Here is a 57,671-nt window from a genome sequence, read left to right as displayed (position 1 = left end):
GAATTCCCTGGTGCACAGTCCCCGGTTGGTTCCGATGGGAGCGGCCAAAGGCATGATGCAGGCGGCTCCTGCACTGGCCAGATCCCTGGCCGTGTTCAGGTCCGGGTACATGTAGGGCATGACCACAAAGCCTTCCTTGGCAAGGATTTCCGTGGCTTTGATGGTTTCTGTGTTGTCGGGCAGCAGATATTTTGCATCGCGTATCACCTCTATTTTTACAAAATCCCCGCACCCGGCCTCCCTGGAGAGACGGGCGATCCGGACGGCCTCCTGTGCGTTCCTGGCGCCGGAGGTGTTGGGAAGGAGGGTGACGTGGCTGGGTATGTAGTCCAGGATATTGGCGACGCCGCCTTCATTTGCCCGCCGCAGGGCAAGGGTGATGATCTGGGCTCCTGCCTGTTTTACGGCTGCCTGGATCAGATCCAGGGAATACTTTCCCGATCCCAGGATAAAACGTGAGGTAAAGGTGTGGCCTCCGATGATAAGAGGGTCGCTGCAGGAGCTTAGGGCTGTCTGCTCCGTGTTTTGTTGTTCCATTTTTGTTTGTTCCATCTTTGTCTGCTCTCTTTCTTTTTGTTCCATGTTTCAATTCTCCTTTGCTTTTAAACTGTGCAGCGGCTGTCTCTCAGACGGTCTCCTCTCCAAGGATCAGCCGTGTGATCATATTGGCCTGGTGGGCGGCGCAGAGCATGACCCTGGGCGCCATAAGGCCGTTTCCCGGCCCGGGAAGGGAGGTGCCGTCTCCGCACACATAAAAATGCCTCCCGGCTCTTTTGGTACAGATACTGTTGCCGCTCCCGAAACCCGCCATTCCGGACGCGGATACCAGGAACTTGTCCGGAAACTGTTCCAGGATCCCATTGGCCAGCATGGCTTTTGCCTCAGGGCGGTCAAAGGCTTCGCATATGATGGTCTCATGTTCAAACAGGGACTGGATGTTGGATTCAGTGACCCTGACACAATGGGTATATATATCCAGGAAAGGATTGATCTCCTTTAATTCATGGGCCAGCGCAAGGGTTTTGTACATGCCCAGGTGGCGCGCCGTATATTGCTGGCGGTTCAGGTTGGTTATGTCCACAACATCAAAATCAATGAGATGCAGGTGGCCCACGCCGATTCTGGCCAGTGCAAACGCCACATTAGAGCCCAGGCCTCCCAGCCCTGCCACAGCCACCCGGGCATGGTCCAGTTTTTCCTGGACCTGGGCCGTGTGCCGTTCGGTCAGGGCACGGTGAAGCTGCTCTTTGTTTAAGACAGTGTCCATATTCAGCCTCCTCCTACAAAACTTACGATCTCCAGTACATCATCATCCCCAAGCCGGGTAGTGCCATAGCTTCCTTTGGGCAATATGGAACCTCCAAATTCCACTGCAATCCTGTCCAGACGGTATCCCTGTTCCAGCAGATACTCCTCTACTGTGACCGGCTGTGACAGCTGCGTTTGCCTGCCATTGATCATGGGCATTTGTTACACCTCCTTTTCCGGCAGTGGGCGCTGGGAAGCTCCTGGCGGCAGGAAAGCTTCCGGCGTACATTGCAGAATAAAAAAATGTTCACAAAGCAATACACCCGCGGTGGTGCACCCCTTCATGAACATAGATTCACTCTGTCTGCCTGTATTTGATTGTGGATTGCGGACCGGATCTGGTCCCGTATGGTGGAGAGAACAACAAAATACGGGAATACCAAAGTATTCCCGCTAAGAAGTTTCATGATCGGTCCCTACGTTGGCATTATCCAAATCAGGTTCATGGGTCGAAGTTTAAAACTTCCTCTCAGCCTATTCATAAGCTCCCCGTTTTTTACAAAATCCAGTATAGGACATGGGAGCGGGTTTGTCAATACTGTTTTTAAAAACAGGGGGAGGGGAATTGGATACATCTGTATGAATCCATTGTTTGTTAAAATTGGATAAGTAGATATGTAGATAAATCATATTGACAAATTTTGACGAATTTTGTATAATAAGTTAATTTACATTGTCATTGTAATTCGGTATGGTCTTACATATTGCATGGTATATGCGGGTTAATACATACATATAAAAGCAAAATCACCAAAACATGCGCCTTTTGGGAGGGCGCAGGGGTGGCTGCGTGCTGCAGGAAGCCTGTACCGGACCCTTACAAGACAAAAAGAGGAAAGTATGGAGGAACACGAATGGGAAAGTATATTGGGAAAAGACTGCTGACTTCAGTGGTCATTCTGTTCGGTGTGTCGGTGATTGTTTTCTTCCTGGTCATGAGCATCCCCGGCGACCCTTATTCCGGCATGTACTCGCCGGATATCCCACCTGAACAGATCGCAGCAAAATTGGAGGAGCTGGGTGCCAATGACCCCTGGCCCGTACAATATGTAAAGTGGCTGGGCCGTGTGGTGACAGGTGACTTTGGTTATTCTATCTGGTACAAGACCCCCGTCATCGGCATCATCCTGGACAGACTGGGAAACACCGCGCTGCTGGCATGTGCAGCCATTGCACTGAGTACCCTGTTGGGTATTACTGTTGGTATTTATTCGGCAAGGCATAAAAAGGGAATCGTGGATAATACCTCGTCCATCCTGGCTTTTGCAGCCATTTCCATTCCCAGCTTCTTCTTCGGCATGGTGCTGATCAAGATCTTCGGCGTCAACTTAAAGCTGCTGCCGATTTCCGGAATGGTCACGGTATCGGCCAATCCTGTCACAGGCCCGGCCTATGTCCTGGATGTGGCCAAGCATATGATATTGCCTACCATTGTCCTGGGTCTGATGAATGCGGCTACCATGATGCGCTATACCCGTGCCAGTATGGTGGATATCCAGTCCATGGACTACATACGAACTGCCCGTGCCAAGGGCCTGCCTGAGCGCAAGGTCATCTATAAGCACGGTCTGAAAAACGCCCTGAGCCAGATCATCACGATCCTCAGCCAGCAGATTCCCAGTCTGCTGTCCGGTTCTCTTTTGACAGAGACGGTGTTTCTGTGGCCCGGCGTTGGCCGTTTGAACTTTGAAGCTGTTAACCACCGCGATTACCCGCTGATCATGGGCATCGTGCTGATTTTGGCCAGTTTTACGCTGATTGCCAACCTGATCGCCGATATCTCTTATGCTCTCATTGATCCCCGGGTTCTGCACGAGGAGAAAGGATGAGGATGATGGAAATAAAAAAAGAAAAGATCCAGACTCCTTTCCAAGAAAGTCTGAAGAAAATTTTATCCAACAAGCTGTGTTTGGTCAGTCTGATCGTGCTGGTGATCCTGATCTTGTTTTCTATCTTTGGCCCCATGTTCACAGGATATGAATCTGATTCCATTGACCTGCTGAATATGCTTACCGGCCCCAGCGATACGCATTTGCTGGGCACGGATGAATTAGGCAGGGATATGTTCACCCGTCTGGCTGAAGGAGGCCGTGTATCCATCAGCGTGGGCTTGATCGCAACGCTTTTTAAGCTGTGTATCGGTGTGCTGCTGGGCTGTATTGCAGGTCTGTACGGCGGGATTGTGGAAAGTGTCATTATGCGTATCGTGGATATTATTATGTGCTTCCCCTTTTTTGTCATTGCCCTGTGCATCGCTGCCATCACCGGTCCCAGCTTCCATAACACGATTTTTATCATTGGTATTCTGGGCTGGCCCGGTGTGTGCCGTATCGTGCGCAGTCAGGTGCTGAGCCTGAAAAATGTTGAGTATGTGGATGCAGCCCGCTCCCTGGGCTTAAACCAGATGGAGATCATCTTCCGTCACATCCTGCCCAATGCCAGCGGTCCTATTATCGTCTATACCACCCTGAGCGTGGCTAACGCCATCCTGATGGAGGCGTCCTTAAGTTTCCTGGGTCTGGGTATCGCTATGCCACAGTCCAGTTGGGGCACGATCCTGTCCACTGCCCAGAACATGCAGATCCTTCAGGATTGCTGGTGGATGTGGATTCCCGCAGGTATCCTGGTCCTGAGCACCGTTCTGGCTATCAACTTCCTGGGTGACGGCCTGTCCGAGATCCTGGATCCTAAGAAAAAAGGAAGGGGTGCTGACTAATGGCGGAACATGATATATTCTTTCAATTAAAAGATCTTTGGATCAAGTTTGGCCCCGCGGGCAAAAGCTATCCTGTTGTCAAGGGGATCAACCTGAATATCGAGCGCGGCAAGGTGCTGGGGCTGGTGGGTGAGTCAGGCTGCGGCAAGAGCGTCACCATGCTTTCCTCCATGGGCCTTTTGCCCAAAAATAACTGCGAAGTCACCGGCAATGTCCTCTTTGATGGTCAGGAGCTGAACGGACTGCCTGACAAGGAATTCCAGAAGATCCGCGGAAAGCGTATCTCCATGGTGTTCCAGGAGCCTATGACCAGCCTTAACCCTGTGTTCACCGTGGGCCAGCAGCTCAGCGAAGTGCTGGAACAGCACCTGAACATGACCGGACAGGCCAACAAGGCCAAGTGCCTGGAACTTTTGAACCTGGTATCGATCCCTGATCCTGCCAGTGTATATGACTATTACCCGTTTAAGCTCTCCGGCGGCATGCGCCAGCGTGTGATGATCGCTATGGCCCTGGCCTGCGATCCCGAGCTGGTCATTGCCGATGAGCCAACTACGGCCCTGGATGTAACGACCCAGGCGCAGATTATCGATCTGTTCAAAGAATTGCAGAAGAAGCTGAACACCACCATCATCTTTATATCCCATGACCTGGGGGTGATTGGTGAGATCAGCGACAACATTGCTGTCTTGTATGCCGGTTATGTGATGGAGGAATGTGATACCAAGACCTTGTTCCGCAATCCTCTGCATCCTTATACCTTCGGCCTGATGAGTTCCCGTATGGGACGCAGCCTGAAAAACAAGGGTAAGCTTTACAGCATCCCCGGAATGGTGCCCAGCGCCGAGAATATGCCGGCGGGATGTCCCTTTGCCCCTCGCTGCCTCAAGGCAGGCGGCCAGTGCGCCTGCGAGATCCCTCCTTTGGTGGAGGTAGAGCCTGGCCATAAAGTACGCTGCTGGGAGGTGACTAACCATGTCGAAGCCACTGATTGAAGTTGAAAATCTGAAAAAATATTTCCCTCTGGGAAAGAACCCTTTTAGCAAGAAGAGCGGCCGCGTGGTCAAAGCTGTTGACAATGTGTCGTTCCAGATCAATGAGGGCGAGTGCTTTGGCCTGGTGGGTGAGTCCGGTTCGGGCAAATCCACCACGGGCCGTTGTGTCCTGAACCTGCTGTGCCCCACCAGCGGAAAAGTATATTTTGACGGCAAACCCATCTTTGATGAGGAGAAGGGCATTGCCCTGAACCGCAAAGAGATGATGGAGTACCGGAAGGAGATGCAGATCATCTTCCAGGATCCCAATGCCAGTCTGGATCCCCGCATGACCGTGGGCCAGATCGTGGAAGAAGGAATCAAGAAACACAAGATCGCCACCGGCAAGGAGGCAAGCGACCTGGCCGCCTATTATCTGGAGTTGTGCGGCTTGGACCGCTCCATGGCCAACCGTTATCCCAGCCAGTTCTCCGGCGGACAGAAGCAGCGCATCGGTATTGCGCGGGCTCTGGCTGTGAAGCCCCGTTTTGTGGTGGCTGACGAGCCGTTGTCCGCATTGGATGTCTCCATCCAGTCCCAGGTTCTGAACCTGATGAGCGAGCTGAAAGAGAAGCTGGGCCTGACTTATCTGTATATTTCCCACGATCTGAAGACCGTGGAGTATTTCTGTGATAAGGTCGGGGTTCTGTACCTGGGCACCCTTTTTGAGACCGGCACCACGGAGGAGACAATGACAGAGCCCCTTCATCCCTATACCAAGGCCCTGTTTTCCGCTATCCCTCCCGAGGATCCCACCGCTGATGATAACCCTGAGCGGATCAAGCTGATAGGCGAGATCCCCAGTGCTACCAATATGCCATCAGGCTGTAAGTTTCACACCCGCTGTCCGTACGCCACTGACAAGTGCAAGAACACCGAGCCTCAGCTGGCCTGCACGGGCGGAACCCATTTTGTGGCCTGCCATCATTGGCAGGAGATCAATCATAAGTAAAGCAGGAAAGGAAGTAGAAAGATTATGGATCCCAGATTTAAAAAGATCGCTTCTACCGTTATGTGCCACAGTTTAAAGATCCAGCCAGGTGAGAAGGTGATGATCTCAGCCGTGGACGATGGCGACAAGCTGGCAGAAGCTCTGGTGGAGGAAGCATATGCCTGTGGTGCTGTGCCCTTTGTCAGTTTGGAGCAGACCACCATCCGCCGTGCCATCCTAAGGGGGGCCACCGCAGAACAGCTGGAGCTGATGGCTAAGCCCAGCGTGGTTCTTATGGATGAGATGGACTGCCATGTTACCATCTCCGCTCCCTATAACAGTTGCGAGTTTTGCCTGATCTCTCAGGAAAAGCAGACCATGTACACGAAGTATTGTAAAAGCTTGATCAGCCGTGCCAAAAGCAGGCTGCGCTGGGTGTCCCTGACTTATCCCAACCATGGGATGGCCCAGAATGCGGGCATGAGCCTCAGCGAATTCTCCGACTATTATTTTGATCTTATGACCATGGATTATGACAAGCTGGAGAAGGCTTCCCTGCCCATGGCCCTGCGTATGAGGGCCGCGGACCAGGTACGCATTGTGGCACCGGGTACGGATCTGACCGTGTCCCTGAAGGGCTTTACCGCTCTTATCGCTGCCGGCGAGCACAATCTGCCCGATGGGGAGATTGCTTCAACCCCTGACCGCTGTTCTGTTAACGGCACCATCAGCTTCAATGTTCCCTCCATGCACAATGGCTTTCTCTTTACCGATGTGCGCCTGACCTTTAAGGACGGCAAGGTGGTGGAGGCTTCCGCCAATGACACAGAGCGTTTCTTAAAGGAGATCTCCCTGGATGAGGGCTGCCGCTACATAGGCGAGTTTTCTATGGGGACCAGCCCCTATGTGCAGCGTGTTGTACACGAGACTCTTTTTGACGAGAAGATGGGCGGATCCATGCATATGGCCCTGGGCGCCTGCTACAATTTCCCGGGCCGTGACAACGGCAACCGGTCCAGCATTCACTGGGATCTGATCCAGAGCCACCGGCCTGAACACGGCGGCGGTGAGGTGTGGATCGATGGCGAGCTGGTGCGCAAGGACGGCATCTACCTGCCTGAGGATCTGCGCGTACTGAACCCGGACGTTTATTTTGCCCAGGATTGATAAATGCCGCTGATGCGGCAATAACCTTTGGAAGCATCTCTTTGGGAAAAGCCCGGGAGAGTAGCAATAGGCGGATTCCTTAATCCGCAAAGGCTTCAGAAAAATTTTTGAAAGTAGGGAAGATTATGAAAAAGAAGATCACAAAAGTTCTTTCTACTGGACTGGCTCTTACCATGGTTCTGAGCATGGCTGCCTGCGGCAGCAAAAAGCCTGCCGGCGACACACCAGCCGCCACCAGCCCCTCCAGCAGCGCAGCTGCAGTTGTCGGTACCGACACCGGCAAGGTTGCCGAGGTTACGGATGAAACTGTTTCTGCCAAGGATACTCTGGTTTGGGGCTCCAAGGCCGGGGCATCCGGCGTTTTCCACCCCACCCTCCAGTACTCCAACTATGACCGCGAAGTTGTTTTCCTGGTCTATGACCGTCTTCTGACCAAAGATGTTGACGACAATTATGTTGAGAGCCTGTGCGATTCCTATGAGATCAACGAGGACGCCACTGTGTACACCTTCAACCTGAAGAAAGACATCAAGTGGCATGATGGTGAGGCTTTTACTGCTGAGGATGTGGCGTTCACCTATGAAACCACCTGCCATCCCGATTTTGGCAAGGGCTATGATGAGTTTTCCGCCGCTCTGCTGGGCGCTGACGCTTACCATGACGGCACTGCCGACCATGTGGAAGGCATCAAGGTCATTGATGACTACACGGTCAGCTTCACCTTCAAGGCGCCTTACCTGGATGCTCTGGTGAAATTTATTGACAAGCCTGTACTGGCAAAGCACATTTGGGAAGGCACCCCTGTGGGAAAGTGGGGCGATGCCACCGAGCTGCTCCAGAACCCTGTGGGTACCGGCCCCTATAAATTTGTGGAGTTTGTTCCCGACCAGTATGTCAAGCTGGTTGCCAACCCTGACTACTTTAAGGGCGAGCCCCTGATCAAGAACTTTATTTTTAAGGTTTCCAACAAAGACACCTGCCAGGCTGAGCTGGTAAACGGGGACATTGACGTCACCGAGGTCAGAACATGGCGTCCTGATGGTATCCAGACCTTCCTGGACAACAACATCCCTATTGCAGAGCAGCTTGACACCAACGCCACCTACCTGGTGTTTGACACCACTGATCCTATTCTCAGCGATGTAAGGATCCGTCAGGCCATCATTTACGCTATGAACCGTCAGGCCATGGTGGATGGACTGGTTGCCGGTCACGGGTCCCTGTCTAACGCTTTGATGAAGCCATCCCTGTCTGTGTATCCCGACACGCTGAACACCTATGATTACAGCATTGAGAAGGCTCAGGAACTGCTGAAGGAAGCCGGATATGAGGATACCAATGGTGACGGCATTGTTGACAAGGACGGCAAGAACCTGGCTCTGACCCTGCAGTACAGCACCGGAAGCAACGATGAGCTGGTTCAGGTTATCCAGAACTTTGCAAAGGCTGCCGGGATCCAGGTAGACTTGGTGGGTCAGGACTTCAACACGGTTCTGGCAACTCTTAAGGATTCTACCGCTGAGTTTGATATGGCGATCATGGGAGCTACCTACCGTGCCAACATGGGTTACGGCGGTTCCAACTCCTGGATGTCCCGCTGGGATAAAGATCCCAAAGAGGTTGAACTGCTGAATGCGGCTGCTGCCTCCAAGAATATGGAAGAGGCTGCTGCCAATTACGGGGCATGGTGTGAGTACGATAATGAGATGACTCCTCAGTTCGTCCTGTACTTCTATAACCAGGGTTATGCCTACAATCCAAAACTGGTCAACTATGTGGTAGCTCCTGATGAGTGGTTCTACAATGTTGAGACCTGGTATTTTGAAAACTAATTGACCACCTGATAAAAAGGGGCTGCTGCAAACGTAGACCATCTACCGCAGATCATCTACCGTAGATCATCTACAGGAGCATCCGCTCCTTTTTGCTGTTTTTCGTTTCCGGAGCGGTCCTGCGGTGGTATGGATAAAGGGGCAAAACTTAGCCGCCAATAACTCGGGCGGCAATATCCCAGGTATTTTTGGTGTTGACATCGGCTCGGTGTGCTGTTATAGTTACAATTGTGATCAATTATAAGAAGATGGGAGATGAAAGGATGAGAATGTATTCTTGCAGATAATGAATTTCATAGACAGCATGGAGATGGTGCAGCAGATGTTTCTTCCTTTTACAGGGGACGGGGCGCTGGCTGCCGTGCCCCAAAGGTGCTTTTCCATGCGATGCAGGAATATATATCCTTTTATCTTTATAATACAGGCGCACAGTGCTGCCGGGAGAAGTGTTGCCGGTGGGAATGTGCGGTCCGCTGTCATGTTTTTTCAGGATCCGGGTTGAGATCATGGGACCCGGGACGGACTTCGGAGCTTATGTAAGGGATGCAGGAATATTCTTGCATCCTTTTTGCTTGGAGAAAATCGAAATGGAGGGATGAAAAGAATGGCGCAGATACAGGTAAATCATTTGACATTTTATTATGAGGGAAACTACGAGGAATTGTTTAGCGATGTTTCCTTTGCCATAGACACGGATTGGAAATTGGGATTTGTGGGCAGGAACGGAAGGGGAAAGACCACCTTTCTCAACCTGCTCATGGGAAAATATGAGTACAGAGGAAGCATTTCGGCTCCGGTCCATTTTGAATATTTTCCCTTTCAGGTTAAGGATAAGTCCAGGATGACCATTGACATAGTGGAGGAGATGGATCCCGGTTATGAACTGTGGAAACTGCTAAGGGAAATAAACCTGATGGAAATGGAACCGGAGCTGCTTTACCGGCCATATGACACCCTGAGCAATGGAGAGCGCACCAGGATCATGCTGGCGGTATTATTTACCAAAGAGCACAGCTTCCTTTTGATCGATGAGCCTACCAATCATCTGGATGCAGAGGCGAGGCAGGCTGTGAGCCGGTACCTGAACAAAAAATCGGGGTTTATCCTGGTATCCCACGACCGCAGGTTTATGGATGAGTGTGTTGACCATGTGCTTTCCCTGAATAAGAGTACCATTGAAGTGGTGCAGGGGAATTTTACCACGTGGTGGGATAACAAGAGACAAAGGGATGAATGGGAAGCTCAGGAGAACGAAAAGCTGAAAAAGGAGATCGGGAGGCTGAGGGAGTCGGCCAGGCAGACGGAGCGCTGGTCTGACGCAGTGGAGAAAACAAAAAAAGGGACCAAGACCGGCGGGCTGAAACCGGACCGGGGGTATGTGGGACATAAGGCGGCAAAGATGATGAAACGCTCCAAATCAACGGAGAGCCGGATGGAGAAAGCAGCGGAGGACAAGGAAAAGCTGCTGAAGGATGTGGAAACAGCAGAAAGCCTGAAGATCATTCCACTCCGCCACCATAAACAGGTCCTTGTGTCCATGGAGGATGTATCCCTTGGGTACGCCTTGGAAAAAGGTCCGGTCCTGGAACATCTGACCATGGAGATCAGGGAGGGAGACCGTGCTGTCCTGGACGGAAGAAACGGCTCCGGTAAATCCACGGTGATCAAAGCCATTGTGGGAGGGGATGGAGACCCCCTTGTATTATCAGGGAGAATCCACACGGCGTCAGGCCTTGTCATATCCTACGTGTCACAGGATACCTCCTGGCTTTCAGGGAGTGTCAGCAGGTTCACGGAGCAATACGGACTGGACGCCACCTTGTTCCGGGCAATCCTGAGAAAGCTGGATTTTTCCAGGGACCATTTTTCAAAGGAAATGCAGTTTTACAGTGAAGGGCAGAAAAAGAAGGTCCTGCTGGCAAAAAGCCTTTGCGAACAGGCGCATCTTTATATCTGGGATGAGCCGCTGAATTTTATTGATGTATTTTCCAGAATGCAGATAGAGGAGCTGATTATGAGCCATGGACTGACCATGATATTTGTGGAGCATGACCAGGCGTTCAGGGAAAAGGTGGCAACAAAGGGGATCAGTCTGAATGACATGGCCTGATCACAGGATTTGTGTTACAATAATTCCAGACCAATGCCGGAAGGCAGAAAATACAAAAAGAGTGGAAAGAAGGTTGAGGAAATGGACCTATTGGAACAAATGGAAGCATATCATCCCTTTAACGAGCAGGAGGAAATGGACCAAAAGCTGATCCTCAAATGTCTGAGACAGGATGAGGATATATTTACACGAAAGAACAGCCTGGCCCATATGACCGCATCGGCCTGGGTGGTGAATCAGGACCGTACCCGGGTGCTGATGGCATATCACAATATCTATGATTCCTGGTCCTGGCTGGGAGGCCATGCGGACGGGGACCGGGATCTGCTGCGGGTGGCTGTCCGGGAGGCCGTGGAGGAAAGCGGGCTTTCGGATATACGGCCTGTGACGGATTCCATCTATTCCATAGAGGTGCTGACCGTGGACGGACATGTAAAGCGGGGGGCATATGTTGCCTCCCATCTGCACCTGAACGTCACCTATCTTCTGGATGCGGATGACCATGGAATTCTGCACACAAAGGAGGATGAGAACAGCGGCGTTGCCTGGTTCCCCGCGGAGGAGGCGGTCAGCGCCTCCTCGGAGCCGTGGATGCGGGAGCGGATCTACAGCAAATTAAATGCAAAGATGGCTGCATACGGAGGTCTTCAGGGAGCGGCGGGGATCAAGGAGGCTGCTGATGAAGGGATTTGACCGGGATTATCCATGGCTGTCCCTCTGTGGACTGAATTGCAGGCTGTGCACCCTGTATATGGATCAGTATTGTCCGGGCTGCGGAGGCGGGGAGGGGAACCAGTCCTGCGCCATTGCAAGATGCAGCCTGTCACATGGGGGAGTCACGTTCTGCTCCCAGTGCGGAGAATTTCCCTGCGCCAGGTATGAGCAGGCGGAGGAGTACGATTCCTTTATAACCCACCGTAATAAAAGGAGGGATCTGGAAAAGGTGCTTCAGATCGGCCGGGATGCCTATGGGGAGGAGCAGGAGGAAAAGGAACAAATATTAAAACAACTTTTGGCCGGTTACAATGACGGCAGGCGCAAATCATTTTTCTGTGTGGCGGTCAACCTCCTAAAACTGCAGGATCTGCGGGAGATCATGGGCCATCTTGAAAGCCATGAGGCGGCGGAAGATGAGACCGTCAGGGAAAAGGCGGTGTACGCGGTGAAACTGTTCCAGGAGCGGGCCGCAGAGCGGGGCCTGGAACTGAAGCTGAGAAGAAAGCCCGGAAAGAAAAAGTAAAGATTCTTAATAAAATACCCTCTATTATTGTGTGCCCATTATCATATAATTAGGTTGTAAACAGGTTCTGTTTTATCTGATCAGTTTGTGAAAGAGGGTGCAATATGGAGTCTGCATGTTACCGCTACTTTTCAATACGCACAGATTGTTACTCCAATACATGGCCCACTGATGATGTTGAGGCTTACATAGAAAATTCCGGGCTCTTTTCCAGGTTATCTGCAGGGGCGTACCATGGGCGGAACTTTTTCTGCGCCCTGCAGATCATGCGTGTAAAGGACTGGGATGGCTGGAGCAGCAATGATTATGACAGCAGGAGATCAAATTATATTGATATTGTCACATCCCATGAAGCCTCCCCTGAACGGGATGCATTTCTGGGCAGTCTTTCCCGTTACCTGGGATGGAGGATGGTGGAAGAGACCGGATGACAGGTATCCCATTGATCCGGCCGGAACCAATTGCGCTTTCATGGCGGATATGATACCATGTCATGGTATGAAAAACGGAAAGGGGACTTAAGAATGGGAAAATTATACGGAATCGGCGTGGGGCCGGGAGATCCTGAGCTGCTGACATTAAAGGCCCATCGGATCCTGGGTGAGGCGGATGTGATCTTCTGCCCGGAAAAGAAAAAAGGCGCGGGCAGTTTTGCCTACGATATCATTAAAGGACTGCTGAAAGACGCCGGGGCGGAGATCGTTAATCTTGTGTATCCCATGCATTACCATGGGGACCGGCTGCAGGAAATGTGGAAGGAGAATGCCGCGCAGATCGCCGAATGTCTCAGCGGGAACAGGATTGGGGCTTTTATCACCCTGGGAGATCCGGCTGTTTACAGCACATTCATGTATACACTGCCCTATATAGAACAGGCCGGTGTGGAGGTGGAGGTGGTGCCGGGCATCACCTCTTTTTGTGCGGTGGCTGATTCCATGAAGATGCCTTTGGTGGCCTGGGATGAGGATCTGGTGGTGGCTCCGGTACGGGAAAACAGCAGCGAAGATCTTGGAAGGATCCTGAGAGAACATGACAATGTGGTGCTGATGAAGCCTTCCGCCAACCAGCAGGCGCTGCTTCAGGCGATCCGGGAGAATCATCTGGAAGACCACTTTGTACTGGTGACCAAATCTGGTACGGGTGAGGAGCGTCTGGTGACGGATTTTGCAGAACTGGAGCAGTATGAGATCCCATACCTGTCCACGGTCATTATCAAGCGTCAGGGAAGGTGAGTCAATGATCGTATGCAATGATCTGCATAAGGGGTTTGGGGATGTGAAGGCAGTGGATGGAATCTCCTTCCAGGTGCCGGACGGAACATTTCTGGGGCTTTTGGGACCTAACGGAGCGGGGAAGACAACGCTGATGCGCATGATGACCGGACTTCTGGCGCCGGATACGGGCACGGTGGAGTTTGACAACAGGCTTATGGACCGGAATGCCATAGGGGTGAAACAGGTGATCGGCGTCACCAGCCAGCATGTAAATCTGGACAAGGAGCTGACCGTGGAGGAGAACATGGAGTTTGCGGGGCGCCTTTACCGCATGAGAAGGAATGAGATTGCGGCTGCCGCGGACCGGCTTCTGGCGTTCCTGGGACTGGACAGTGTCAGGGGACGGGTAGTTCAGGGACTGTCCGGAGGGATGAAGCGCAAGCTGATGATCGCAAAAGCCCTGATCCACGATCCCCGGTATCTGTTCTTAGATGAGCCCACGGTGGGAATCGATCCCAAGGCCCGCCGGGATATCTGGGATTTTCTCCATGTGCAGCACAAGGAGGGAAAGACCATTGTGCTCACCACCCATTATATAGAGGAGGCACAGCACCTGTGTGATAAGGTGATGCTCATTGACGGGGGCAGGATCTTTAGGGAGGATACGCCGGAGGCGCTGATCGCGCAGATCGGCAGGTTCAAGGTGGAATATGACACCGGGGAACGGATGGAGGCCGAGTTTTTTACTGACCTGTCAGGGGCAAAGGCCCGGGCCGGACAGCTGGATGTTCCCTGCAGCGTGCTTCCCTCCACGCTGGAGGATGTGTTTTTCCATTACACCAGCAAGGAGGTGGAGGGATGGAAATAACAACGATCCTCTGGAGAGAGTGGCTGTTCTTAAAGCGGAGGTTCTGGCGGGTGACATTTTCACAGATGGTCTCCCCGCTGCTGTATTTTGTCACCTTTGGAATGGGGCTGGGGGGCATGGTGAATGTGGACGGACAGCCCTACCTCCATTATTTGATCCCCGGGCTTCTGGCCATGACCACCATGCGCAACAGCTACACCTCTGTTTCCACGCGCATCAGCGTCATGCGTCTCCATGAAAAAAGCTTTGAGTGTTACTTCTATTCCCCCACGCGGATGTATCTCCTTGCTATTGGGCATATTCTGGCAGGGGCCTTGAGAGGAATGTACTCAGGGGTGTTTATCCTGCTGCTTGGCCTGGTATCCAGGGCGGGTCTTGTATATAATGGCTGGCTCCTGGCAGCGGTGGTCCTGAACGCCTGGATCTTTTCAGCGTTGGGATTCCTGGCAGCCATGGTGATCCGGAGCCACTATGATATGAATAACTTTACAAATGTTGTAATTACCCCCATGTCCTTTCTGTGCGGAACCTTCTTTTCTCTGGAGGGGATTCCCCAGGCCCTGAAGCGGCTTGTAAATGTCATGCCCCTGACCCATACCACCCGGCTGATACGGGGGCTTTCCTTTGGAGGCAGCGTTAACTGGACGTCCATGGCAGTCTCCGCACTGTTTGCGGCCGTGCTCACAGGATGCTGTGTGCGGATCTGTTACAGGGAGGCGGAGTAGTTAAGATTCCGTTCAGATTTAGGAAGGCTTATTGACACAGTTCCGCCTTTTTCTTATAGTAACCTGAGAGCCTGTTGATGGATCAGGGCTGATTCAGGTGAAAAGGAGCGGACAGGGTGGGGAAGACCATAAGCCGGGTCGTGGATATCTGGTATCATATGACCCTGAGAAGGAAGCTGTCTGTAATCATTGCAAGCGTGGCTGTGATGATGGCGGCTTCCATTTATATTAACCTGATAGTAGTGTATTATTTTGTGGATCATGGACAGGAGATCATGGATGACAATCTGTCCTGCTATAAGTTCCAGGATGCCCTGGAGGAGGAAGCCGCCTGTTTTGCCAGGCTGATCGGGGAGAGAAATCTGGAGAGCGAACAGGCTTATAAGGATTCCGGCGTGCGTGCGTTGGCGTATTTGGAACAACTGCCCTTTGACTATAACCAGGTGGGAAGGGACAGGTACGCCATCACATGGAGCATCCGCAACAGCTATGGCGAATATGAGAAGCAGAAGAAAAAAGTCATTGCCATGGAAGCGGATGAGGATGGGTATATCAGGGAGCTATACAAGGTGTACAGCATGCAGGGGTATCTGAACACTTACGCATCGAGGCTTACAAGGGCAGTCCTCACAGAAGGAAACAGCTACTATGAGGCCCAGGTGCCGTCCCTTAGACGGATGCCTCTTGTGCTGGTGCTGATCAGCATTACGGCATTCATCGCATTAGTGGCCATGCTGCGCTTTATTACGGGAAGCATTGTAAAGGTATTGGTACACCTGGCGTCCTCATCCGGGAAAATAGAGCGCAATGATTTTTCAGGCGCTGATGTGGTCTGGGCCGGAAGGGATGAGATCGGACAGCTGGTCAGTGCATTTAACAAGATGAAGCATTCCACGGAGCGTTATTTTGCCGCGGCAGAGGAAAAAAGAAAGATGGAGGAACAGCTGCATTGTCAGGAACTTGAACGTACACAGCTGGAACAGCGTTTTTCACTGGCTCAGCTCCAGCTGATCAAGAGCCAGCTCAATCCCCATTTTCTTTTTAACACACTGAACATGATCACCCGCATGTCCCAGGCGGAGGATGCGCCTGTTACCGAAGAAATGCTGGTGGCCATGAGCAATCTTTTGCGGTACAGCCTGAGAACCACCAATGCCTTTACGCCATTGGGACAGGAACTTAAGGTGGTGGAGGATTACATGTACATACAGCGTATGCGCTTTGGAAGCAGGATACGCTGGAGCGTGGACTGCAGCCGGGATCTTTGTGAAAGGGAGGTGCCCGTGTTCCTGCTCCAGCCCCTGGTGGAGAACGCAGTGATCCACGGCATAGCGGATCAGGAGGAGGGCGGCGCCATCTATATACGGATCCGGGAAAAAGGAGAACTGCTGTGGATCTCGGTGGCGGACACGGGAGCGGGGATTCCCGGAAAGCACTTGAGGGAACTGCAGGAGGCATCTACATTGAGGGGAAAGCGGCTGGGAATCGGACTGGGCAATATTTACCGCAGGATCACCGCTTATTATGATAAGGGCAGGATCCTGCTTGACAGCAGGGAGGGCTGCGGCACCGTGGTCCAGATGGAATTTGGAAAAAGGAAGGAATAGGATTGGGGAATGGCCGGTTTAATGATTGCAGAGGATGAGCTGATCGAGCGTATGGTTCTTAAGAAAATGCTCCAGAAAAAGTTTGGGGAACAGTGTACCATCTATGAGGCCCAGAACGGTCATGAGGCAGTGGAGTTAGCCAGGCGGGAAGAGATCCAGGTGATCATCCTGGACATCGGTATGCCGGGGATGAACGGGATCCAGGCAGCAAAGATCATACGCAGGGAGCACCCGGAATGCTGCATCATTTTCCTTACCGCCTATGACCGCTTTGAGTATGCCAGGAGTGCCATTTCCGTGGGGGCCATGGAATACCTTTTAAAGCCATATTCCAGCCGGGAGATCATTCACGTGACAGGGGAAGCCCTGCACCTTGCGGACCGGTACCGGACATGGAGGGCCGGAAAAAATGGAGCCGGCGGGGATGGAGCCGGTGGGGATAGAGCCGGTGGAACCGGAGCAGAAGCAGCGGCCGGAAAGGATGGGGCCGGTGGGACTGGGGCTGGTGAAACTGCGTCTGGTGAGATCCTGCCCTTCACTCTGCGTCTGGTGGACGAACCGGATCAGGAAAAGGAAAATGATGAGTCGTGTACCCGCCTGTCCCTGATGGTTTCCATGGTGGAGGAGTATATACGAACCCATTATATGTATGAGATATCCATGCATGATGCGGCAAAGGCAGTGAATTATTCCGATCCCTATTTCTGCAAGATGTTCAAACAGCAGTTTGGCCAGAACTTCACATCCTATCTGGCGGAGTACCGGATCAATGAAGCCAAAAAGCTGCTCTGCCAGCCCAATGTGAATGTGAAGGATGTGGGCATCCGCGTGGGGTATCCGGACAACAACTATTTCACCAAGGTATTCAGGCGGCTGGCCGGCATGAACCCTTCGGATTACAGGATGGAGCTGCTTCAGAAACTCTGATAAGAAAAATGAATATGCGTTAAGATAGTGTTAAAATCATCTAATAAACTTATTTATTAGATGATTTTTTTGTATATAATACATAATAAAAAGCTAAAAAATTACTACGGATGATAAAAAGATACGATATAAATGGAAAACAGGCGAGGCTATAATTGAGTTATGAAACACAACACTGTGCAGGAAAGAATGACTGTTATGACACACTGCCAAAAGAGGCGGGAGCCTCAGGCGGAAGAAAAGCAGAAGGAAAGATGAAAGGAGAACGGGATATGGAACAGGAGCTGTTTCGCATGGAGGGGATCAGCAAAAGCTTCCCCGGGGTCAAGGCTCTGGACCGGGTATCCCTCACTGTAAATAAGGGGGAGGTCCTTGGGCTTGTAGGTGAGAACGGCGCCGGAAAGTCAACGCTGATGAAGATACTCTCAGGGGTGTACCGGGCAGATGAGGGGGACATCTACATTGAGGGCCAGAAGGTGGTGATCGACTCCGTGGCAAAGGCCCATGAACTGGGAGTCAGCATTATCATGCAGGAGCTGAACATGTGCGGGCATCTGAGTGTGGCGGACAACATTTTTATTGGAAGAGCCCACAAAAAGGGACTTTTTATCGATGATAAGAGGATGCATGAGGAAGCCCAAAAAATACTGGATGACCTGGGTATTGATCTGAATACCTACGCCCATGTGGGTAGTCTGAGCATTGCAAAACAGCAGATGGTGGAGATCGCAAAGGCCATCAGTTTCCACTCAAAGATACTGGTGCTGGATGAGCCCACGGCCACACTGACAGAGAGGGAAATCGAGCAGCTGTTTGGGATTATACGCAGGCTGAAGGAAAAGGGAGTGGGCATGGTCTACATCTCCCACCGGATGGCTGAGCTGAACCAGATCTGTGAGCGGGTCACCATTATCCGCGATGGCCAGTACATAGGGACCAGGAACCTGGCTGATATCACCATGGATGAGCTGGTGAACATGATCGTGGGACGCTCCCTGGAGGACAAATACCCCAAATATGTGCGGACCCTGGGGGAGGTGGCGCTGGAGGCCAGGAATGTGCGCAGGGGGAACAAGGTAAACGCCGGTTATTTCTATGTGAGAAAAGGGGAGATACTGGGCATTTCCGGTCTGGTGGGAGCAGGGCGTACCGAACTGATGCGGTGTATTTTCGGAGCTGACAGGGCAGACCATATGGAACTGAGCCTGGAGGGAAAGCCGGTGAAGATCAATTCCGTGATCCAGGCCATAAAACATGGGATCGGTTATGCGACAGAGGACAGAAAGAGGGACGGGCTGGCCCTTGGCCTGGATGTAAAATATAACACCAATATGGCTCATCTTCCCAGCATCACCCATTTTGGGTTTATAGATGACAAGGCGGGAACCGTGAACGCGGAAAAATATGTGGATCTGCTGCGCACCAAGACGCCCAGTATCCATCAGCTGTGCCAAAACCTTTCAGGAGGCAACCAGCAAAAGGTGGTGCTTGCCAAATGGCTGTGCAATGATGTAAAGGTCCTGATCGTGGATGAACCCACAAGGGGAATCGATGTGGGAGCAAAATACGAGGTATACGAGCTTTTTAACAGGCTCAGCGACCAGGGAGTGGCGATCATCATGATTTCATCGGAATTGCCTGAGATCCTTGGGATGAGTGACAGGATACTGGTCATCCATCAGGGAGAGATCAACGGCGAGCTGGATGCAAAGACGGCCACCCAGGAACAGATCCTGTACCTGGCAGCCGGATATAACAAATTAGAAGGAAAACCAGCCCCCACATTATCAGCAGGGGCAGAGGGAAAGGGAGCGTAAGTATGGCGGATTTAAAAGTAAAACAGGAAAATGAGGCAAAGGGCAAAAAAGGCAGCGGGTCCTTTGGCAAATTAAATGCTGCCACCAGAAGGGCGATCTATTCCTTTGGCATTCTTGCAGGGCTGTTCCTATTATTCTCCGTGCTCCAGGTGGATAAGTTCCTGGCCCCGGCCAATCTTCAAAATCTGCTGCAGCAGATCGTTACATACACCATTATCGGGTGCGGACTAACCTTCTGTCTGGTCTGCGGGGGAAATGATCTGTCCGCCGGTGCATCCATGGCATTGTCCGGCATCATCATGGTAAGCCTGCTGACCCAGGGGCTGCCGCTGGGGGTATGTATCGTCCTCTGTCTGGCCATGGGAGTTTGTACCGGGATCATGAACGGATTTTTTATTGAGATCCTGGGTGTGGTGCCGTTTGTGGCAACCCTTGCAACCCAGTGGGTGTACAGGGGCATGGCCAATGTACTGGTGAACGGCGCTCCTCTTTACACCACCAATATTCCGTCTGAGGCGGTCCAAAAGCAGTTCTATGTGCTGGGAGGCGGAAGGATCGGAGGGGACGGTCTTCCCTACAGCGTGATCATAACCCTGGTATATGCCGTCATACTGGGGATCGTCCTGGCAAAGATGCGCATCGGGCGTCAGATCTATGCCTGCGGCTCCAACCTGGAGGCGGCAAAACTGTCAGGCATTAATGCGGTAAAGACGCGTATGTTTGCATATTGCATCTCCGGATTGTCAGCAGCCATCTGCGGTATTCTGGTTGCCTCACGTCTCTCCAGCGCCCAGCCCACTGCCGGAAACGGATATGAGATGGAGGCGATCGCGGCATCGGTTCTGGGAGGGATCTCCATCCTGGGAGGCGAGGGCACGATCCTGAACACGGTGATCGGAGCTCTGATGATGGGCGTGATCCGAAACGGCCTGAACCTGAATGGAGTCAATTCCTTCTGGCAGCAGGTGATCGTAGGCTTCATACTCCTTATTGCTGTTGCGTCACAGACAGCAAATAAAGGCGGGAACCTGAATTCCATCAAGCGCTTTTTCGGTTTGAGCAAATAAAACCGTAGAGATAGACAAAACAAAAATAAGAGTGTACTATCCGGATCTTTTGGTACTCAGATTTGCGAGATGATTTTTTGTCAGTTGCGCATAAAATTATGAGGTGTACGCGGTGTGTATATTGAATAAATTTGTATGCGGCTGGCGGGAAATCAGCCGCAAAGATGGGTGCCGGGGAGACTCCGAGAGTGCACAAGAATAGCAGGAGGATCATAATGAGAAAATTAGCAGCGGTTTTAATGGCAGGAGCATTGGCAGCATCAACACTGGCAGGGTGCGGGAGCAGTACGGCCTCCAACACCCAGGCAGATACCACGGCAGCCCCTGCGGATAAGGAAAACACAAAGGCGCAGGGAGCTCAGTCAGGGGCGCAGGGGGCACAGTCAGAGGCGGGAAGCAGTGAAACCCCGATAACGGATAACAGTGAAAAGACTATTTATGTGATCGTTAAGGTGTTGGGAAACCAGTACTGGAGTATCCTCCAGGCCGGTGCAGAGCAGGCCGGCAAGGACCTGGGATGCAAGGTGGTGGTTGTGGGAACCGCTCTGGAGTCTGATATTGAAGGCCAGCTGACCCTTCTCCAGAACGCGGTATCCGCCCAGGCGGCAGGGATCGTCATAGCGCCTCTGGACAGTGTTTCCCTGGATGCGCCTATCACAGAGGCATACAATTCAGGCACTCCGGTTGTGCTGGTGGACACGGTTACAAAGAGCGATAACTACAGCGCAGCCCTTCTGACCAACAATGTGGAGGCTGGGAAAACTGCAGCGGAGGAAATGATCCGAAGATTAAAGGCAAAGGGCCTTTCCGAGGATGAGACAGCACAGATCGCCATCCAGGTAGGCTCCACCGGCTCCCAGACCATCAACGACAGGGTAAAGGGCTTTAACGAGTACTGGGAAGCCAATGCCCCTGAAAAATGGGTGGTTCTCAATGACGACATCAAGGTAAATGAAGGCGATATCAGCAAGGCGGTTGGTTTCTGCCAGGACTTTATCACCACCTACCCTGATCTGAAGGGGGTATTTGGTCCAAACAACGGTTCCACGGTTGGTTTTGTAACAGGGCTGACAGAATCCAAGCGCACGGATATCACCATGGTAGGATTTGACTTCTCCGCAGAGATCGAAACCATGATCCGCAGCAATGAATATGATGTTGCTTCTGTTGTCCAGAGACAGTATTTTATGGGGTATGACGGAGTAAAGACAGCAGTGGAGCTGGCAAACGGCCAGACTGTGGAGGATAAGACCATTGATACCGGTGTTGTACTGGTGGACAGCAAGAATGTGGACTCTGATGAGGTCCAGGGGATCATCCATCCATAAATGATCCCATGACAATTGGAAGCTTGAAACTAAATGGAGGCAGCCGCCTTTGCGATTGAGTGATCGTAGAGGCGGCTGTCTTTTTTCTTGATCCTGGGGAGGGCTGTCCTCTGCCGCCCCTTGGCTCTAGGAGGCCGGGCGTCAGTCTGGCCGGGTATGGGGGGGGGGGTGCAACAGGGAGGCATTCATCGAAGCCAGGCATGAGTAATTTTTTTGTTGCCCCCCACTTTTCGCTATGCTATGATTAGAATCAGAACGATTCTTAAATATGCTGTATGGATCATTGGTATAGCAGAGAAAAATGTGATAGAACAGAAGCATGAGAGAGGTACACAAAATGAGACGAATGGAAACAGATTTACATCTCCACTTGGACGGCTCCCTGTCCATGGATGTGGTGAGGACCCTGGCAGAGAGGATCGGATATGACCTGGAGGGAAAGGATTTAAAGAAGCTGTTGTGTGTGGGAGATGACTGCGCCAGCCTGGCTGAGTATTTAAGCTGCTTTGATCTGCCGGGCATCCTTCTTCAGACGGAGGATGCCCTGGAAATGGCCTCCTGCGACCTGGTAAAGCGCCTGGCCGCCCAGGGGCTGGTGTATGCGGAGATCAGGTTTGCCCCGCAGCTCCACAGACAGAAGGGGCTGACCCAGGAGCAGGCGGTGGAGGCCGTTGTCAGAGGGGTACAGGCAGGCAGCCGGGAGAGCGGTATGTATGCAGGGGTCCTGCTCTGCGCCATGGTAAACGGCAGCGATGGGGACAATGAGGAGACACTGGAGCTTTCCAGAGCGTATTTGGGAAAGGGTGTTGTGGGCGCCGATATCGCAGGGCCTGAAGGGCTGGTGCCCATGAAGCATTTTGAAGGGATGTTCAGACGGATCTATCAGGCGGACGTACCGTTTACCATCCATGCGGGAGAATGTGGGGATTACGAAAATGTAGCGCTGGCAGTGTCCTACGGGGCCCGGCGCATCGGTCACGGCTGCGCGGCCATCCGCTCTGAGGCGTGTATGGACCTGCTGAAACGGGAGAATATCACCCTGGAGATGTGTATTGTCAGCAACCTTCAGACAAAGGCGGCGGAGAGTATTGAGGCCCATCCCCTGAAGGAGTTTTACGCCAGGGGGATCAGGGTGACCTATAACACGGATGATATGATGGTGTCGGATACGGATCTGGAGCGGGAAGCAGCCCTGATCACCGGCCGGATGGGGCTGACCCAGAAGGATCTGATCCGGATGAACGAGATGGCTGTGGAAGCAGGATTTGCCGGGGCTGAAGTGAGAGAGGGGATTTTGAGACGGATGAGGGAACAGTCCGGTATATGGAAGTAGGAAAGGGATAACTTGGATGAATGCCTGGATGAAAGCCTGGAGGAATACCGGGTGTGGTGATAGGCTGACTTTCCCATTATCATTGCCTTTTATTGGAATAATGATATAATGTGTTTATGAGTTCTTAACAGTTGACAGGATAGTGGGGTTAATGATATGGGGAATGATTTAAAGCAGCCGGCGACAGTAAAAGAAAGGGCGGTAAGGCGGTGGGAGGAGTCCCTTGGATTCAGGATCAGCCTGCGGGTCACGGTGGTGTTGATTCCGTTTTTGGTCCTCCTGATCGTTGTCTCGTGTATTCTGTCCGTCCGAAGCATTTCATCTCTGAATGACAAGCTTTTGGATGTCCAGACCGACTATGCGGTGTCCATTGTGGATGATTTTTTCAGCAGCAAGCTGGCGGTTGTCAGCATGTTTGAGAACAATGATGACCTTCAGGCATATTTTCAGGCGGTATCCGTGCCTCAGGATATAGAGGGGTACGAGGACAGGGAAAAGATACAGGAACTCCTGTCCATGGTCCTGGAAAAGATGGGGGATGAGATGGTGGCGGAGGCCTGGGCAGCCGATGCCAGGACGGACCGGTATCTGCTTTCCGGCGGTGAGGTGGTGGAGGCAGGGCTTAAGGATACCGTATGGTATGAGCCTGTTCTGTCCGGCAGAGAGCCTTTTATATCAGATCCATACAGGGATCCGGCCACGGGAGAACAGATCGTTTCCGTGGTGGCTCCTGTGTTTTTTGACAACGGACAGGAAGCGGCCGGATTCATGGGGGTTGACGTGTATGTGAGCAATCTGTCCGAACTGCTGTCCGGGATAAAGGTAGGGGAACGGGGGTATCTGGAACTGATCTCTAATCGTTCCGACTACATATACAGCGAGGATCCCACTGCAATAGGACGGAATGTAACGGAGCTGGATATATCAGACGACTATAAGAATAAAGTCCAGGCCAATTACAACGGCGTAACGGATTTCAGCTATGGAAAAATCAGATACACGGCCATGTTCAGAAACAGCAGGACCACAAACTGGCTGGCGCTGGCAACCCTTCCCGTGTCTGAGATCAATGCAACCCGCAACCAGCTGATCGCTGTTATGGCCTTTTTATCTATCCTTATACTGGCGGCCCTGGTCGTGCTGATCATCAGCATGATCCGCAGGATAACAAGGCCTCTTGCCGATATAAGCGGCAGGATGCAGGACTTTTCCCGGGGTGATCTGCAGGGGGATATCCAAGTATGGGGAAAGGACGAGATCGGGCGTCTGGCAGACAGCATCCGTTCATCCACCCGGTCATTAAAGGATATGATCGGGGATATTTCTCATATACTGGAGGAGATATCCGGCGGAAACCTGGACCTTAGGGTAAAAGGAACATACATCGGCGACTTCAGGTTTATAAAGGAAGCCCTGGAACGGATTGTGCAGTCCCTGAACGAAACACTGGGGCAGATCGGCATTTCTGCGGAGCAGGTAAGCAATGGTTCCGAGCAGGTGGCGGCAGGCGCCCAGGCCCTGGCCCAGGGGGCGGCGGAGCAGGCGGGAACAGTGGAGGAGCTGGCGGTCAGCATAGGGGAGATATCCAGGCAGATCACTGCCAATGCGGACAGCGCCGCGGATGCCAGCCAGAGAGCAGAGGCTGTGGGCAGGGAAGCGGCGGAGAGCAACCGCAGGATGCAGGACATGCTTGCAGCCATGCAGGAGATCCGTTCCGGTTCCCGTGAGATATCCAAGATCATAAAGACCATTGAGGACATTGCGTTCCAGACCAATATCCTGGCGCTTAATGCGGCTGTGGAAGCAGCGCGTGTGGGGGAGGCAGGCAAGGGATTTGCTGTGGTGGCAGGGGAAGTGAGAAATCTGGCCACCAAAAGCGCCGAGGCGTCCAGGAATACGGCGGATCTGATCAACGGCTCCATGAGAGCCGTGGAAAACGGAACCAGGATCGCAGACCATACTGCCAGATCCATGCAGAATGTGGAGGAGGGAGTCAGGATGGTGGTGGGCGCAGTGGAGGGAATATCTGTTTCCACCAGCAGACAGGCTGAATCCGTGACCCAGTTATCCCAGGGTATTGAGCAGATATCAAATGTGGTCCAGGTCAATTCAGCTACGGCAGAGGAAAGTGCGGCGGCCAGTGAGGAACTTTCCGCACAGGCAATGCTTTTAAGGGAATTGATTGAAAGGTTTCAGCTCAGGGGAAATACATCAGATGAAAGTGAGCCTGCCGACTGATCTGCCAGGTTATCATATGATAGAGGATGCCAAGAATCATAAAAAGAGAGGCGGCCGTTCCTGTGCATTGGCAGGGACGGCCGTCTTTGATATATAAGGAACGTAAAGAGACGGATCAAAGTTCCCGGATCAACTGTGTGTAGATGCGGAACGCGTCCTTGATCTTTTGTAAATCGCAGTGTTCATCCCTCATATGTGCCAGCTTATATTCTCCCGGGCCGAATCCAATGGTGGGAATGCCCATTGCAACGGGGGTGATGGCATTGGTGCCAAAATCCCAGAAGTCATAGGAATCCGGGTCCCTGCCGTAAATGCAGGTATATGCCCTGCGCAGGGCCAGGGCCAGATGGCTGTCCTTGTCTATTTTCCATGGATCGTGCATGGGTTCATAGTCCAGCTGGCCTCCGTTCCAGGAGGTGTGGTGCAGGGTCCCCACTTCCCAGTGGGCGTCCTTGCCCTTTATCAGCCCGTCCATTTCTTTTCTCACCTGGTCCAGTGTCTCTCCCCAGGCAAGCCTTCGGTCCAGGTAAATGCTGCACTGGCTGGGGACAGCGTTCAGGGATGCACTGACACAGGATATGTCGGAGAGCACAATGGTCCCGTGAGGGCCTTCCCTGCGGGACAGCTCCTGGTTCAGCCGGTCCACGCGGCTGATGATCTCCGCCATTTCATAGACTGCGTTCTTTCCTTTTTCCGGAGCTGACCCGTGGGCGGATATGCCATGGGTGATGATGCGGATCTGGGCTTTGCCCTTATGGCCTAAGGTGATCACATTGTCACAGGGTTCGCAGATAATGCAGTAATCAGGTTTCAGGTCATATTCCCTGTAAAAATGTTTCAGGTTCTCGCCGTCACAGTATTCTTCGCACACAGTTCCCGTGACGTAGACGGTTTTGTCTTCCAGATATCCCATTTTCTTTGCAAGGGCAGCGCCGTACAGGGCGGCGCACAGAGCGGATTTCATATCCACCGATCCTCTTCCCCAGATGGCGTTGTCCACGATTTCTCCTGAGAAAGGCGGCACCTGCCACTGGTCGGCGTCATTGACCTGGACCGTGTCCATATGGCCGTCAAAGTGTATGATGGTTTTTCCGTTTCCGATCCGCCCCACTACGTTTCCAACAGAATCGATCTCTGCCAGGTCATAGCCCAGGCCTTCCATGTGTTTCCTGATCAGATGTGCCAGATTCCCCTCCTCATCCGAATAGCTTCTGGTCCGTATGGATTCTGCGATCAATCCCACCAGATCCTGTTCCATATTTTCCGGTACGTTCAGATTAGTTTCCATAGTTTCCTCCTTTACACGGTTTAAGTCAGAAGTCCTTGATGATTTCATTATATTAAGATTTTATTGTTTTTTGTGTCATAATATATGGATAAAATATAACTATATTGACGGAATAATGGACCGAGTCATATAATGAAGTTTAACTGATAGACAGTATTTGAAACAGGGAGGTGAAATGCCATGCAGGTCTACAGCATTCCCATCAACAGTGACCAGAGGGAGATCACTCATCATGGCACCAGCGAATTTCCCATTGCGGTCTATGAAACGGATCTGGAGAAAAATGTTCTGGGTTATGTCCCATGGCATTGGCATGAGGAGATCCAGTTTTGTTATGTGGTCGGCGAAAGGGTGTGCTTTCACATAAACCATCAGAAGGTGGTTCTGGAAAAGGATCAGGGGATCTTTATTTCCTCCAATATCCTGCACATGGCAACGCCGGCAGACGGAAAGGGCGGAGTTTATGTGTGCATGGATGTGGATCCCGCGCTGCTAAGAGGCTTTGGGGGCAGCGTCATAGCCAGGCGCTATGTAAATCCCGTGCTGGAGAATAAGAACAGGCCCTGTCTGTACCTTTGGGGAAAGGACGGGTGGGAGAGGGAGGCCGTGGCATCCATGAAAACGGTTTACGACCTGTACAGAAAGAAAGGGGAGGGGTATGAGATGGACATAACCATAGCGCTGCTTTCCCTGTGGAAGGAGCTGTACCTGAGAATAAGGGAGATGGCCGGCACGGACGCGGACCCGGTGATGACAGGGCGTGACAATGAGCGTATCAAGCAGATTCTCTCCTACATACATGAGCATTTTTCAGAAAAGATCACTTTGGAACAGATTGCCGGACAGGTCAATGTCAGCAGGAATGAATGCTGCCGATTTTTTAAAAGGTATATGGGATGCTCCATTTTCGCTTATCTCATGGATTACCGGATCCTGAAAAGCACGGAACTGCTGCTGGCAACCGACTGGCCGGTGAGTATGGTTGCCTCCAGCTGCGGTTTCCATACTGCCAGTTATTATATTGAACAGTTCCGCAGAAAGAGAAATACCACTCCCGGGGAATACAGGAGCGGCAGGCGGTGAGACGGTAGGGAGATGACCGGCTGTGGGAATTCTGTTTTATCAATTGCGGTGCGGATCCCAGGGGTCCTATGACAGATGCCCGGGTTCAAATACCGGGGCATTTTCACGTTCCGTGATCCGGGACCGGTGGGCACTGCGAACCTGCTCCCTGCAGCCGGCAAGAATATCGGAAAAGCCGGACCATTTTTCCAGATGGGCATTCTGCACCAGTTTATCTTCCTGGAGATGGGCCTGGATGACCAGGTTATAATACAGCTGGGTGTCCACTTCCGGGGAACGGCAGACGCGGGTCAAAAGCTGGGTGACGGCCCTGTATTTTTGAAAAAGCTGCCTGGTGGCCTTGTCACGGCGGTAGGGAGTGATCAGGCAGTTGAGGATATATCCGGCAGCGGCCCCGGCCAATATATAGCCAAGGCGTATGAGGAAGATGCTGCCCACTGCCTGAAACCCAAAGGCATCCATAAACACTGCGCCTCCCAGGGCGCCCACGGTGGAGCAGGCAAACGTCTGGGCGTAATCTGAAAAATAAAAGGAAATGTAACCTGACAGCATCATGGCAGCGGTACGTCCCAGGGGGGAGGGAATCAGAGCGTAGATGACCACGGAGACCAAACCTCCGGTTATGGTTGCCAGCACACGTTTTTTGATCTTCACAGGCACATCATCAGCGTATGGCAGGGATACGGATGCCAGGGTAAATAAGAGCCATTTGCCGTGGGGAAGGGACAGAACCCGAACCAGAAAGGTGGCGCAGGCCAGGATCAGGGCTGTGCGAAGGGCGTATACCGCACGCACAGGGCTGAGATCCAGAGCGGTCCTCAGCTGCATCTTTAAGGACAGGGCCGTGGGGCGGTAGTGCTGTCTGTTCTGGGGATCCGTCATATGGAGGAGCCTGTCGCGGATGTATTCCAGACTGTGAAAAAACAGGCCCGCCCTCTTGTCATCCAGAAGGCCAAAGAAATCCTTGGCGTCCGGTTCCGGTATCAGGGTGATATCCTGGTGAAGAAAGGCGCAAAATGTCTGAAGGCGGTCCGAAAGATTCTGGAGCATCTCCCTGTCCTTAAGGGACAATTGTGAGGGAAGTTCATGGACCAGGATCAGAAGGTGTTCCAGGCCGCGGCCTGCATCTATCATATAAAAGCTGGCATCGGACACACACAGCACCTTTTTTCTGCGCTGGTACACGATCCGGCTTAACTGGCACAGCTTGCTCCTCATGGCGGCGGGATCCGGCCGGTTGGGAGTTCCTGCCAGACGGCAGGCAATGGAAAGTCTGATGCTGTCTATCATTTCACTGAGCACATCCCTGGCAGTCTCCTGAACGCGATTCCTTCCCATAAACAATTGGTACAGGATAATGGACAGGGCTCCGGTCAACATGCCGGCAATCCTGCCCGGAAGCTGGTCTGCGCTGACCGGAGAGATAAAGATAAGGAACAGGTAGGATAATATATAAGGAAAATACATATGGCTGGAATATTCATAAGTATATGCATACAAAATACCCAGCAGTGTGATAAAATGGACGAAAACGGACAGGGGAGCGGGAAGGGCATTGACCCAGTAAGCGGCCAGGGCCATCCAGACCAGTACCAGGGCCTGGGTAACCAGATGCCGCAGCGGTGTGGCGGTCAGGTCGCGTACCATGGAGGCGGACATCATAATGGTAAATATAACGCCCACAATGGTGTTCTCAGGGCCGAATATGTATGAAAACAGATTCACATAAGCCAGGATAAAGATAAAATTGAGAGTGCTGGAACGGAATTTTTCCCGGATCATTCCGGGCAGTTTTAATTGGCTGCTCATAAATGGCTGTATCTCCTTTTTGGTTGTCCTGTGTTTGGATGCCCCGTTTACTGCGGTGAGTTTTGGGGAGGGATTGACTTTGAACTCATATATTTATATAATCGGAAAGAAAAGTCATTTAAATATGATTGTCATACTTTGGTTACTAATTAATAAGAATATCATGTCCGTAAAAGAATGTCAATATTCAGAAGGGATTTCCCGAATGGGGTATTTAAAAGGGATTTCCCAAATGGGGAGGATGGAATGGGAGCAGGAAAAATTTCTGAGAAGTTTGTTCAAAATCTGTTAATCGCAATGCCGGTCTGGCATTCTAAACTGGTGCGTCCGTTTAAGGATACCCTGAACGGGGAGATGAGCCTGGAGACGTATTATTGTTTGGAAACAGTGAAGATGCGCGGGACAGCCACCATGACCGAACTGGCCCGCCAGTTGAAGGTACCGAAGCAGCAGGCCACAAAACTGGTCGACAGGCTGAGTGAAAACCAGTTTGTGGAGCGGGTGCATAACCAGGAGGACCGCAGGGTCACGTGGATACGCCTGACCCCCAAAGCGGTTTCCTACCTGGATGAGTATTATCTGAAAAACACGGCATTTATCGGGATGATGGAGGAAAAGCTGACACAGGAAGAACTTTCCGATCTGAATCATGCCATGGAGATCCTGGGGGATATCCTGCCTAAATTAAAATAAAAGAACGTACGGTACAGCTGCTTGTGTCTCAGCAGTTGCGGCATTCAAAAGTAACCGGCCGGTTCAGTTTTCCCAATGATACGATCTCTGAGCCGCTGTCGTGATCGGGGACCAGCTTTGCGGATTCGATCTGGCTGTTATTGTATGTGTTGAAAAAATATTCCTGATCTGAGAGGCTCATGAACGCGGTGTACTGGGTATAACTGGGAATTTCCAGGTCAGTCATCACAGCCCCCTTGGGAATGGAGACATTGTTCAGGATGTGAAAGCCTGTTATGACAGCCGCCTCCCGGCCGGAGGGAACGGATACATGGCTTTTCAGATAAGCGGCCCGCACAAAGCGGGAGGGCGGCGCAAAATCTCCCGGCAGTCCCAGTGTACCGGCTCCCTGGCCAAAGGGGGTAAGGCTCACTGAGTCCCAGACAGCTTCCTTTTCCTGGTAAGGCGATACGTTCATGTAATTGCGCAGATTGGTCATATGCCATTGAAAGCCCGGGCTGTTGGTAAGTACGCCAATGGGGTTATCCAGCAGGTACAGGCCGTCTACCGTCTTCTCCACAACCAGGCAGGCCCCGGTCTGATCCGTAAGGATCCAGTGAAGAGGAGCCACGGTGTTGGTGATGCTGTCCTCCTCCCCCACAATGCGGATCGAGTCCAGCACGGTGACTGCCTGATTGACGTTTTTGCAGATTCCCAGAAGAAAATTAACAAGTTCAAGGGAGGCAACCGAGATCACTCCCGGCCCCTGAGTCCGGTCCGGGGCCGGATCATAGCTGGCAAAACCGGGAAAATACAGGACAGCTGCGGCGAACCCCATCTCGTTGACCCCGTCCACAAAAACAAGGGGTGAGATATCCTGTCCAATGCCTATAAAGCGGTAGCGGTTGGTGATCTTATGGGTTTTGAGCATATTGTTCCACTCATAGCCTCTGGGCGAAATATAAAGTTCCGGATCCAGGGGAAATGAAAAATCCATGGTACGCCCAAAATAAATATCCCCCTGCATGGTCTGCATTGTAATTGCTGTACACATCCAAAAACCTCCTGAATTTACAAAGATATTCATATCAGGCTATGTATATTCCGGCGCAGGGAAAAACATTCGTCCTTGCCCGCAAAATATAATTGCGATAGAATAGCAGCATACAGTGTACTCCCGGAGTCTCCGGAAGTACACTACAGTACAAAGGAGGAGCATGGAATGACAAAAGAAGAATTGGCCCTGGAGATCGTGGACCGTTTAAAAAAGGAATACCCGGATGCGGGGTGTACCCTGGATTACAATCAGGCATGGAAGCTGCTGGTCAGCGTGCGCCTGGCCGCCCAGTGTACGGATGCCCGGGTGAACGTGGTGGTACAGGACCTGTACTCCCAATATCCCGATGTTGCCTCACTGGCAGCAGCGGATGCGGCGGATATTGAGCGTATTGTTAAGCCCTGCGGTCTGGGACACAGCAAGGCCAGGGATATCAGTGCCTGTATGAAGATCCTGCATGAGGAATATGGCGGTAATGTGCCGGACGATTTTGACGCGCTGCTGAAGCTTCCGGGGGTGGGACGCAAGAGCGCGAACCTGATCATGGGGGATGTATTCGGCAAGCCGGCCATTGTAACGGATACCCACTGCATCCGTCTTGTAAACCGCATGGGCCTGGTAGACGGCATCAAGGATCCGAAAAAGGTGGAGATGGCGCTGTGGAAGCTGATACCTGCCCAGGAGGGGAGCGATTTCTGCCACAGGCTGGTTTATCATGGAAGGGATGTGTGCACGGCGCGGACCAAGCCCCATTGTGAGAAGTGTTGTCTGGAAGATATATGTGCAAAAGCCGGGGTGACGGAGTGAGATATAAGACTTGGCCGACCCCTGAACCACTTGGCTCCTGCAGAAAAAATGTCCAGGAACGGCCCTCTTTCCATTGAGAAAAATTCACAAACTTTACAGTAAATAAAAGTTTACATTTGCATTTTCAAAACAAAAAATGGTAAAATAGGAAGGAAGCAAAAGGTTGATATTGTTTTCAGGAAGGTGAGAAAATGCTGAATGAGACTGTGAGGCACATCAAATACGGATTGGGTAAAGTGGCGGAGGTGGATCAGAACCATATATGGGTTTCTTTTTCAGGGGAAGCCGGGACAAAGCTGTTTTTATATCCGGATGCCTTTGAACGGTTTCTGAGTTTTGAATCCCAGGGCCTTCAGGAGGAGGCGCTGTCTGCCCTTGCGGCTGCCGGAGCGAAGAAGAAGGAAGAGGAAGCCATGCGGCTGTTCCGATATAAAGTATATGAGGCACAGCGGAAAAGGGAACAGTCGGAGCTTCTTAAAAGACGCAGGAAGGCGGCGCGGGAAAAGGCAGTACGGGAAAAAATGCCGCGGGAAAAGGCAATGGCGGAACATGGGGGAATGATATCAGTGGAGGGGCAGGTCAAATGAAAATCATCAATCAGAGGGTGGAACACAGACGTTACGGTGCGGGCACTGTTTTTGCTTTAAAGGGCAAAAAGGTTTACGTTGCCTTTGGCAAGCTGTATGGTGATATGGCATTTCCCTATCCCGGGGTGTTTAAGGAGGATATGAAACTGGCAGACCCGGACATGATGGAGGAACTGTTGGAGGACATTGGATAGAATGCCGGTGTGTTGTGGGTTTTAATTTAAAAGCAGTTTAGGCTGCACTATTTGATGATAAAGAAAGAATGACGGATATGGATTTGCCCCTATCCCGCTATCTTTCGTAATTGGTCAAATAGTGCAGCCTTTTTGTAAGCAGGAATAATATCCCGGACATCAAAGCCATTGCGGACTTCTTTAGGCATGTGGTATCTAGCACAGGCTGTAGGTAGGGACCTCAGCATTGATAGGGTGATTTTGCTTAACGCGCTGAAGGGCATCGTTGGTAGGTATTTTCTCAATATCCGCCCGGAGAAGGGTCATGGCTGTTTTAATATCGCCTTTTTCAATGTAGTCCAGCATGGCAAAGTGAAGGTCTGCCGCCAGATAATAGTTTTTCATGATCTCCACAAAGTAAATAACTTGACGGTCCATGGATTCCAGCAATGTATGGAGGGCGAAATCATTCCCATAACAGGAAAAAAGCTTTGCATGAAAGTCACGGTTTAATTTCCAGTAGTTAATAAAGTTCTTGTCCTGTTTGTCGGCGTATTGCCGGCAGATTTCCCGCAGTGACTGGATATGTTCGGGGGTAATGGAGTAATAATACTGTTCCAGGAAACTGCATTCCAACACAGCTCGGAAGTTTACAATATCGCGCAGCTCCTGCTGGTCCGGCCTGCGTATGCGGTATCCGTGACGGGGAATGCAAACGATAAAATGGTCGCTGCGCAGCTGCATCAGGGCCTCTCTTACAGGCGCCCGGCTGACATTGTATTTTTCCATCAGGGCTTTTTCGGTAAGGTATTCATCAAAATCAAATTCATTGTGGATAATATCGGAAAATATTGCATTGTATACCTGGTTCATAATTGTTTTCGTCTCTTTTTGTTCCATATACAGCACAGTCCTTTCAACGTAATTTCTTACATTAAATCATATCATAAAAATCCAAAAAACACCTTATATTTTTGAATCATATCACAAAAATAAAAAGCAGGGGAAGATTTTAATAAAAATTGTTGAAAAGCTACAAATATTATTAAAATATATTGTATATAATGACAAAAATCACAATATATATTGTGAATGGAAAAAATCTGTGATATGATTACAGAAGCTCCAAGAGGGAGAAAAACAAAAGAAAGAAGGGCTTGAGTATGAGCGAACAAAAGAATTCCAAAAAGTGGATCGGTTATGGATTGCTTGCTCTCATGGCTGTTGCCTATCTGTATTTTGGCATTTATAAGATTGCCATCGGAGAGGCGCAGTGGGATGTACAGACCGCATTTTTGACCATGCTGATTCTGGTCATTATTGGAGAGGTCATTTCTACCGCTACGAAAGCATTTGTACCATCCATGTTTATTACGGCAGTGTTATTTGTAATCGGATTCTGGACCTTCCTGCCGGCAGACATCCTTCAGCAGGGTGGAGTTGCCGCAAATTTACCCACATTTCTGGTTATGATGATGGTTGTGCACCTGGGAACCATGCTGGATATCCAGGAACTGATCGATCAGTGGAAAACGGTTGTTGTCACTCTGGCGGGTATGCTGGGCATTCTGGTGGTTATCCTGACCGTGGGAACCCTGGTCCTGGGCAAGGAGACAGCGGCGGTTGCAGCTCCTCCTCTGACAGGCGGTTTTGTGGCAGCTATGATGATGCAGTCCGTTGCGCCTACAGAGCATCTTGCAATCCTTGCAATGGCGGTATACGTACTGCAGGGTTTTGTGGGATATCCTCTGACCAGCATCTGTCTGAAGAAGGAAGGATATTCTGTACTGAACCAGTATAGAAAAGGAACCTGGCAGACAGCAGCAGTACAGAAGACGGCGGCTGCAGAGGAAAACAAACATGTTCTTTTCCCTCAGCTGCCCGGCAAGTATAAGAGCGACTTTACATATCTGTTTACAATGGTAATCCTTACCGTGATGTCCGGTTATCTGGATAAGTTAAGCGGTGGATATATTTCCAAGTTCGTATGGGCGCTGATCCTTGGAGTATTTGCAACAGCCTTTGGCTTTACAGAGAAGAATGTTTTGGTTCGTTCCCGCAGTATGGGTTTTGTTTACACGATCATCATGATGTTTGTATTCTCACAGCTCAGCAGCTGTACGCCGGATACAGTGGTTCAGCTGATCAAGGATTTTGCAATTTTGATCGTGCTTTCAACCGTTGGCATTGCAGTTTTCGCTATCCCTCTTGGAAAGAAGCTTGGGATGAGCACGCCGATGGCATTTGCTCTTGGCTTAGGTTCCATTGCAGGGGGCTTTCCGGCCAGCTATACTTTAAGTGTTGAGGCAGCTAAGGTATGTGCGGAAAATGAAGAGGAGTATCAGGTTCTGGAGCAGCATATGCTTCCAAAGACGCTGGTTGCAGGTTTTGTCAGCGCTACATCCGGTTCCGTATTCATTGCAGGAGCCGTTATGGCCATGTTCTTTAAATAAGGTTTTACGGGAGGTATTCCATGGATTTAGGTTTACAGGGCAAGACGGTGGTAGTGACCGGAGCCAGCAAGGGAATCGGCTATGCAACGGCGGAAGCCTTTCTGAAAGAGGGCGCAAAGGTTGCTGTCTGTTCCCGTCATGAGGATGAATTAAAGGAAGCTGCCCAGGCGCTTTCCGGTTTGGGAGAAGTGTATTATGAGGCATTTGACGTATCATCGGCTGCGGAAAATTATGCGTTTGCAGAGCATGTCCATGACCATTTTGGAAGTCTGGATGTGTGGGTGAATAACGTAGGTGCCACAGGTTATAAGAAAGGTGAAGAGTATGATGATGAGGAGATCGACTTCATGACAGGAGTCTGCTTTAAGTCGGTGATCTACGGCTGCCAGGCGGCATTCCGATATATGAAGGAGCAGAAGAAGGGGGCGATCGTCAATGTAAGTTCCCTTGCTGCGCGCTGCTCTTCCGCGGGAAGAAGTACTCTTTACGGACCATTAAAATCCGCGGTTAACAATCTGACCAACACCTTTGCCGGAGAGTACTGCGCACATAATGTGAGAGTAACCTGTATTATGCCGGGCTTTACCGTAACGCCTCTGGTAAAAAAAGCCATCAGTCAGGAGGAGCTGGACCGTAATGCATCATCTACTCTGCTTCGCAGAATGGCTGAACCGGAAGAAATTGCAAAGCCAATTGTATTTCTTGCCAGTGACGCTGCAAGCTATATGACTGCTGTTACGATTGAAGTATCCGGTGGAAGAAGCATGACGCTTAATCCAACCTATGCTTATGACAGGCTGGAAGCAAAATAGAAAGCAAAATAGAAAGCAAAAGAAAAAGGAGGATATTTAAGATGATCGACAACAAAATTACAATTAAGGATGACGAGAAGGTTAATATTCAGAGAGGGGCCATCGGACATAGATCCACATGGACAGGTTTAACCTACAAATATGCCGTAGAAGAAGGAAGGGCAGAAGAGGTTGAGGCCATTATACGCAAGGCTATCAGTGAGACGGGAAGAGTACAGGGAAGTGAGATCAGGGAACGCTGCGAGAAGCCGGAGAGCTGCGAAAGCTTTTTTAATACCATGTTTACGCCAACTCTTCAGAAATCCTTTGAGGTAGAAGTTAAGGAGAAGAATGACGATGTCCTGGATGTGGAGTTTCACCACTGTCCGCTGTTAAAGGCATGGCAGGACCTTGGCTTTGACGATGCCCTGTGTGCAAAGCTGTGCGATATGGCCATGGACGGTGACAGGAATATAGCTAAGGCAATGGGATTTGACTTCCATTTGGGCGATACCATTGCAGACGGATGTCCTACCTGCCAGGTAAGATTTTCCAGGAAAAAATAACAGGAACACAGAGGACGGCTGGTTTTTTAGCTGTCCTCATTTTTGGGGAGCTTTATCCCGGAGCCGGTGCCGCAGCCCCGGCTTTTTTCTTGACGCGTCCTTGTTTATCAAGTATGATTAAAACAGCAAGCTATTTTCGCAGATAAGTGAAAGCAGGTTATGATTGTGGGAAAACAGAATGGGGTTACAGGCGCGCAGCGCATGGAAGATGCAAAGCGGCTGGCAAGCCGGCTGATGCACCTGCACTATTGTGAAAATGATGTTGATAGTATCATATCCGCATTTGCCCCGGAGTTTTTATGGATGGGCGCGGGGGAAGATGAGTATATAGCCGGACGCCAGGCGTGCACCGGCGCATTCCGGCAGATGAAGGGCGAAATCCCCAGGTGTAATATATGGGATGAGGAATATGATGTCATCCAGCCGGCAGCAGGTTTTTACATAGTGACAGGGAGGATGTGGATCGCCACGGATCCAAGCACCCGGATGTACCTGAAAGTGCATCAGAGGGTGTCATTTGTGTTCCAGGAAACGGATGAGGGGCTTAAGTGTTCCCATATCCACTGTTCCAACCCATATCAGGAGATGATGGAGGGGGAGCAGTTCCCTGAGAAGATCGGAAGGCAGTCCTATGAGTATGTCCAGGAACGGCTGAACCGGCTGGAGGAGGAGATGCAGAAAAAGAACCTTCAGGCAGAGGAGGATGCCAGGCGTCTGCGGGAACAGACAGGGCTTCTTAGCAGTATCTATGATACGGTGCCCTGCGGCATTATCCGTTTTTCACGGAGCCGGGACAAGGGCTACCGGCTCATCTCCGCCAACAGGGCGGCGCTGACCCTTCTGGGATATGACAGTGTGGAGGAAGGACTGAGGGACTGGCATGACGGCGTGCTGGGAACCGTCCTAAGGGAGGACCAGGAACGGCTGCGGGACTGTTATCTGAAGCTTCAAAGTCCCGGGGACAGGCAGGATATGGAATACCGGGCGCAGTGGAAGGACGGCTCCATCCACTGGATGGATGGAACCAACATGGTGGTGGGGACCACACCGGAAGGGGATTATATCATTCAGCGCACCTTGGTGGACATCACGGCCCGCAAAACTCTTCAGCAGCAGCTGGATAGGGAACAGGAAATGTACCGTGTGGCCATGGAGGCCAGTGCTGCCGTCATGTATGAATACCTGATGGATTCTGATACATTTATCAGCTATGAGCCCAGGCTGGGGGAGGGAATCCTGCGCGGTGAGCTGCATCCGTACTCTAAGGCGCTGGTAGAGCAGCAGATCGTGCATCCGGATGATGTCCCCATGGTGATCGACAATATATGCAAAGGCAGGGCGGAGGCCTTTGAGGTGCGCTGCGCCACTCCCGGAGGGAAAAAGGGCGAATATATCTGGTACAGGGTGAACAGCCGCCTTATACAGGAGGATGGAAAGCCCGGCCGTGTGGTGGGAGCACTCTATAATATTCACAGTATGAAATCCCTTCTGTTTGAAAACAGTGAACGGCTCCATATGAACCAGTCGGCCCTGCTGGCAATAAACGGGGTGTATGTGAGCATTTTCTATGTAAATCTGCCTCAGGACAGCTATTATGGGGTGCGTGTGCCGGATGCCAGGGAGACGAAACTGCTGCCCAGGGCCGGTAAATTTTCATCCATCCTGCGAAGCTATATCCTGAATCAGGTGGATGATACGGACTGGCATAAGATAGAGCTGATGTGTGACAAAGACTGGCTTATGCAGATGATCACCCAGAAGAATGAACACATGGAAGCGGAGTTCAGGATGGCGGCCGGCGCCAGTGAATCTCCCATGTGGCTCAGGCTGGAGATCCATCTGGTTGCCATGGAAGGGGGAAGGCCTAAGACTGTGATCCTGGCATTCCGCAATATCAGCAGTGAAAAGCAAAAGGAGTTGGAGCACCGTGAGGAGGAGCGCAAGGCCAAGCAGGCCCTGGAGGAGGCGTACGCGGCAGCGAACCGCGCAAACCAGGCGAAATCTGAGTTCTTATCCAAGATGAGCCACGATATCCGCACGCCTATGAACGCGATTCTGGGCATGGCTGCAGTGGCAGAGGGATATCTGGAGGATAAGGCGAAGGTGGCGGACTGTCTTTCCAAGATCCGTATGTCGGGGGACCATCTGCTGGGACTGATCAATGCGGTGCTGGACATGTCTAAGATAGAATCAGGCAGCGTTTGCCTTACGGAGTCTGTATTCAGTTTGAATGGTATGATGCGGGAGATCGGCCTGATGATCCGCCCGGACACGGAACAAAAGGAGCAGCACCTGGAGGTTTATGTGGGTGATCTGAGCCATGACGCTGTTTACGGGGATTTGGTCCGGGTAAAGGAGATCCTTCTGAACCTGCTGTCCAATGCGGTAAAGTACACTCCAAAAAAGGGCTGTATCCGTGCGGCCCTGGAGGAAAAGCCCTCCGGGAAGGATCATGTGGGCTGCTATGAGTTTACGGTGGAGGACAATGGGATCGGTATGTCCCCTGCTTTCCAGGAAAAGATGTTTACCCCCTTTGAGCGGGCGGCGGACGCGCGGGTCAGGGGAATCCAAGGAACCGGCCTGGGACTTGCCATCACAAGGAATCTGGTCCAGATGATGAATGGGACCATCCAGGTGGAGAGCAGGCTGGACGAGGGCACCAGATTTGTGGTAACTGTATTTATGAAGCTGGCCGGAGAGAAACCAGAGGAGGATGGGCAGGCGCCGGGGAAGGCAAAGGATAAAGCCGGGGAGCCGGCCGGTGAGAAGGCTGGGGCGCAGACGGCCGGTGAGAAGGCTGGCCGGTGTCACAACACCGGTAATCCGTCCGGGACCGCGGCTTTTGAACCAGGCGCCAGGATCCTGCTGGCGGAGGATAATGACCTGAATCGGGAGATCGTGCAGGAACTTCTGATGCTGCAAGGGCTGGAGACGGCCTGCGCTGTCAATGGCCGGGAGGCTGTGGACCTGTTTGCAGGGAATCCGCCGGGTACATACGCCCTGATCCTTATGGATATCCAGATGCCTGTGATGAATGGTTATGAAGCTTCCAGGGCCATCCGTACCATGGGGGAGAGAGGGGAGCGGCCGGATGGGGCGGAGATTCCCATTATTGCCCTGACAGCCAATGCATTTGCCGATGATGTGTACCGGGCCAAGCAGGCGGGAATGAGTGAACATATTGCAAAGCCCCTGGAAATTGACCGGCTTTTGGAGGTCATGCACCGGTGGATGGATAAATGAGGGTCGTCCCTCCCGTGATGGAACCTGCGGCGGGGATCCCCTTTAAATGTTGGATATAAGGCTGTGGTGGAAAAAGCTGGGGATCAGCCGGACCGCCGCGGCCTTTTGATTGTTTTTTTGCGGTAAAAAGAGTATAATCAACATTCAGAAGCGGATTTCCCCAGCGGACAAAGGCGACTGTGTGATGCCTTGGCCGCGGAGAGCAGTAAGAGGTGAAGAATGGAAATGATAAAAACAGGAATCGTGGTGGAAGGCGGAGCGATGCGCGGCATATACGGGGCAGGCGTGCTGGATGTGCTGCTGGAAAAGAATATTCATGCAGATGGGCTGATCGGCGTTTCGGCAGGAGCTATTCATGGGTGCAGTTTTGTATCGGAGCAAAAGGGACGCTCCATCCGGTACAATCTGAAATATTGCAGGGATCCCAGATACATGAGTTTTCAATCCCTGATCAGAACAGGGGATATGTTTGGAAAGGACTTCTGCTATCATGAGCTTCCGGAAAAGCTGGATCCCTTTGACAATGATACCTTTGAGGCTTCCGCCACCAGGTATTATGTGACCTGCACGGATGTGGAGACAGGGCAGCCCGTGTACCATTACTGCCCGAGCCTCAGGGGAGAACTCATTGACTGGGTGCGTGCTTCCGCATCCATGCCCCTTGCTTCCCGCATGGTGGAGCTGGACGGCCGCAAGCTGCTGGATGGAGGGGTTTCGGATTCCATTCCGGTGGGGGCTTTCAGAAAGATGGGGTACAAAAGAACTCTTGTGATACTGACACGGCCGGCGGGATACCGGAAAAAGCAGAATCCCATGATGCCCGTCATACGAAGGGCGTTCAGGGAGTATCCGGAATTTGTGGAGGCGGCCCGGAGACGCCACCTTGTGTATAACCGTGAACTGGATGAAATCCAGCGTCTTGAGCGGGAGGGACAGGTGTATGTTATCCGCCCCAGCCGCCTCATTAAGATCCGGCGGACAGAGCGTGATCCGGAGCGGATCCGCCAGATGTATGAGCTGGGACGGGAGGACGCGTTGAGGGCATTTCCCGAGATCGAGACTTTTATGGTTCAATGAGATAGAAGGAGGATATGATGGAATATAAGAGATGGGGAGAAAGACTGGTGCTTCGCCTGGACCCGGGGGAAGAGGTGGGGGAGTGCCTGTTGGAGGTCGGCAGAAAGGAGGACATCCGGCTGGCTGAGATCTCAGGACTGGGAGCAGCTTCCCTGGTGGAACTGGGGATGTTTGACACGGAGACAAAAGGCTTTACAGAGGCGTGCTACCAGGGAACGTATGAGATCGCTTCCATTACAGGCAGCATTACAAGGTTGGATGGGGAGCCGTACCTGCATGTCCATATGGTGATTGGAAACCTGGACCGCGGGGAATGCCACGGGGGACATATGATCCGGGCTGTGATCAGTGCTACTGCGGAAATTTTTGTAAATATCATGTCCGGCCAGGTGGAGCGGAAGATGAATGAGGAGATTGGCCTGCATCTGTTTGATCTCTAAGGGTATTTTCCCTTTTAATAAGTAAAAAGGGCAAGAAATGGTTGTCTTAGAGCATTTGCGCACATACTCTGGGCTTTACAGGAGAAATAGGAAGATGAATATGGATTATAAGCATGAACTGGTCATTCCCAATGAAGACCTTCCATTCCGTCTGTTCCTGTTTGAGGGAAAGGACGGCAATTACCGCGTGCCCAAACACTGGCACCGCTCCGTGGAGATTTTCCTGGTTTTGGAGGGACAGATGGAGTTTTTCATCAATAATAAGAGGCTTCCTTTAAAGGCCGCTGATTTTGTGATCGTCAACTCCAATGAGATCCACTCCATCGAGGTGCCGGACCCCAATACCACTATTGTGGTGCAGATTCCTGTGTCCTGCTTTAAGGGATATCTGGATGAGGATGATTACGCCCTGTTTACCAAACAGTCGGATGAGGATAATCTGAATCTGGTACAGCTGATCGTGCGGATCTACAGAACCTATGTACAGAAGGAATTTGCCTATGAATTAAAGGTAAAGAGTTTATTTATGGAACTGCTCTATCTTCTGGTGACCCGGTTTATGCGGGCGGAGGAGGATCTGGGGAATATACGCCATAAGCGCCATCTGGACAAGCTTTCCAATATTACGGCCTATATAAAGAATAACTATAATAAGGATATCTCACTGGAAAGCCTGGCCGCTACCTTTGGTTTTTCCCCCACCTACCTGTCCAGGATGTTTAAGCGGTACGCCAGTGTCAGCTATAAGACCTATCTGCTGGATCTCCGCACCGAATACGGACTCAGGGAAATGATGAATACCAGCCATAGCCTGACGGAGGTGGCTCTGAACAACGGATTCCCCAATGGACGGGCATTTTCCAAGGCGTTTTCCAAACGTTACGGATGTCTTCCCAGCGAATACCGCAGGATGATGGAGGGGGAAGGGGACGGTCCCCGGGGAAAGCAGAGCTGACAGCCATGGATTTGGTAAAAGAAAAATTATAAAAGGGCAAAAAAGTGCTGTTATGAAGATAAGTTTGAATCTGGAAAGCTGAACGTTTTATGGGTATAATCGTTATTAGGAATGATTTTGTTTGAAGATTCCGGTGGAATCACAGAAAGGAGAACAAAACATGAATTATCTGATAGGCGTTGACGTGGGCACATCCGCAACAAAGACCGTGCTGTTTGATGAGAACGGCACCGTGGTTGCCTCAGCTTCCCGGGAGTATCCGCTGTACCAGCCTGAGAACGGGTGGGCGGAACAAAAGCCTGAGGACTGGAGGGACGCAGTCCTCGCAACCCTGAAGGCAGTGGCGGAGCAGTCCGGTGTACCGGCAGAGGAGATTAAGGGGATCGGCATCTCAGGACAGATGCATGGCCTTGTGATGCTGGATGAGGAAGGCGAGGTTATCCGCCCTTCCATTATCTGGTGCGACCAGAGGACGGGCAGGGAAGTGGAGGACATGCTGGAGATCATGCCCAGGGAGCGCTGGATCGAGATCACAGCCAATCCGCCTCTTACAGGATGGACTGCGGCAAAGATACTTTGGGTCAGGAAGCATGAGCCTGAGAACTATCAAAGATGCCGCCATATCCTGCTTCCAAAGGATTACATACGCTATGTGCTCACCGGGGATTTTGCCACCGAGGTATCGGATGCCAGCGGCATGCAGCTTCTTGATGTGCCCGGCAGGTGTTGGTCGGAGGAAGTGCTCCATGCCCTGGATATCGATGAGTCCCTGTTGGGAACGGTTTACGAGTCCTGCCAGGTGACAGGCACCCTGCTTAAGACTGTGGCGGACCAGACCGGGCTTACCGCGGACGTGAAGGTGGTAGGGGGAGCGGGGGACAATGCGGCCGCGGCAGTGGGAACAGGGATCGTAAGGGATGGAACTGCATTTACCACCATCGGAACTTCCGGTGTGGTATTTGCTCACAGCAGCAAGGTTTCCATTGACCCCAAGGGAAGGGTGCACACATGCTGCTGCGCCGTACCGGGGGCCTGGCATATCATGGGCGTCACCCAGGGGGCGGGCCTTTCGCTGAAGTGGTTTAAGGACCAGTTCTGCCAGGATTACGTGGAGGAGGCCGGGACCAGGGGCAAGGATGTGTATGACCTGATCAATGAGGATGCGGCTGGCATAGCGCCGGGGAGCGACCGCCTTATTTATCTTCCCTACCTGATGGGAGAGCGTACCCCTCATCTGGACCCGGACTGCAGGGGCGTCTTTTTCGGACTCTCTGCCATCCACACCAAGAAGCATATGCTCAGGGCGGTAATGGAGGGGGTTTCCTATTCCCTGTGCGACTGCAATGAGATCCTGAAGGAGATGGGCGTGGAGGTCACCCAGATGATGGCCTGCGGAGGCGGGGGCAAAAGCCCTGTGTGGAGGCAGATGCTGGCTGATCTGTACCAATGTACTGTAAAGACCGTCAGACAGGACGAAGGACCCGCCCTGGGAGTTGCCATCCTGGCAGGCGTGGGATGCGGGATCTATCCTGATGTGGAGACGGCCTGCAGCCGGCTGATCAGTGAAAAGAGCAGCACGGATCCTGTAAAGAACAACGCGGAGGTTTACGCGGATTACCACAGGCTGTATCAGCACCTGTACGGCAGCCTGAAAGGGGACTTTAAAACCCTGGCCGGCCTGAAGGGCTGAGCTTACCGGGGAGAGAGAAAGAACATGAAGGGACCGGAGCTGTCCATATACGGCGGCCAGGTGCCCATGATCCAGGAGGAGACGACATGGAAGTGATGGATGTGCGCGGACCGGAATTTAAGGCTTACGGCCGGGTCATAGAAGGATATGATGTAAGCGGACTTATGAAGGCAATGGAATCCACTCCTCTGCCTGACGGAGTGGTTTATGTGGCTTCGGTGCCGGAGCTGGAGGCGCTGTCCGCTGCCAAAGAGCTGGCAGATGGGATTTACGGCCAGATGAAGATCCAGGTGGGGTATTGCAACGGACACAACAGAAAGCTGAATGCCCTGGAATATCACAGGGATTCAGAGGTGAACCTGGCGGTGAAGGACCTGATCCTGCTTCTGGGCAAGCAGCAGGATATTTCGGAGGATTTCACCTATGACACATCAAAGGTAAAGGCATTTCTGGTGCCTGCGGGCACCCTTATAGAAGTGTATGCCACCACCCTTCACTACGCCCCCTGTGAGGCCGGGGACGAAGGGTTCCGCTGCGTGGTGGTGCTTCCCCAGGGAACAAATATGGAGCTGGACCACAGGCCCGTGGACCGGTGCGGAGAGGAAAAGCTGCTGGCAGCCAGGAATAAGTGGCTGATCGGCCATGAGGAGGGCGGCCTGGATGAAGGCGCCTGGATCGGACTGACAGGGGAGAACATTTCCCTTTCATGATCACACAAAAAGAAGATGGAGGATACATACTATGATTAACATGCCTGAGGTGAAGATCGGTATTGTGGCTGTAAGCCGCGACTGTTTTCCGGAGAGCCTTTCCGTAAACCGCAGAAAGGCCCTGGTGGAAGCATATAAAAACAAATATGACGGAGCAAACATTTATGAATGTCCGGTCTGCATTGTTGAAAGTGAGATCCACATGGTACAGGCCCTGGAGGATGTAAAAAAAGCGGGCTGTAACGCCCTGGTGGTGTATTTGGGCAACTTCGGACCGGAGATTTCCGAGACACTGCTGGCAAAGCATTTTGACGGGCCGTCCATGTTCATCGCAGCGGCTGAGGAGAGCGGCAATAACCTGGTACAGGGAAGAGGGGATGCATATTGCGGTATGCTGAATGCCAGCTATAACCTGAAGCTGCGCAATATTAAGGCATATATCCCCGAGTATCCGGTGGGAACGGCAGAGGAATGTGCTGATATGATCGAGGAGTTTGTTCCCATTGCGCGCGCCGTGGTTGGGCTTAGCAGCCTTAAAATCATCAGCTTTGGACCCAGGCCCCTGAATTTCCTGGCATGCAACGCGCCCATTAAGCAGCTGTACAACCTGGGCGTGGAGATCGAGGAAAATTCCGAGCTGGACCTGTTTGAAGCATTTAACCGCCATGCAGGAGATAAGCGCATTCCCGATGTGGTTAAGGATATGGAAGCTGAACTGGGGACCGGGAACAAGAAGCCTGAGATCCTTGAAAAGCTGGCCCAGTATGAGCTGACCCTGTTAGACTGGATCGATGAGCACAGGGGATACCGCAAATACGTTGCCATTGCCGGCAAATGCTGGCCCGCGTTCCAGACCCAGTTTGGATTTGTTCCATGTTATGTAAACAGCCGCCTCACAGGACGGGGGATCCCGGTATCATGTGAGGTGGATATCTACGGCGCTCTCAGCGAGTTCATCGGAACCTGCGTAAGCCAGGATGCGGTAACACTGCTTGATATCAACAACTCTGTTCCGGCAGATTTGTATGAGGAGGACATCAAGGGCAAGTTTGACTACACCCAGAAGGAGACCTTCATGGGCTTCCACTGCGGCAATACCAGCTCCAAGAAGCTGTCCTTCTGTGAGATGAAGTACCAGCTGATCATGGCCAGGGCGCTTCCTGAGGAAGTGACCCAGGGCACACTGGAGGGAGACATTACTCCCGGGGACATTACCTTCTACCGCCTCCAGAGCACGGCTGACAGCCAGCTGCGCGCATATATTGCACAGGGAGAGGTGCTGCCTGTTGCAACCCGTTCCTTTGGCGCCATTGGCATATTTGCCATCCCTGAGATGGGAAGGTTCTACCGTCACGTACTGATCGAGAAGAATTTCCCGCACCATGGCGCGGTTGCCTTTGGCCATTACGGAAAAGCCATCTACGAGATCTTCAAATACATTGGAGTGGATGTGGAGGAGATTGGGTTTAACCAACTCAAGGGAATGCTGTATAAGACAGAAAATCCATTTGCATAAAAACCAAGCGTTATACCGGTATGAATCCATGCAGCCGTAACCAAAGCCCAGGCCATCGCTTAAACGATGGCCTGAAGTTTTGGCTGCGGCTGTATCTGTGTCCTTTTCTTTTACAGGCCGCGGATCTGAAGCAAGGGTGCCCTTGTCAGGAGAAGGTGATTTGCGGCTTGTGCAAAAAAATGCTATCCCACTGCAAGATTATCCTGCTTTTGTTTTAAAGAATTGTTTTGTATAATAATGAAAGACAAGGAGAGGGGGGTGAGGGGATGGACAGGAATAAAAAGAAATTATTCTGGCTGGTATTTGCCGGCCTGTTCAGCATCATGTTTCTCACCCTTTTGACCATTTCCTTTTACGGATACGTGCTTGAAAAGATCGGTGTGGATCATGCGGAAAATATAAGAAGCTATGACAAGCATTTTGTGATGATCGTGGGTAATACGGAATCCCAGTTCTGGAAGGATGTTTACGCCAGCGTAAAGGAGGAGGCAGCTGACCAGAACGCGTATGTGGAGCTGAAGGGGACAAACCAGTCTTCCGCTTATTCCATGACGGACTTCATGGACATGAGCATTGCCGCAAAGGTGGATGGGATCCTGCTGGAATGTACGGCCGAGGAGGCGCTGGAGGAAAAGATCAATGAGGCCACGGACCAGGGCATACCGGTGGTCACCATTTTAAACGATGCCCCCAGGACGGAGCGGAAAAGTTATGTGGGCATCAACCCATATCAGCTGGGACAGGAGTACGCCAGCCAGATCTGGAAAATACTTCCCCAGGACAGGGAATCCCTGCGTATCACGGTGCTGCTCCATGACAATGCCATTGACAGCAACCAGTCACAGATCTTTTACCAGATCAATAACAGGATGGTCACATCTGAGGAGACGGCGGAACGTGTAAAGGTGGAGGAGATCAGGATCTCCTCGGAGCGTGCCTTTGAATCCGAGGAGATTGTTTGGAACCTGTTCCAGAACCAGCAGGGAGCGCCGGATATCATTGTGTGTATGGATGAGGTGGATACCGAGGCGGTATATCAGGCCGTGATCGACTATAACCGCGTGGGGGAGACACAGGTTATCGGGTATTATAAGTCCGCCGCCACCCTGGAGGCGGTCCGGCGGGGAACCATGGCCATGTTTCTTTACATAGACACGGAGCAGATGGGGCGTGACAGTATGCAGGCCATGATGGAGTGCATCAGGGACGGAAGGACCAATTCTTTTTACAGCGTGGGCCTTCAGTTTGTAACCAGTGAAAATGTTTCTTATTTCATAGATATGGATCAGTAGAGGGACATTTATGGGAAAACGTTGGGCGCGGTTCTGGGAAAATCTTCCTATAACCCACAAATTATTTTTGGAGATCGCATTGACGGCTGCTGCGCTGTTTGCCAGCAACCTGTTGATCTATGCCCAGATCAACAAACTGGTGGTAAGGATGGATTCCGTGTACTCCAGCAATGTAAACCTTAATGAGCTGTCCGAATGTCTGGATGACGTGCAGAATTTCATGTACAAGTATCTGGAGGTCAGGGATTCGGATTCCCTCACCGCCTACTACCGGGCGGAACAGGAGTACCGCGACCTGCTAAACGGACTGAATATGGAGATCACGGACAATCCCATCCGCATTCTTGAGAAAAATATACGGAACATGTCGGAGACCTACCTGGTGGTTACGGACGAGGCGGTGCAGGCCAAGAGGGGTCTGAACGTGGAAAAATACAAAAGCTCCTATGAATCCGCCCTGAAGCTTTTTCAGTACATTAACCAGGATATCGATCTGCTTAACGGGCAGCAGTTTAAGAATAACTCCGCCAGCTACCAGACACTCCAGTCCGCCCTGCGGTATCTGGAGATCATCAGTCTTGTGATCCTCTGTATCGTCATGGTCATCAGCCTGGCAGTCATGATGATGCTGACCCGGGATATTGTGACCCCGCTCACCAATCTGGCGCAGACCGCCAAGCTGGTGGGGCAGGGGAACTTCCATGTAAAAGTGACGCCCATCCAGTCCAGAGATGAGCTGGGGATCGTTACAGGAACATTTAACCAGATGGTGGACAGCCTGGACCAGTATGTAAACAAGATAAGGGAAAGCGCGGAAAAGGAGCAGGAGATGCGGGCGCGGGAGCTTCTCATGGAAAATCACCTGAAGGAGGCCCGGCTCAAATACCTGCAGTCACAGATCAATCCCCATTTCCTGTTTAATTCCCTGAACGCAGGGGTCCAGCTGGCAGTAATGGAGGATGCGGAAAAGACATCGGTATTTATTGAGAAAATGGCTGACCTTTTCCGCTACAATGTAAAGAAGGGATCGGAGGACGCCACCATACGGGAAGAGGTGGAGACAGTGGAAAACTACATCTACATCCTGAACGTGCGGTTTGCAGGCGACATCCACTACGATTCCCAGGTGGATGAAGGGGCTCTGGAACACAAGATACCCAGCATGATCTTACAGCCCCTGGTGGAAAATGCGGTTAATCACGGCATACGCGGCATTGAGCGGCAGGGGGAGATCCGCCTGAAGATAGGGGAACAGGAAGACCGGATCGAAATACGCGTGGAAGACAATGGACGGGGAATGACAGAAAAACAGATCCGGGAAATACTCTCAGGGACCCGGGTGGCTAAGGACAGTGATTCCACGGGAATCGGCCTGGGAAATGTGATATCCAGGCTGCGGCTGTACTATGGCACGGAGCAGGTGCTTCAGATCGCCAGTGAGGGGGAAGACTGCGGAACGGCTGTTATCCTCACAATCCCAAACACACACGCCGGGCCAACATAAGGAGGCAGATATATGTTCAGGATATTAGTAGCAGATGACGAAGGGATCATGCTGGAGTCCATCAAAAGCATCATACTTTCTAATTTCGGAAGCGAATGTGAGGTTATGTGCGTGAAAACAGGACGGGCAGTGATCGAGCAGGCAGAGGCTTTCAGGCCGGACATTGCCTTTGTGGACATTCAGATGCCCGGGCTGAGCGGTATCCAGGCCATCAGGGAAGTGCGTAAATTTAATTCATCCATGGTCTTTATCATCATAACAGCTTATGACAAGTTCTCCTATGCACAGGAGGCAGTCAATCTTGGGGTCATGGAGTTTATCACTAAGCCGGTGAATAAAAAGAAAATACTGGAAGTCTGCATCCGGGCCATGCGGCAGGTGGAGGAGGCCAGGCAGAAGCTGAGCGATGACCTGAAGATAAGGGAAAAGCTGGAGCTGGTGGTTCCCATGATCGAGAGCGGCTTTATCTACAACCTTCTCCAGGATGACACGGATATTTACAGAAGCGATTATCTGGACATGCTGGATATCCGAAAACAGTATGGGTTCATGGTGGTGCTGGAATTCGGGGACAGCATGGTGGACGGGCTTATGACCAATGCAGTGGGCGCCAATGTACGGGTAAACAAACACTATAACCAGCTGCGGGAGCTGGTAAAGGATTACTTTGACTGCATCATCGGCCCGATCATGGGGAACAGGATTGTGCTGCTGGCGCCTTTTGACAGTGAGAAGACCCGCTATGAGGAACGGGTGGAGATCATTACCAGGGCCAGGAATATGATCCATAAACTGGAGGGCGCCATTGATATCCGGTTCAGGGGCGGTATCGGCACGGTGAAACCTGTAAGGGATACCAGGGATTCCTACAAGGAAGCGCTTAGGGCCCTGAGGGAAAGTGACAGCCATGTGGTCCATATCATGGACATTTCCACGGTTGCGGACTATGACGGGGAGTACCCCCTGGAATTGGAGGTCCAGTATTTCCAGAGAGGAGTCAAGGCGGACCGGGAAGGGGCTGCGGGCTGCGCCAATGAGTTTTTCGACTGGATGGTGGCCCATGCTGGGAATGTAAGAGCCAACATCGAGGTGAAGGTGCTGGAGCTGGTGATGCGCCTGGAGCAGAAGGCGTGGGAGATGGGCTGTGTCCAGTATGGATTCCGCTACAGGGAGAATTACCTGAATGAGATCCAGGGAGCAGGGGATATGAATGCCCTCCGGCACTGGTTTATTGGGAAGACAAGGGAGATTTGTGAGAATATAAGCACATTCAGGGAACGGGAAAATGAGAATGTAGTCTCCAGGGTAAAGGGGTATATCAATGAAAACTTTGCCAAGGATATTTCCCTGGATGATGTGTCACGGCTGGTGGATATCAGCCCTTACTATTTCAGCAAGCTGTTTAAACAGGAGGTGGGGGAAAACTTCATCGAATACCTGACCCGCACCAGGATCGGGCACGCCAGACAGCTTTTGGGAGATCCCAGGTACAGCATCAAGGAAGTGTGTGTCATGTGCGGGTACAGCGACCCGAATTATTTCAGCCGTATTTTTAAAAAGTACGAGGGAAAGACCCCCAGCGAGTACAGGGAGAGGTGAGAAGCTTATGCGGGGAGAAATATGGAAAAAATTAGGAATTATTACTGTGGCTGCAGCCTTTGCGTGTTCGGTGGTCCTGGGCGGGTGCAAAAAGACGGAGGAGGCCATAGAGACCAGCGGCACGGATGGAGGAAGCCGTCTGCAGATCGGACTCAGCTTTGATTCCTTTGTGATCGAGCGGTGGATCAGGGAGCGGGATGTATTTGTATCAACCGCCAAGGCCCTGGGGGCGGACGTGAATGTCCAGAATGCCAACGGGGATGTGCAGGAGCAGATTGAACAGATCGAGTACTTTATTAAGAAACAGATGGATGTGATCGCAGTGGTTGCCGGTGACTGCGATGCATTGTCGGACGTGATGAAAAAGGCCAAGGATGCGGGAATCAGGACCGTGAGCTACGACCGGCTGATCACCAACGCGGACTGTGACCTGTATATATCCTTTGACAATGAGGAAGTGGGACGGCTGATGGCCCGGTGCTTCCTGGAACACGTGCCTGAGGGCGGCGATATTTTCATGATACAGGGACCTGAGACAGACGGAAATGTGCTCCAGATCCGGAAAGGATTCAACGAAGTGCTGGCCGGAAGCGGTCTGAATGTGGTCTATAAGGCCAACTGCGAGGGATGGCTGGCAGAGTATGCCTTTACCTATGTAAAGGAGGGACTGGCGCAGCACCGGGACATCAAAGGCGTTATGTGCGGCAATGACGATCTTGCCACCCAGGCCTTCCGGGCGCTCTCAGAGGAGAGACTGGCCGGGAAGGTGGTCCTGACAGGCCAGGACGGCGACCTGATGGCCTGCCAGCGGATCGTGGAGGGCACCCAGAATATGACAGCCTTCAAATCCGTGGAGGAGGAGGCCAGACTTGCGGCAGAGTATGCGGTAAAACTGGGCAGGGGAGAAAAACTGGCCGATATCACCAAGACCATTGATGACGGCACCTATGAAGTGCCGTACAGGGAACTGGTTCCCGTGGCAGTGACAAGGGACAACATGGATGAGGTGATCATCAAAGGTGGATTCCATGCTGAGGAGGATGTGTATTTAAATGTGAGAAAATAGGGCGGGACTGCCGGTCATTCAGGAGAATGTACCACTGGGGGACTCCTGTCTGCCGGGCAATGCATTCGTTTATGCTGTCCCTGTACTTTTCCCGGGGGACCTTCCATTTTTCATGAAACCACCCGGCGGCGCGGTCCGCCCATTCAGGGTGGTTTCTCAATTCTGTTATTTCAAATGTGTTCTGTTCCATACTTGCCATCTTTTTTCTCTTGATCAGATTCCCTTATTTTACCACACGGTGCATGATCATGCATGTCCGGAGGATATGTTATATAGCATTTTTTTGCTGTGAAAATGTCCAGCCCTGTCCTCCTCTTTTTTCAAACTCATATTTTTGTGCTACTGGTTCACAAGCAAGTCCTGTGCTGGTTGTGATAGGATAAGAACATCAAAAATAAATGTTTGGAGGAGGAATCATCAATGAAAAAAAGACTTTTTGCAACCGTACTAACAATGGCACTGGCAGCTTCCCTGATGACCGGATGCGGTTCAGGAAAGGCGGCGGACAGTGCGGCGCCGGCCGCGGCTGAGACGGCAAAGACAGAGGGCGGGGAAAACTCAAAGGACGCAGGGAACAGTTCAGACGCGGCAGCGGACAAAGCAGGCACGGCAGCGGACAAGACCGGCCCGTCCGGGGGAGCAGGAGCCCTGATCGGCGTTGCAATGCCCACAAAGGATCTCCAGAGATGGAACCAGGACGGCGCCAACATGAAGGCGGAACTGGAGGCAGCAGGCTATGAGGTGGATCTGCAGTATGCCAGCAATGATGTCCAGACCCAGGTATCCCAGATTGAGAATATGATTTCCAACGGCTGCCAGATGCTTGTAATCGCATCCATAGACGGAAGCTCCCTGGGCGAGCCTCTGGGGCAGGCAAAGGAGGCCGGAATTCCGGTCATCTCTTACGACCGCCTGATCATGAACTCGGATGCGGTTACCTACTATGCAACCTTCGACAACTATAAAGTAGGGCAGAAACAGGGGGAGTACCTGGTGGAAGCCCTTGGACTTGAGACAGCCACAGAGCCAAAGAACATTGAACTGTTCACCGGTGACCCGGCTGACAATAACTGTAACTTCTTTTTTGGCGGAGCAATGGACGTATTGCAAAAATACATAGATGAGGGCAAGCTGGTTGTGAAATCAGGCCAGACCGCATTTGAGCAGGTAGCCACTGCCAACTGGGATTCTGAAAAAGCCCAGAACCGCATGGATACCATTATTGCGGGAAATTACTCAGACGGCACCGTGCTGGATGCAGTGCTCTGCTCCAATGACTCCACTGCACTGGGTGTGGAAAATGCCCTGGCATCCTCCTACACGGGAACCTATCCTGTCATCACAGGCCAGGACTGTGACATTGCAAATGTTAAGAACATGCTCAGCGGCAAACAGGCCATGTCCGTGTTCAAGGACACACGTACCCTTGCAACCCAGGTGGTCAAGATGGTGGATGCCGTTATGCAGGGCGGTGAGGCCGAGATCAACGACTCCTCTTCCTATGACAACGGTACAGGCGTGATCCCCACTTATCTGTGTGAGCCGGTGGTTGTCACAGCTGATAATTACAAGGAAATGCTGGTGGATTCCGGTTATTACACCGAGGATCAGATCAAGTAGATCAGCATTCAGAAGCGGATTCCCCTGCCTGTAAAGCGGCGGGGGAAAACAAATTTCAGGGACGGCTGATGCACCAAAGCCTGTCTGGACCATCAGGCACGCAGGGCAGGGCCGTCCCAAACTTAAATTTGTTCAGGGAGGGAGAGCGTTGGCAAAAATACTATTGGAAATGAAGAATATCGTGAAGACATTTCCGGGCGTAAAGGCTCTTGATAATGTTAACCTGCAGGTGGAGGAAGGGGAGATCCATGCTCTGGTAGGTGAAAACGGCGCCGGGAAATCCACGCTGATGAATGTACTCAGCGGCATTTACCCTTACGGAAGCTATGAGGGCCATATAATTTATGACGGCGAGGTATGTAAATTCAGCCGTATCAGTGACAGTGAGGAAAAGGGCATTGTGATCATCCATCAGGAACTGGCTCTGGTGCCCTATATGTCCATTGCTGAGAACATGTACCTTGGAAATGAGAAGGGAAGAAAATACGCGATCAACTGGAATGAAACCTACGGGGAAGCGGACGAATACCTGAAAACAGTGGGGCTTTTGGAATCCTCCCATACGCTGATAAAGGATATCGGGGTGGGGAAACAGCAGCTGGTGGAGATAGCCAAGGCATTGGCAAAACATGCGAAGCTGCTGATCCTGGATGAGCCAACGGCTTCCCTGAATGAGGATGACTCCAGGGCGCTTTTGGAACTGCTCCTTAAGTTTAAGTCCGAGGGAATGACATCCATCATCATCTCCCATAAACTCAATGAGATCGCATATGTGGCGGATAAGATCACAGTGATCCGCGATGGCTCCACCATAGAGACACTGGACAAAAAAACAGATGCCGTTACTGAGGACCGGATCATTAAGGGAATGGTGGGGCGGGAGCTGGTGGACCGCTTCCCCAAACGTACCGGCGTCCATGTGGGAGAAACCGCCATGGAGGTGCGGGGATGGAATGTATACCATCCGCTGTATTCTGACCGAAAGGTGGTGGACAATGTATCCTTCCGTGTGGGAAAGGGCGAGGTGGTTGGAATCTGCGGGCTTATGGGAGCAGGGAGGACAGAGCTGGCCATGAGCATTTTTGGAAAAAGCTACGGCACCAATATTTCGGGAAAACTGTTTATTCATGGAACGGAGATCAAGCTGCATTCAGTGCGGGATGCCATCCGCCATAAGCTGGCTTATGTGACCGAGGACCGGAAGGGGAACGGCCTGATCCTTTCCAGCGCCATTAAAACCAATACGACCCTTGCCAATATGGAGGCGGTGAGCAGGCATACGGTTATTGACAAGGACAAAGAGTACATGGTGGCGGAGGAGTACAGGGACAAACTGAAAACAAAATGTCCCTCCGTGGAGCAGAATGTGGGGAATTTAAGCGGCGGGAACCAGCAAAAGGTGCTGCTGGCCAAATGGATGTTTGCAGAACCGGACATTCTGATACTGGACGAGCCCACCAGAGGGATCGATGTGGGGGCCAAGTACGAGATCTATTGTATCATCAACCAGCTGGCAGCCGGGGGGAAGTCCGTTATCATGATCTCATCTGAGCTTCCGGAAGTCCTTGGAATGTCTGACCGCATATATATCATGAACGAGGGCAGGATAGCCGGCGAGGTAAAGGCGGAGGAAGCCACCCAGGAATACATCATGTCCTGTATCCTGAAATCAGATAAAGGAGAGTAGAGTATGGAGAACAAGATAAAATTATCTGAGGTGTTAAAGAAATATACCATGGTCATTGTCCTGGCCGTGGTCGTAATCCTTTTCACTGTAAATACAGGGGGAAAAATGCTTCTGCCCCAGAATGTGAACAACCTGATCGCCCAGAACGCCTATGTGTTCATCCTTGCAACCGGCATGCTGTTCTGTATCCTTACAGGAGGGAATATCGATCTGTCCGTTGGCTCCGTGGTATGTTTTGTGGGAGCCATCGGAGGGAGTATGATGATCAATATGGGAATCAATCCCTACCTTACGCTATTGGCTATGGCCATGATCGGCATGGCAGTTGGCGCATGGCAGGGATTCTGGATCGCCTATGTGAGGATCCCTCCCTTTATTGTTACCCTGGCAGGGATGCTTATGTTCCGCGGATTGTCCAATGTGGTGCTTCAGGGAATGACATTATCCCCCATACCGGATCCGTTCTTAACCCTGTTTAATACATATGTCCCGGATATCTTTGGCATGGAAGGCCTGAACATGACCTGTATGCTGGCCGGGGTTGCGGTCAGCCTGATCTATGCGGTAAGCAGCCTTTACGGACGCATGAAAAAACTGCAGAAGGGATACCGGGTAGACCCACTTGGGGGAGTGATCGCAAAGATCGTGATCATAAGCGGGGTGGTCCTGTTCTTTACCTTCAAGCTTGCCCAGTACAAAGGGATCCCCAATGCGCTGGTCTGGGTCAGCGTGATCATCGGAATTTACAGTTATATTTCCTCAAAAACCACCACCGGCCGGTATTTCTATGCAGTGGGCGGCAATGAAAAGGCCACCAGGCTTTCAGGCATAGATACCAACCGCGTGTATTTCCTGGCATATCTGAACATGGGGCTTTTAGCCGCAGTGGCCGGAATGGTTACCGTGGCAAGGCTTAATTCCGCCAATCCCACGGCAGGCAACAACTATGAGATGGATGCCATCGGCGCCTGCTTTATCGGAGGGGCATCCGCCTACGGCGGTACGGGAACCGTGCCCGGCGTGATTATCGGAGCCACCCTTATGGGCGTCCTGAATCTGGGAATGAGCATCATGGGCGTGGACCAGAACCTGCAAAAGGTGGTAAAGGGCGCGGTGCTGCTGGCAGCGGTTATCTTTGATGTGGCGAGTAAGAGGAAGTCGTTTATTGTGAAACAGTAGGATCAGAACAATCATATGTTGCAGGCAGAGGGCGGAACATGGAATTGTCTGCAACAGATAGAAAGCCAGGCTGGATTTCTCCGGCCTGGCTTTCCATCTGTGTTTTGATGAATTTGTTTTGATGAATTTGTTTTGATGGTTTGTGTCTTAATGGTTTGTGTTTTAAGGGGTTACTTCTTCATGGTCTCTTCCTCAGGCGTGCTGCCCTGTGATCTTGGGGTGCCGTCACAGTTACGGTTGATCTGACAGTAATGGGGGCAGCCTCCGCATGCCTTGCCTCCTACGGGCATTCCTCGTTTACGGGAGTCCTCGATCAGCCAGTAGGCTGCTCCGATCACGGTGAATACAACAAACATGATAATCCATTCGGCCAGGGTGATACTGCTTATAAATTCCATGGGGTACCTCCTTTAAAATAAGGCGTACTCTCGGGGACTCCGAGAGTATATTGAAATATCAATAACAATTCTGATTACTATTATTATGACATCTATAGCCATATATGTCAAGTTGATTCTTGCCTTTAGTTTCTGTCAATATAGCATTTCAGCAGCACCGGAGCAAGAATATAAGAAGGATTTAGAATTAAAAATGCTTGCTTCACCGGATTCCTGGTAGTATGATAATCATATCTTAAAAAATCATAGGGCATTCGCCCGATCGGCATATCGCCGGGATTTTCCAAAGAAACCTTAACAAGGAAATCATTGTATGTTAAAATGAAGGGAGAAGGAAGTATGAAACAAAAGACAAGAAAGCCGCTGGGGGAACTGAACCTGCTGAACCGATTTCTGTTTGGTGAGGTGATGGAGGATTCCGAGACATACCAAGGTGTTTTGGAGATTATCCTGGGCCACGAGGTTAATTTACGGGATAACACCCAAAGCGAGAAGGAGATACGCACCCTGCCCACGTTCCGTGGGATCCGTCTGGATGTGTGGGGACAGGAGGAGGACGGAACGATCTACAATTCTGAGATGCAGGCATTCAACACAAAGAACCTGCCCAGACGCAGCAGATATTACCAGTCCGTACTGGACGCAGGGCTCCTGGAGCCGGGAACCATTGATTTTAACCATCTGGCCAATGTGTACCTGATAACCATAGCGCCCTTTGATCTGTTTGGGAAAAGACTCTGCCGATACACATTTAAAATGAGGTGCGAGGAGGATGATTCGTTGCGTCTGGAAGATGGGGCGGTGAGGATATTCCTGAATACCAGGGGAGAGGGGGATGACCGCATCTCCCCGGAGCTTATGGCGTTTTTACGGTATGTGGAACACTCTACAAAGGAGAATGCCGCGGCAGTGGACAGTCTCAGGCTCAGGAAACTCCACGACCGTGT

At 51.6% G+C, this 57,671-nt stretch carries 51 protein-coding genes and 1 riboswitch (1 of these 52 running past the window's edge); of the genes, 43 read left to right on the top strand and 8 right to left on the bottom strand.

Features of this window, described 5'->3' with window-relative positions:
• From HMPREF9469_RS08890 to thiS, 3 genes are all read right to left on the bottom strand, one after another.
• Positions 1-537, bottom strand: the 5' portion of a protein-coding gene (locus HMPREF9469_RS08890) for a thiazole synthase (RefSeq protein ID WP_040415813.1). 270 nt of this gene lie to the left of the window's left edge; the window shows 537 of its 807 coding nt (coding positions 1-537); the start codon lies at positions 535-537; the stop codon falls past the left edge of the window.
• An 88-nt stretch (positions 538-625) separates the two neighbouring features.
• Complete coding sequence (thiF, locus tag HMPREF9469_RS08885; protein WP_007861098.1) at positions 626-1,267, bottom strand: sulfur carrier protein ThiS adenylyltransferase ThiF; 642 nt, start codon at positions 1,265-1,267, stop codon at positions 626-628.
• Between the two features lie 2 nt (positions 1,268-1,269).
• The gene (gene thiS, locus HMPREF9469_RS08880) at positions 1,270-1,467 is read right to left on the bottom strand and encodes a sulfur carrier protein ThiS (RefSeq protein WP_007861096.1); all 198 of its coding nucleotides are present in this window, start codon (positions 1,465-1,467) and stop codon (positions 1,270-1,272) included.
• 236 nt (positions 1,468-1,703) lie between these two features.
• Positions 1,704-1,808, bottom strand: a riboswitch (TPP riboswitch).
• Between the two features lie 354 nt (positions 1,809-2,162).
• Between thiS and HMPREF9469_RS08875 the strand changes: the two genes are divergently transcribed.
• The 20 genes from HMPREF9469_RS08875 (at position 2,163) to HMPREF9469_RS08775 (ending at position 25,462) form a co-directional block, all read left to right on the top strand.
• Positions 2,163-3,137, top strand: a complete 975-nt coding sequence (locus HMPREF9469_RS08875; protein WP_007861095.1) for an ABC transporter permease — start codon at positions 2,163-2,165, stop codon at positions 3,135-3,137.
• Between the two features lie 2 nt (positions 3,138-3,139).
• The gene (opp4C, locus tag HMPREF9469_RS08870; RefSeq protein ID WP_227161842.1) at positions 3,140-4,024 is read left to right on the top strand and encodes an oligopeptide ABC transporter permease; all 885 of its coding nucleotides are present in this window, start codon (positions 3,140-3,142) and stop codon (positions 4,022-4,024) included.
• The gene (locus HMPREF9469_RS08865) at positions 4,024-5,019 is read left to right on the top strand and encodes an ABC transporter ATP-binding protein (RefSeq protein WP_007861091.1); all 996 of its coding nucleotides are present in this window, start codon (positions 4,024-4,026) and stop codon (positions 5,017-5,019) included. The genes opp4C and HMPREF9469_RS08865 overlap by 1 nt, the downstream gene beginning before the upstream one ends.
• Positions 5,000-6,010: an ABC transporter ATP-binding protein gene (locus tag HMPREF9469_RS08860; RefSeq protein ID WP_007861090.1), complete on the top strand. Its 1,011-nt coding sequence runs from the start codon at positions 5,000-5,002 to the stop codon at positions 6,008-6,010. Before HMPREF9469_RS08865 ends, HMPREF9469_RS08860 begins: the two co-directional genes overlap by 20 nt.
• Positions 6,011-6,034: 24 nt before the next feature.
• The gene (locus HMPREF9469_RS08855) at positions 6,035-7,156 is read left to right on the top strand and encodes an aminopeptidase (protein WP_007861088.1); all 1,122 of its coding nucleotides are present in this window, start codon (positions 6,035-6,037) and stop codon (positions 7,154-7,156) included.
• Between the two features lie 125 nt (positions 7,157-7,281).
• Positions 7,282-8,988: an ABC transporter substrate-binding protein gene (locus HMPREF9469_RS08850; protein ID WP_007861086.1), complete on the top strand. Its 1,707-nt coding sequence runs from the start codon at positions 7,282-7,284 to the stop codon at positions 8,986-8,988.
• A 604-nt stretch (positions 8,989-9,592) separates the two neighbouring features.
• Positions 9,593-11,098 carry a ribosomal protection-like ABC-F family protein gene (gene abc-f, locus HMPREF9469_RS08840; protein ID WP_007861084.1) on the top strand — a complete coding sequence of 502 codons (1,506 nt, stop codon included), beginning with the start codon at positions 9,593-9,595 and terminating at the stop codon, positions 11,096-11,098.
• Between the two features lie 81 nt (positions 11,099-11,179).
• Positions 11,180-11,791: an NUDIX hydrolase gene (locus tag HMPREF9469_RS08835; RefSeq protein ID WP_007861083.1), complete on the top strand. Its 612-nt coding sequence runs from the start codon at positions 11,180-11,182 to the stop codon at positions 11,789-11,791.
• Positions 11,778-12,338 (top strand): DUF3795 domain-containing protein, encoded by a 561-nt coding sequence (locus tag HMPREF9469_RS08830; RefSeq protein ID WP_007861082.1) that lies wholly within the window; start codon positions 11,778-11,780, stop codon positions 12,336-12,338. The genes HMPREF9469_RS08835 and HMPREF9469_RS08830 overlap by 14 nt, the downstream gene beginning before the upstream one ends.
• Positions 12,339-12,442: 104 nt before the next feature.
• Positions 12,443-12,769, top strand: a complete 327-nt coding sequence (locus tag HMPREF9469_RS08825; protein ID WP_007861081.1) for a hypothetical protein — start codon at positions 12,443-12,445, stop codon at positions 12,767-12,769.
• A gap of 93 nt (positions 12,770-12,862) precedes the next feature.
• The gene (gene cobI / locus HMPREF9469_RS08820) at positions 12,863-13,570 is read left to right on the top strand and encodes a precorrin-2 C(20)-methyltransferase (RefSeq protein WP_007861080.1); all 708 of its coding nucleotides are present in this window, start codon (positions 12,863-12,865) and stop codon (positions 13,568-13,570) included.
• A gap of 4 nt (positions 13,571-13,574) precedes the next feature.
• The gene (locus tag HMPREF9469_RS08815) at positions 13,575-14,420 is read left to right on the top strand and encodes an ABC transporter ATP-binding protein (RefSeq protein ID WP_007861079.1); all 846 of its coding nucleotides are present in this window, start codon (positions 13,575-13,577) and stop codon (positions 14,418-14,420) included.
• Positions 14,411-15,145 (top strand): ABC transporter permease, encoded by a 735-nt coding sequence (locus HMPREF9469_RS08810; protein ID WP_007861078.1) that lies wholly within the window; start codon positions 14,411-14,413, stop codon positions 15,143-15,145. The genes HMPREF9469_RS08815 and HMPREF9469_RS08810 overlap by 10 nt, the downstream gene beginning before the upstream one ends.
• 116 nt (positions 15,146-15,261) lie before the next feature.
• Positions 15,262-16,752: a sensor histidine kinase gene (locus tag HMPREF9469_RS08805; RefSeq protein WP_007861077.1), complete on the top strand. Its 1,491-nt coding sequence runs from the start codon at positions 15,262-15,264 to the stop codon at positions 16,750-16,752.
• Positions 16,753-16,761: 9 nt separating this feature from the next.
• Positions 16,762-17,679 (top strand): response regulator transcription factor, encoded by a 918-nt coding sequence (locus HMPREF9469_RS08800; protein ID WP_007861076.1) that lies wholly within the window; start codon positions 16,762-16,764, stop codon positions 17,677-17,679.
• 272 nt (positions 17,680-17,951) lie between these two features.
• Positions 17,952-19,496: a sugar ABC transporter ATP-binding protein gene (locus HMPREF9469_RS08795; protein ID WP_007861075.1), complete on the top strand. Its 1,545-nt coding sequence runs from the start codon at positions 17,952-17,954 to the stop codon at positions 19,494-19,496.
• Between the two features lie 2 nt (positions 19,497-19,498).
• Positions 19,499-20,563 carry an ABC transporter permease gene (locus HMPREF9469_RS08790; RefSeq protein WP_007861074.1) on the top strand — a complete coding sequence of 355 codons (1,065 nt, stop codon included), beginning with the start codon at positions 19,499-19,501 and terminating at the stop codon, positions 20,561-20,563.
• A gap of 215 nt (positions 20,564-20,778) precedes the next feature.
• Positions 20,779-21,891: an ABC transporter substrate-binding protein gene (locus HMPREF9469_RS08785; RefSeq protein ID WP_007861073.1), complete on the top strand. Its 1,113-nt coding sequence runs from the start codon at positions 20,779-20,781 to the stop codon at positions 21,889-21,891.
• A 337-nt stretch (positions 21,892-22,228) separates the two neighbouring features.
• Entirely contained in the window at positions 22,229-23,224 is a 996-nt protein-coding gene (add, locus tag HMPREF9469_RS08780; protein WP_007861072.1) for an adenosine deaminase, read from the top strand.
• Positions 23,225-23,380: 156 nt separating this feature from the next.
• Complete coding sequence (locus HMPREF9469_RS08775) at positions 23,381-25,462, top strand: methyl-accepting chemotaxis protein (protein WP_007861070.1); 2,082 nt, start codon at positions 23,381-23,383, stop codon at positions 25,460-25,462.
• A 115-nt stretch (positions 25,463-25,577) separates the two neighbouring features.
• Here HMPREF9469_RS08775 and HMPREF9469_RS08770 read toward each other — a convergent pair whose 3' ends face one another.
• The gene (locus tag HMPREF9469_RS08770; protein WP_007861068.1) at positions 25,578-26,750 is read right to left on the bottom strand and encodes a YgeY family selenium metabolism-linked hydrolase; all 1,173 of its coding nucleotides are present in this window, start codon (positions 26,748-26,750) and stop codon (positions 25,578-25,580) included.
• 180 nt (positions 26,751-26,930) lie between these two features.
• Here HMPREF9469_RS08770 and HMPREF9469_RS08765 point away from each other — a divergent pair, with 180 nt between their 5' ends.
• The gene (locus tag HMPREF9469_RS08765) at positions 26,931-27,833 is read left to right on the top strand and encodes an AraC family transcriptional regulator (protein ID WP_007861066.1); all 903 of its coding nucleotides are present in this window, start codon (positions 26,931-26,933) and stop codon (positions 27,831-27,833) included.
• 66 nt (positions 27,834-27,899) lie between these two features.
• On the opposite strand, the gene HMPREF9469_RS08760 is transcribed toward HMPREF9469_RS08765, so the two are convergent.
• Positions 27,900-29,642: an FUSC family protein gene (locus HMPREF9469_RS08760; RefSeq protein ID WP_007861065.1), complete on the bottom strand. Its 1,743-nt coding sequence runs from the start codon at positions 29,640-29,642 to the stop codon at positions 27,900-27,902.
• A 246-nt stretch (positions 29,643-29,888) separates the two neighbouring features.
• Here HMPREF9469_RS08760 and HMPREF9469_RS08755 point away from each other — a divergent pair, with 246 nt between their 5' ends.
• Positions 29,889-30,335 (top strand): MarR family winged helix-turn-helix transcriptional regulator, encoded by a 447-nt coding sequence (locus tag HMPREF9469_RS08755; RefSeq protein WP_007861064.1) that lies wholly within the window; start codon positions 29,889-29,891, stop codon positions 30,333-30,335.
• Positions 30,336-30,363: 28 nt separating this feature from the next.
• Here HMPREF9469_RS08755 and HMPREF9469_RS08750 read toward each other — a convergent pair whose 3' ends face one another.
• The gene (locus HMPREF9469_RS08750; RefSeq protein ID WP_007861063.1) at positions 30,364-31,368 is read right to left on the bottom strand and encodes a linear amide C-N hydrolase; all 1,005 of its coding nucleotides are present in this window, start codon (positions 31,366-31,368) and stop codon (positions 30,364-30,366) included.
• A 168-nt stretch (positions 31,369-31,536) separates the two neighbouring features.
• Here HMPREF9469_RS08750 and HMPREF9469_RS08745 point away from each other — a divergent pair, with 168 nt between their 5' ends.
• From HMPREF9469_RS08745 to HMPREF9469_RS08735, 3 genes are all read left to right on the top strand, one after another.
• Entirely contained in the window at positions 31,537-32,178 is a 642-nt protein-coding gene (locus HMPREF9469_RS08745) for an endonuclease III domain-containing protein (RefSeq protein WP_007861062.1), read from the top strand.
• 191 nt (positions 32,179-32,369) lie between these two features.
• Positions 32,370-32,765: a hypothetical protein gene (locus HMPREF9469_RS08740; protein ID WP_007861060.1), complete on the top strand. Its 396-nt coding sequence runs from the start codon at positions 32,370-32,372 to the stop codon at positions 32,763-32,765.
• Entirely contained in the window at positions 32,762-32,959 is a 198-nt protein-coding gene (locus tag HMPREF9469_RS08735) for a hypothetical protein (RefSeq protein ID WP_007861057.1), read from the top strand. The genes HMPREF9469_RS08740 and HMPREF9469_RS08735 overlap by 4 nt, the downstream gene beginning before the upstream one ends.
• A 195-nt stretch (positions 32,960-33,154) precedes the next feature.
• Here the strand turns inward: HMPREF9469_RS08735 and HMPREF9469_RS08730 are convergent, their stop codons facing one another.
• Positions 33,155-33,838, bottom strand: coding sequence for a GntR family transcriptional regulator (locus HMPREF9469_RS08730; RefSeq protein WP_007861055.1), 684 nt, complete (start codon positions 33,836-33,838; stop codon positions 33,155-33,157).
• Positions 33,839-34,101: 263 nt separating this feature from the next.
• Between HMPREF9469_RS08730 and HMPREF9469_RS08725 the strand changes: the two genes are divergently transcribed.
• The 17 genes from HMPREF9469_RS08725 (at position 34,102) to mmsB (ending at position 56,326) form a co-directional block, all read left to right on the top strand.
• Positions 34,102-35,391, top strand: a complete 1,290-nt coding sequence (locus tag HMPREF9469_RS08725) for a hypothetical protein (protein WP_007861052.1) — start codon at positions 34,102-34,104, stop codon at positions 35,389-35,391.
• Between the two features lie 20 nt (positions 35,392-35,411).
• A complete protein-coding gene (locus tag HMPREF9469_RS08720; RefSeq protein ID WP_007861051.1) occupies positions 35,412-36,203 on the top strand; it encodes an SDR family NAD(P)-dependent oxidoreductase in 792 nt (263 codons plus the stop codon).
• Between the two features lie 41 nt (positions 36,204-36,244).
• Entirely contained in the window at positions 36,245-36,748 is a 504-nt protein-coding gene (locus tag HMPREF9469_RS08715) for an L-2-amino-thiazoline-4-carboxylic acid hydrolase (protein ID WP_007861050.1), read from the top strand.
• 165 nt (positions 36,749-36,913) lie between these two features.
• Positions 36,914-39,991 carry an ATP-binding protein gene (locus HMPREF9469_RS08710; RefSeq protein WP_007861049.1) on the top strand — a complete coding sequence of 1,026 codons (3,078 nt, stop codon included), beginning with the start codon at positions 36,914-36,916 and terminating at the stop codon, positions 39,989-39,991.
• A gap of 228 nt (positions 39,992-40,219) precedes the next feature.
• On the top strand, positions 40,220-41,068 hold the full coding sequence (locus HMPREF9469_RS08705) for a patatin-like phospholipase family protein (RefSeq protein WP_040415785.1): 849 nt from the start codon (positions 40,220-40,222) through the stop codon (positions 41,066-41,068).
• Positions 41,069-41,082: 14 nt separating this feature from the next.
• Positions 41,083-41,508 (top strand): PPC domain-containing DNA-binding protein, encoded by a 426-nt coding sequence (locus HMPREF9469_RS08700; protein WP_242827899.1) that lies wholly within the window; start codon positions 41,083-41,085, stop codon positions 41,506-41,508.
• 100 nt (positions 41,509-41,608) lie between these two features.
• Positions 41,609-42,463 carry an AraC family transcriptional regulator gene (locus HMPREF9469_RS08695; RefSeq protein ID WP_040415783.1) on the top strand — a complete coding sequence of 285 codons (855 nt, stop codon included), beginning with the start codon at positions 41,609-41,611 and terminating at the stop codon, positions 42,461-42,463.
• Positions 42,464-42,623: 160 nt separating this feature from the next.
• On the top strand, positions 42,624-44,153 hold the full coding sequence (gene xylB / locus HMPREF9469_RS08690; RefSeq protein ID WP_007861043.1) for a xylulokinase: 1,530 nt from the start codon (positions 42,624-42,626) through the stop codon (positions 44,151-44,153).
• Positions 44,154-44,239: 86 nt separating this feature from the next.
• Entirely contained in the window at positions 44,240-44,863 is a 624-nt protein-coding gene (locus HMPREF9469_RS08685; RefSeq protein WP_007861042.1) for a DUF4867 family protein, read from the top strand.
• Positions 44,864-44,894: 31 nt separating this feature from the next.
• On the top strand, positions 44,895-46,379 hold the full coding sequence (locus HMPREF9469_RS08680; protein WP_007861041.1) for an L-fucose/L-arabinose isomerase family protein: 1,485 nt from the start codon (positions 44,895-44,897) through the stop codon (positions 46,377-46,379).
• 266 nt (positions 46,380-46,645) lie between these two features.
• A complete protein-coding gene (locus HMPREF9469_RS08675) occupies positions 46,646-47,671 on the top strand; it encodes a substrate-binding domain-containing protein (protein WP_007861039.1) in 1,026 nt (341 codons plus the stop codon).
• Between the two features lie 10 nt (positions 47,672-47,681).
• Positions 47,682-49,175: a sensor histidine kinase gene (locus HMPREF9469_RS08670; RefSeq protein WP_007861038.1), complete on the top strand. Its 1,494-nt coding sequence runs from the start codon at positions 47,682-47,684 to the stop codon at positions 49,173-49,175.
• 12 nt (positions 49,176-49,187) lie between these two features.
• The gene (locus tag HMPREF9469_RS08665) at positions 49,188-50,774 is read left to right on the top strand and encodes a response regulator (RefSeq protein ID WP_007861037.1); all 1,587 of its coding nucleotides are present in this window, start codon (positions 49,188-49,190) and stop codon (positions 50,772-50,774) included.
• A 7-nt stretch (positions 50,775-50,781) separates the two neighbouring features.
• Positions 50,782-51,840, top strand: a complete 1,059-nt coding sequence (locus HMPREF9469_RS08660) for a sugar ABC transporter substrate-binding protein (RefSeq protein WP_007861035.1) — start codon at positions 50,782-50,784, stop codon at positions 51,838-51,840.
• 420 nt (positions 51,841-52,260) lie between these two features.
• The gene (gene chvE, locus HMPREF9469_RS08650; protein WP_007861033.1) at positions 52,261-53,460 is read left to right on the top strand and encodes a multiple monosaccharide ABC transporter substrate-binding protein; all 1,200 of its coding nucleotides are present in this window, start codon (positions 52,261-52,263) and stop codon (positions 53,458-53,460) included.
• 148 nt (positions 53,461-53,608) lie between these two features.
• The gene (gene mmsA, locus HMPREF9469_RS08645) at positions 53,609-55,147 is read left to right on the top strand and encodes a multiple monosaccharide ABC transporter ATP-binding protein (RefSeq protein WP_007861031.1); all 1,539 of its coding nucleotides are present in this window, start codon (positions 53,609-53,611) and stop codon (positions 55,145-55,147) included.
• 3 nt (positions 55,148-55,150) lie between these two features.
• Positions 55,151-56,326: a multiple monosaccharide ABC transporter permease gene (mmsB, locus tag HMPREF9469_RS08640; RefSeq protein WP_007861029.1), complete on the top strand. Its 1,176-nt coding sequence runs from the start codon at positions 55,151-55,153 to the stop codon at positions 56,324-56,326.
• Positions 56,327-56,496: 170 nt separating this feature from the next.
• Here the strand turns inward: mmsB and HMPREF9469_RS08635 are convergent, their stop codons facing one another.
• A complete protein-coding gene (locus HMPREF9469_RS08635) occupies positions 56,497-56,724 on the bottom strand; it encodes a hypothetical protein (protein ID WP_007861027.1) in 228 nt (75 codons plus the stop codon).
• A gap of 339 nt (positions 56,725-57,063) precedes the next feature.
• Here HMPREF9469_RS08635 and HMPREF9469_RS08630 point away from each other — a divergent pair.
• A partial coding sequence (locus HMPREF9469_RS08630) for an Rpn family recombination-promoting nuclease/putative transposase (RefSeq protein WP_007861026.1) occupies positions 57,064-57,671 on the top strand: 608 nt, incomplete at its 3' end.

The sequence above is a fragment of the [Clostridium] citroniae WAL-17108 genome (assembly GCF_000233455.1).
Lineage (GTDB): Bacteria > Bacillota > Clostridia > Lachnospirales > Lachnospiraceae > Enterocloster > Enterocloster citroniae.
Note: the sequence above shows the minus strand (reverse complement) of the source record. Positions and strands in the feature narration are given on the sequence as shown.

What these genes read in the sequence shown, in the direction of transcription:
- HMPREF9469_RS08795 (WP_007861075.1), top strand. Translation starts at nt 17,952, where the DNA reads ATGGAACAGGAGCTGTTTCGCATGGAGGGGATCAGCAAAAGCTTCCCC.
- mmsB (WP_007861029.1), top strand. Translation starts at nt 55,151, where the DNA reads ATGGAGAACAAGATAAAATTATCTGAGGTGTTAAAGAAATATACCATG.
- HMPREF9469_RS08730 (WP_007861055.1), bottom strand. Translation starts at nt 33,838, where the DNA reads ATGGAACAAAAAGAGACGAAAACAATTATGAACCAGGTATACAATGCA.
- HMPREF9469_RS08850 (WP_007861086.1), top strand. Translation starts at nt 7,282, where the DNA reads ATGAAAAAGAAGATCACAAAAGTTCTTTCTACTGGACTGGCTCTTACC.
- HMPREF9469_RS08725 (WP_007861052.1), top strand. Translation starts at nt 34,102, where the DNA reads ATGAGCGAACAAAAGAATTCCAAAAAGTGGATCGGTTATGGATTGCTT.
- HMPREF9469_RS08790 (WP_007861074.1), top strand. Translation starts at nt 19,499, where the DNA reads ATGGCGGATTTAAAAGTAAAACAGGAAAATGAGGCAAAGGGCAAAAAA.
- HMPREF9469_RS08770 (WP_007861068.1), bottom strand. Translation starts at nt 26,750, where the DNA reads ATGGAAACTAATCTGAACGTACCGGAAAATATGGAACAGGATCTGGTG.
- HMPREF9469_RS08720 (WP_007861051.1), top strand. Translation starts at nt 35,412, where the DNA reads ATGGATTTAGGTTTACAGGGCAAGACGGTGGTAGTGACCGGAGCCAGC.
- chvE (WP_007861033.1), top strand. Translation starts at nt 52,261, where the DNA reads ATGAAAAAAAGACTTTTTGCAACCGTACTAACAATGGCACTGGCAGCT.
- HMPREF9469_RS08765 (WP_007861066.1), top strand. Translation starts at nt 26,931, where the DNA reads ATGCAGGTCTACAGCATTCCCATCAACAGTGACCAGAGGGAGATCACT.
- HMPREF9469_RS08865 (WP_007861091.1), top strand. Translation starts at nt 4,024, where the DNA reads ATGGCGGAACATGATATATTCTTTCAATTAAAAGATCTTTGGATCAAG.
- HMPREF9469_RS08855 (WP_007861088.1), top strand. Translation starts at nt 6,035, where the DNA reads ATGGATCCCAGATTTAAAAAGATCGCTTCTACCGTTATGTGCCACAGT.
- HMPREF9469_RS08665 (WP_007861037.1), top strand. Translation starts at nt 49,188, where the DNA reads ATGTTCAGGATATTAGTAGCAGATGACGAAGGGATCATGCTGGAGTCC.
- HMPREF9469_RS08740 (WP_007861060.1), top strand. Translation starts at nt 32,370, where the DNA reads ATGCTGAATGAGACTGTGAGGCACATCAAATACGGATTGGGTAAAGTG.
- cobI (WP_007861080.1), top strand. Translation starts at nt 12,863, where the DNA reads ATGGGAAAATTATACGGAATCGGCGTGGGGCCGGGAGATCCTGAGCTG.
- HMPREF9469_RS08825 (WP_007861081.1), top strand. Translation starts at nt 12,443, where the DNA reads ATGGAGTCTGCATGTTACCGCTACTTTTCAATACGCACAGATTGTTAC.
- HMPREF9469_RS08715 (WP_007861050.1), top strand. Translation starts at nt 36,245, where the DNA reads ATGATCGACAACAAAATTACAATTAAGGATGACGAGAAGGTTAATATT.
- thiF (WP_007861098.1), bottom strand. Translation starts at nt 1,267, where the DNA reads ATGGACACTGTCTTAAACAAAGAGCAGCTTCACCGTGCCCTGACCGAA.
- HMPREF9469_RS08835 (WP_007861083.1), top strand. Translation starts at nt 11,180, where the DNA reads ATGGACCTATTGGAACAAATGGAAGCATATCATCCCTTTAACGAGCAG.
- HMPREF9469_RS08750 (WP_007861063.1), bottom strand. Translation starts at nt 31,368, where the DNA reads ATGTGTACAGCAATTACAATGCAGACCATGCAGGGGGATATTTATTTT.
- add (WP_007861072.1), top strand. Translation starts at nt 22,229, where the DNA reads ATGAGACGAATGGAAACAGATTTACATCTCCACTTGGACGGCTCCCTG.
- xylB (WP_007861043.1), top strand. Translation starts at nt 42,624, where the DNA reads ATGAATTATCTGATAGGCGTTGACGTGGGCACATCCGCAACAAAGACC.
- HMPREF9469_RS08700 (WP_242827899.1), top strand. Translation starts at nt 41,083, where the DNA reads ATGATGGAATATAAGAGATGGGGAGAAAGACTGGTGCTTCGCCTGGAC.
- HMPREF9469_RS08660 (WP_007861035.1), top strand. Translation starts at nt 50,782, where the DNA reads ATGCGGGGAGAAATATGGAAAAAATTAGGAATTATTACTGTGGCTGCA.
- HMPREF9469_RS08735 (WP_007861057.1), top strand. Translation starts at nt 32,762, where the DNA reads ATGAAAATCATCAATCAGAGGGTGGAACACAGACGTTACGGTGCGGGC.
- HMPREF9469_RS08745 (WP_007861062.1), top strand. Translation starts at nt 31,537, where the DNA reads ATGACAAAAGAAGAATTGGCCCTGGAGATCGTGGACCGTTTAAAAAAG.
- HMPREF9469_RS08680 (WP_007861041.1), top strand. Translation starts at nt 44,895, where the DNA reads ATGATTAACATGCCTGAGGTGAAGATCGGTATTGTGGCTGTAAGCCGC.
- opp4C (WP_227161842.1), top strand. Translation starts at nt 3,140, where the DNA reads ATGATGGAAATAAAAAAAGAAAAGATCCAGACTCCTTTCCAAGAAAGT.
- HMPREF9469_RS08685 (WP_007861042.1), top strand. Translation starts at nt 44,240, where the DNA reads ATGGAAGTGATGGATGTGCGCGGACCGGAATTTAAGGCTTACGGCCGG.
- HMPREF9469_RS08760 (WP_007861065.1), bottom strand. Translation starts at nt 29,642, where the DNA reads ATGAGCAGCCAATTAAAACTGCCCGGAATGATCCGGGAAAAATTCCGT.
- HMPREF9469_RS08830 (WP_007861082.1), top strand. Translation starts at nt 11,778, where the DNA reads ATGAAGGGATTTGACCGGGATTATCCATGGCTGTCCCTCTGTGGACTG.
- HMPREF9469_RS08695 (WP_040415783.1), top strand. Translation starts at nt 41,609, where the DNA reads ATGGATTATAAGCATGAACTGGTCATTCCCAATGAAGACCTTCCATTC.
- HMPREF9469_RS08815 (WP_007861079.1), top strand. Translation starts at nt 13,575, where the DNA reads ATGATCGTATGCAATGATCTGCATAAGGGGTTTGGGGATGTGAAGGCA.
- HMPREF9469_RS08800 (WP_007861076.1), top strand. Translation starts at nt 16,762, where the DNA reads ATGGCCGGTTTAATGATTGCAGAGGATGAGCTGATCGAGCGTATGGTT.
- HMPREF9469_RS08755 (WP_007861064.1), top strand. Translation starts at nt 29,889, where the DNA reads ATGGGAGCAGGAAAAATTTCTGAGAAGTTTGTTCAAAATCTGTTAATC.
- HMPREF9469_RS08875 (WP_007861095.1), top strand. Translation starts at nt 2,163, where the DNA reads ATGGGAAAGTATATTGGGAAAAGACTGCTGACTTCAGTGGTCATTCTG.
- HMPREF9469_RS08785 (WP_007861073.1), top strand. Translation starts at nt 20,779, where the DNA reads ATGAGAAAATTAGCAGCGGTTTTAATGGCAGGAGCATTGGCAGCATCA.
- HMPREF9469_RS08810 (WP_007861078.1), top strand. Translation starts at nt 14,411, where the DNA reads ATGGAAATAACAACGATCCTCTGGAGAGAGTGGCTGTTCTTAAAGCGG.
- HMPREF9469_RS08775 (WP_007861070.1), top strand. Translation starts at nt 23,381, where the DNA reads ATGGGGAATGATTTAAAGCAGCCGGCGACAGTAAAAGAAAGGGCGGTA.
- HMPREF9469_RS08635 (WP_007861027.1), bottom strand. Translation starts at nt 56,724, where the DNA reads ATGGAATTTATAAGCAGTATCACCCTGGCCGAATGGATTATCATGTTT.
- HMPREF9469_RS08860 (WP_007861090.1), top strand. Translation starts at nt 5,000, where the DNA reads ATGTCGAAGCCACTGATTGAAGTTGAAAATCTGAAAAAATATTTCCCT.
- abc-f (WP_007861084.1), top strand. Translation starts at nt 9,593, where the DNA reads ATGGCGCAGATACAGGTAAATCATTTGACATTTTATTATGAGGGAAAC.
- HMPREF9469_RS08670 (WP_007861038.1), top strand. Translation starts at nt 47,682, where the DNA reads ATGGGAAAACGTTGGGCGCGGTTCTGGGAAAATCTTCCTATAACCCAC.
- HMPREF9469_RS08675 (WP_007861039.1), top strand. Translation starts at nt 46,646, where the DNA reads ATGGACAGGAATAAAAAGAAATTATTCTGGCTGGTATTTGCCGGCCTG.
- thiS (WP_007861096.1), bottom strand. Translation starts at nt 1,467, where the DNA reads ATGCCCATGATCAATGGCAGGCAAACGCAGCTGTCACAGCCGGTCACA.